The following is a 55730-nucleotide window of genomic DNA, read 5'->3' as shown; positions in this document are numbered from 1 at the left end:
CCCGCTGCGGATGCTGGTGCACGGCATCGGCATCTGGGAGGGCTCGCCCGTGCCGAAGGCGCAGTCCGAGGTCTACGACCGGCTGCGGGAGTTCGGGCTGCCGGTCAGCGACCTGTTCAAGGTGCTGCCGGGGCTGACGGAGATCAACGAGTTCATCGAGCACTACCGGGTGCACCGGCACGATCCCGCGTACGAGATCGACGGCGTGGTGGTGAAGGTCGACGACTTCCGCACGCAGCGGGAGCTGGGCTCCACGTCGCGGGCGCCGCGGTGGGCGATCGCGTACAAGTACCCGCCGGAAGAGGTCAACACCAAGCTGCTCGACATCCAGGTGGGCGTCGGCCGCACGGGGCGCGTGACGCCGTACGCGGTGATGGAGCCCGTGGTCGTGGCGGGCTCGACCGTCGAGCGGGCCACCCTCCACAACGCCGCCATCGTGGTCAAGAAGGGCGTGCTCATCGGCGACACCGTGGTGCTGCGCAAGGCGGGCGACGTCATCCCCGAGATCGTCGGGCCGGTCGCGCCGCTGCGCGACGGGTCGGAGCGCGAGTTCGTCATGCCGACCCACTGCCCGGAGTGCGGCACCTTGCTGGCGTACGAGAAGGAGGGCGACGCCGACCTGCGCTGCCCCAACGCGCGCGGCTGTCCCGCCCAGATCCGCGAGCGCATCTTCTTCGCGGCCGGGCGGCGCGCGCTCGACATCGACGGGCTCGGCTACGTCGCGGCCACCGCGCTCACCCAGCCGCTGCCGCCCCAGGAGCCCGTGGTCCGCACCGAGGCTGACCTGTTCGACCTGACGCTGGAGCAGTTGCTGCCGATCAAGTCGGTGGTGCGCGACCAGGACACCGGCCTGCCCAAGATCGACCCCAAGACGGGGGAGGAGAAGGTCGTCACCTTCTTCTCCAACATCGACGGCAAGCCCAGCCAGAACGCGCTGCAGCTCATGGAGGAGCTGGAGCGGGCCAAGCAGGTGCCGCTCGCGCAGTTGCTGGTCGCCCTCTCCATCCGCCACATCGGCCCGCCCACCGCGCGTGCGCTGGCCGACGAGATGCGGTCGATCGACCGCATCATGAACGCCTCGGAGGAGGAGCTGGCCGCCGTCGAGGGCATCGGGCCCCGGGTCGCGGCCACGGTCCGGGAGTGGTTCTCCGTCGACTGGCACCGCGAGATCATCGAACGGTGGCGGGCCGCCGGGGTGCGCATGGAGGATGAGCCCGCGCCGGAGAAGGGGCCGCAGACCCTCGCGGGGCTGACGTTCGTGGTGACGGGGACGCTCGAGGGCTACACCCGCGACTCGGCCTCCGACGCGCTCACCAGCCGGGGCGGGAAGGTGTCGGGGTCGGTGTCCAAGAAGACGTCGTTCCTGGTGGCAGGGGAGAACGCGGGGTCCAAGTACGACAAGGCGGTGAGCCTTGCGGTGCCGATCCTGGACGGGGCCGGGTTCGAGCTCCTCCTGAAGGACGGCCCGGAGGCGGCGGCCGCGGCCGCGATCACCCCGGAGGCCTGACGCTCGGCCGCCGGTGCCGGCGGCCGAGATTCCCTTTCCCGGCGCTGGTGTGCGGTGCTCTGCCGGTGCATGACGTGCGGCGCCGGCAGCGGGGGTCGGCGCACCGCGCGGTGCCGTGGCGAGGTGTGGCTGAGGTGTGCCGTTCGAGGGGCCGCACCGTGACGGCAGCGTGTGCGGTTTGCTACTGAGGGTGGTTTTTGGGTATATGTCGGAAAGGAGAAGTGACGGAACGTACGCGCTTGGTTTCGCGAAGTGGGGTGAAGGTCGTACCCTCCCATAGTGACCTAATGGGGGTTCTGTTACCGATGACTGGCCCAACCGACACCCGCGATACCGGACCACGCGTCGGCACGCCGCTGTGGGCGTTCCTCGCGGGCATAACCGTGATCGGCTTCACCGCGCTCGTGGTGGCCATGCTCAGGCTGGACGCAGCCGGGCTGCTGGGGCTTGCCCGCACGTCGCTGTTCTGGATGCTGTCGGTGCTGACGATCCTGGGCGAGCTGAGGCCCGTGATGGTGTCCTCGGCCACCGCGGTGGGCGGCACGTACCCGTCCACGATGTTCACCTTCGCCGTGCTGCTGCACTACGGGCTGCCCGTCGCGGTGCTGATGCAGGCCGTCGCCGTCGCCATGAACGGGGTGGTGACGCGCAAGTCGTGGCATCGGATCATGTTCAACATCGCGCAGTCGACGCTCGCGCTCACCGCGGCGGCCGTGGTGCTGGGGCTGTTCGGCATCGTGCCGAGCCCGGCCGTGCCCTGGGTGCCGGGCGGCGGCGACCTGCCGGCCATCGCGCTGGCCGGGGTCGCGTACTTCGCCACCAGGGCCACCCTCGTGTGCGGCGCGGTCGCGCTGCACGAGCGGCGTTCGATCGCGCGGGTGCTCAAGGCCACGGTGGGCCCGCAGGCCCTCGTGTACGCCGGGCTGCTCGGCCTGGCGCCCCTGGTCGTCGTGGTCATGGAGCACTCGCCCGGCCTGGTGCCCCTGTTCGTCGCCCCGCTCACCGCCGTCTACTTCACCGCCACGCTCTCCATGCGCCGTGACCACCAGGCCCTGCACGACGAGCTGACCGGCCTGCCCAACCGCAAGATGCTCATCGTCAGCACGGAGGAGGCGCTGGCCGAGGCCAGGCAGGAGGACCGGGTCGGCCTGTTCCTGCTCGACCTCGACCGGTTCAAGGAGGTCAACGACACGATGGGGCATCCGGTGGGCGACCGGTTGCTGCAGATGGTCGCGCACCGGCTCACCCATTCCGTACGGCCGGGCGACGTCGTGGCACGGCTGGGCGGCGACGAGTTCGCGGTGCTGCTGCCCTCGATCAGGGACGCGCACGCGGCCAGGGAGGTCGCGGCGCGGCTGCGTGCGGCGCTGACCGAGCCGGTCCGGCTGGAGGGCATGACCTTCGACGTGGACGGATCCGTGGGGATCGCCCTCTATCCGGACCACGCACCCGATTTCGAGCTGCTCCTGCAGCGGGCCGACGTGGCCATGTACCTGGCGAAGGAGGGGCGCAGCGGTGTGGAGCTCTACCAGCCGGACAAGGACCGCAACTCGCCTGAGCGCCTCAACCTGCTCGGCGACCTGCGCCGCGCGATCGACAGCCGCGAGCTCCGCCTGCACTTCCAGCCCAAGGTCAGCCTGGAGACGGGCGCCGTGCAGGGGGTCGAGGCCCTGCTGCGCTGGCACCACCCGGTGCGCGGGCCGATCGCGCCGTCGGAGTTCGTGCCGCTGGCCGAGCAGTCGTACCTGATGCGGCCGCTCACGGCGTACGTCATCGAGGCGGCGCTCGAGCAGGGCGCCCGCTGGTGGCACCAGGGGATGCGGGTGCCGATCTCCGTCAACATCTCGGCCCGTGACCTGCTCGACTCGGCCCTGCCGGAGCGGCTGGAAGAGGGCCTGGCCGACTACGGGCTGCCGCCCGGGGCCATCCAGCTCGAGGTGACCGAGCGCATCCTGACGGGCGACCAGGCGTACACCCAGGAGACGATCAAGGCCCTGGCCACGCTGGGCGTGCCGCTGGCGCTCGACGACTTCGGCACCGGCTACTCCTCGCTCATCAGGCTCCAGCGCCTGGCGGTGTCCGAAGTCAAGATCGACGCCTCGTTCGTACGCCGGATCGCCGAGTCGGAGGACGACGACCGGATCGTCCGCTCGATCGTCGACCTGGTCCGCTCGCTCGGCCTGCGCTCGGTCGCGGAGGGCGTGGAGTCGGACGAGGTGGCGATGAGGCTGGCGGAAATGGGGTGCGACATGGGGCAGGGGTGGCTGTTCGGGCGACCCATGGCCGCCGCCGACGCCACGGTCTGGCTCAGGGAGCACGCGGGCGCGGGACCCGGCATCGAGTACAGCTACCGGCCCGAGGTCAGCCGCTCGGCCTGAGACCGGGGACGGCGCCACCGGCCCGAGGCCGGCCGCTCGGCCTGAGGCCCGGACAGCACGGGCATCCGGCTGCACGGCGAGCCTGCCGTGGTTGACGCGGTTAATGGGTTCGGGCGCGCTGGGTCAAGCCCCCTAGGATGGCATTGTCCAAAGACTCCATCCACGAAACGGGTTCAACGACTCATGTCCGCCATAACCCGCGACGAGGTCGCACACCTGGCCCGGTTGTCCAGGCTGGCGCTCACCGACGACGAGCTCGACCACTACGCCACCCAACTCGATGCCATCATCGAGGCGGTCGCGAAGGTGGCTGAGGTCGCCGCCGAGGATGTGCCGCCTTCGTCGCACGCGCTTCCGCTGACCAATGTCTTCCGTGCCGACGAGGTGCGACAGTCCCTGACGCCCGACCAGGCGCTCTCCGGCGCGCCCGCCGTCGAGGACGACCGCTTCCGGGTGCCGCGCATCCTCGGGGAGGAGGCATGAGCGAGCGCAGCGAGCGAACAATCAAGCACAGCCTTGTCAGGCTCATGCGCCCGACGAAGGAGGGCTCATGAGCCTGATCCGTAAGACCGCCGCCGAGCTGGGATCGTTGATCGCCGGTGGCGAGGTGTCGGCCGTCGAGGTGGCCGAGGCGCACCTCGACCGCATGGCCGAGGTGGAGCCCAAGATCCAGGCGTTCCTCCACGTCGATCGCGAGACGACGCTGGAGCAGGCGCGGGCCGTCGACGCCAGGCTGCGGGCGGGCGAGAAGCTCGGGCCGCTGGCCGGCGTGCCGATCGCGCACAAGGACATCTTCGCCACGCGCGACATGCCCACGACGGCCGCGTCCAAGATCCTCGAGGGCTGGCGCCCGCCGTACGACGCGACCGTCACCGCGCGGCTGCGCGAGGCCGGGCTGGTCTTCCTCGGCAAGACGAACCTGGACGAGTTCGCCATGGGCTCCTCCACGGAAAACTCCGCCTACCAGGTCACCCGCAACCCGTGGGACCTGTCCAAGGTGCCGGGCGGCTCGTCGGGCGGCTCGAGCGCCGCCGTGGCCGCGTACGAGGCGCCGCTGTCCACGGGCACCGACACGGGCGGCTCCATCCGGCAGCCCGCCTCGGTGACCGGGATCGTGGGCATGAAGCCGACGTACGGTGGCTCGTCCCGTTACGGGCTCATCGCGTTCGCCAGCTCGCTCGACACGCCGGGCCCGTTCGCCCGTAACGTGCTCGACGCGGCGCTGCTGCACGAGGCGTTCTCCGGGCACGACCCGATGGACTCCACCTCGGTCGACGCGCCCGTGCCGAGCGTGGTCGAGGCCGCCAAGAACCCCGACATCGCCGGCATGCGGATCGGCGTCGTCAAGGAGCTCGCCGGCGAGGGCTACCAGGCCGGCGTGCTGGCCCGCTACCACGAGGCCGTCCAGCTCCTCGAGTCGCTCGGGGCCAAGGTCGTCGAGCTCTCCTGCCCGTCGTTCACGACCGCGCTGCCCGCGTACTACCTGATCGCGCCGTCGGAGTGCTCGTCCAATCTGGCGCGCTTCGACGCCATGCGCTACGGCCTGCGCGTCGGCGACGACGGCACCCGCAGCGCCGAGGAGGTCATGGCGCTGACCAGGGCCGCCGGGTTCGGCGCCGAGGTCAAGCGGCGCATCATGCTCGGCACGTACGCGCTGTCGAGCGGCTACTACGACGCCTACTACGGCCAGGCGCAGAAGGTCCGCACGGTCATCTCCCGGGAGTTCGAGGCCGCCTACCAGCAGGTGGACGTCCTGGTGTCGCCGACCACGCCGACCACGGCGTTCTCGATCGGCGAGCGCACCGACGACCCGATCGCGATGTACCTCGCCGACCTGTGCACCATCCCGTCCAACCTGGCGGGCAACGCGGCCATGTCGGTGCCGGTCGGCCTGGCCGACGAGGACAACCTGCCGGTCGGCCTGCAGATCATGGCACCGGTCCTCGCCGACGACCGCTGCTACCGCGTCGGCGCCGCCGTCGAGAAGGCCCTGGAGAGCCGCTGGGGCGGCCCGCTGCTGAAGGAGGCCCCGTCGCTATGACCATGGTCTATGACGAAGCGCTCGACCGGTTCGAGCCGGTGCTCGGCCTGGAGACGCACGTCGAGCTGGGCACCGCGTCGAAGATGTTCTGCGGGTGCAGGACCGCCTTCGGCGCGCCGCCCAACACGCAGGTCTGCCCGACCTGCCTGGCGCTGCCCGGATCGCTGCCGGTGGCCAACGCCATGGCCATCGAGTCCACCATCCGCATCGGCCTGGCGCTGAACTGCTCGATCGCCGAGTGGTGCCGCTTCGCCCGGAAGAACTACTTCTATCCGGACATGCCGAAGAACTACCAGATCTCGCAGTACGACGAGCCGCTCTGCTTCGACGGCTACCTCGACGTCGAGGTCGAGGGCACGATCGTGCGGATCGGCATCGAGCGGGTCCACCTGGAGGAGGACACCGGCAAGTCCACCCACGTGGGCGGCGCGACCGGGCGCATCCACGGGGCCGACTACTCGATCGTCGACTACAACCGCGCGGGCATCCCGCTGGTCGAGATCGTGACCAAGCCCATCCCCGGCACCGACCGGCTCGCGCCCGAGGTGGCCAAGGCGTACGTCACCGAGCTGCGCGAGATCATGCGCTCGCTCGGCGTCTCCGACGTGCGCATGGAGGAGGGCTCGCTGCGCTGCGACGTCAACGTGTCGCTCATGCCGCGCGGCTCGTCCGAGTGGGGCACCCGTACGGAGACCAAGAACGTCAACTCGCTGCGCAGCGTCGAGCGGGCCGTGCGGAGCGAGATCGAGCGGCAGGCGGCCGTCCTGGCCGACGGCGGGAAGATCATCCAGGAGACCCGGCACTTCCACGAGGACACCGGCACCACCACGTCCGGCCGGTCCAAGGAGGAGGCGCAGGACTACCGCTACTTCCCCGAGCCCGACCTGGTGCCGATCGAGCCCGACCCCGCCTGGGTGGCCGAGCTGAAGGCGGCGCTGCCCGAGCTGCCGTCGGTCAAGCGCAAGCGGCTGCAGGCCGAGTGGGGGCTGTCCGACCTCGACATGCAGGCCATGCACAACGCTGACGCCATCGAGCTGGTCGAGGCCACGGTCGCGGCGGGCGCCCCGGCGGCGGACGCGCGCAAGTGGTGGATGGGCGAGCTCGCCAGGCGCTCCAACGAGACCGGCACCCCGCTGGCCGACCTGCCCATCACCCCGGCCCAGATCGCCAGGGTGACCGAGCTGGTGGCCTCGGGCGCGCTCAACGACAAGCTGGCGCGCGAGGTGCTCGAAGGCGTGCTGGCCGGTGAGGGCACGCCCGACGAGGTGGTCGAGAAGCGCGGGCTGCAGATCGTCAGCGACGAGGGCGAGCTGCTGGCGATCATCGACCAGGTTCTGGCCGACAACGCCGACGCGGCCGAGAAGGTCAGGTCCGGCAAGATCGCCGCGGCGGGCGCCCTGGTGGGCGGCGTCATGAAGGCCAGCAGGGGCAAGGCCGACGCGGCCCGCGCCCGCCAGCTGATCCTGGAGAAGCTGGGCGTCTCCGAGTAGTCGCTGCTGTCGCAAGGAGGCCCCGCCGCCATGGGTGGCGGGGCCTTCGTGCTGTGTCGTACGGCGGACGCACCTCCATGGGGGTCCTAGGTCCAATTGCCGGTGGCGAAGTAGGACCCCCGCTGGATGTGGGCAGGGGCCGATGGCCGTAGGTTCGCCGCATGACGAGGAGTGCGTTGACGGCGGGCCTGGTGGCGGTGGTGTCGCTGGTGGCCTTCGAGTACATGGCGGTCGCCATCGCCATGCCGGTCGTGGCCAAGGACCTCGGCGGGCTGGAGCTGTACGGGCTGGCGTTCAGCGGCGCGATGGCCGCGAGTGTGATCGGGACCGTGCTCGGCGGCCGGTGGGCCGACGTGCGCGGCCCTCTGGCGCCCCTGTGGACCGGCGTGGCCGGGTTCGTCGGCGGGCTGACGGTGGCGGGGCTGGCGCCGAGCATGGAGGTGCTGATCGCCGGACGGTTCCTACAGGGGTTCGGCGGTGCGCTGATCGGCGTGGCGTTGTACGTGGTGGTGGCCCGGGTCTATCCCGAGAGCCTGCACCCCAAGATCTTCTCGCTGTTCGCGACGGCGTGGGTGGTGCCCTCGATGGTGGGGCCGGCCATCGTGGGCGTGGTCACCGACACGCTCGGCTGGCGCTGGGTGTTCCTGATGGTGCCGATCCTGACCGTGGCCGGCGGCCTGGTGCTGCTGCGGGGGCTGGCCGGGCAGCCGCTGAGCGGCGGGCAGGCCGAGCCTGCGCCCGGCCTGCCCGGCAAGGTCGCCTGGGCGGCCGTGACCGCCGTCGGGGCGGGGCTCATGCAGTACGGCAGCGACGGGCGACTGCCTCTCCTGATCGCGGGCCTGGCCGTGCTGGCCGTGGCGCTGCCCAGGCTGCTGCCCGCCGGCACGCTGCGTGCCGTCCGCGGGCTGCCCGCCGTGGTGGGGCTGCGCGGCCTGGCCGCCGGGGCGTTCTTCGCGGCCGAGGTGATGGTGCCGCTCATGCTGATCGAGGAGCGCGGGCTGTCCGCGCTGGCCGCCGGGTTCGCCCTCATGGGCGGCTCCCTGACGTGGTCGTTCGCGTCGTGGCTGCAGGGACGCGAGATCTTCAGCCAGATGACGAACCTGCGGCTCGGCTCGGCCGCGATCGCGCTCGGCATCCTGCTGATGGGCGCGGTGACGTTCACCGCGGTGCCGGTGGCGCTGGCGTACCCGGCGTGGGTCGTCACCGGGTTCGGGATCGGGCTGGTGTATCCGACGCTGTCGGTCCTCACACTGGAGCTGTCGGCGCCCGGGGAGCAGGGCAGGAACAGCTCGGCGCTGCAGGTGGGCGAGTCGGTGTTCTCGGTGGTGGCGGTGGCCGTCACCGGCGCGCTGTTCGCGGCCGCCGGGTCGGGCTACTGGGCGGTGTTCGCCGCCGCGCTCGTCATGGCGCTCGCCGGGCTGGCGATCGCGCCACGATCGGCGAAGAGCGGTCCCGCCACGGGGAGCGGTCCCGCTGTGGAGAGCGGTTCCGCCGGCGCGGCGGAACCGTCTCCGACGTCGCTCGCGTGACCGGCGTGATCGCGCGTCGCCGGACCGAGCTCACTCGACCGGCGTGACCGCGCGCCGGCGGGCCGACAGCTTCCTGAACACCGGCGCGAGCAGGGCCAGGACCGCCAGGACCAGCAGCCCGACAGCCACGGGGCTCTTCACCAGCACCGTCACGTCGCCCGCCCCGATGGCCAGCGCCCTGCGGAGCTGGATCTCCGCCATCGGCCCCAGGATCATGCCGATCACCGCCGGGGCCACGGGAAGGCCGAAGCGGCGCATGGCGTAGCCCAGAAGGCCCAGGATGTACAGGACGACGAGGTCGACCACCGTGCCGTTCAGGGCGTAGACGCCCAGGGCGGCGAACAGGACGATCCCGGCATACAGGTACGGGCGCTCAATGCGCAGGACGCGGGCCCACAGGGGCGCCAGGGGCAGGTTGAGCACCAGCAGCATCGCGTTGCCGATGAACAGCGACGCGATCATGCCCCACACCAGCGCCGGGTTGTGGTCGAACAGCTGCGGGCCAGGCTGAAGCCCGTACTGCTGGAAGGCGGCCAGCATGATCGCGGCCGTCGCCGACGTGGGCAGGCCCAGCGTGAGCAGCGGGACCAGGGTGCCCGCCGCCGAGGCGTTGTTGGCCGCCTCGGGCCCCGCGACGCCCTCGATGGCCCCCTTGCCGAACTCCTCCTTGGCGACCCCGCGCGCCAGCCGTTGCTCGGCCGCGTACGACAGGAACGTGGGGATCTCCGCCCCGCCTCCGGGCAGCGCGCCGAACGGGAAGCCCAGCGCGGTGCCGCGCAGCCAGGGCAGCCACGAGCGCCGCCAGTCGGACCGGCCCATCCAGGCGCGGCCGACCGGCACCACCTCGGGCGTCCCGTGACGCAGCCGCGAGGCCACGTACAGGGCCTCGCCGAGAGCGAAGAGGCCGACCGCGACGATCACCACGTCGATGCCGTCGAGCAGCTGCGGGATGCCCAGCGTGAGCCGGGCCTGCCCGGTCTGCTGGTCGATCCCGATGAGCCCGACCACCAGCCCGAGCCCCAGGGAGGCCAGGCCGCGCACGACCGAGCGGGACAGCACGGACGACACGGCGGTGAAGGCCAGGATCGCCAGCGCGAAGTAGTCCTCGGGGCCGAACGCGATCGCGAAGCTCACCACCGCCGGCGCGGCCACGACCAGCAGCGCCGTGGCGATCGTGCCGGCCACGAACGACCCGATGGCCGCCGTGGCCAGCGCCTGCGCCGCCCGCCCGCGCCGGGCCATCTTGTTGCCCTCCAGCGCCGTGATCATCGAGGAGGACTCGCCGGGCGTGTTGAGCAGGATGGAGGTGGTCGAACCGCCGTACATGCCGCCGTAGTAGATGCCCGCGAACATGATGAACGCGCTGGCCGGCGGCACCGTGAACGTGATCGGCAGCAGCAGCGCCACGGTCATCGCGGGCCCGATGCCGGGCAGCACGCCGACCAGGGTGCCGAGCGTGACGCCGACGAGCGCGTACAGGAGGTTGACGGGGGTGAGCGCGGCGCCGAAGCCGTCGATCAGAAGCTGCAGCGACTCCACCTAGATCACCCCCGCCAGCGGGCCGCCCGGGAGCGACACGCCGAGGCCCTTGACGAACAGCAGGTACGTGGCGAGCCCCATGACCACCGAGACCACGGCCGCCCGGAGCTTGTGCTCGGCGCCCAGCACCACGGACAGGCCGAAGAACAGCAGGCTCGCGCCGATGATCCAGCCGACCACGTTCAGGAGCGCCGCGAACGCCAGGAAGATGCCGCTGACCAGCCCGACGCTTCGCCAGTCCGCGGGCGCGTCCACGTCCACGTCCTCGCTCTCCTCGGGATCGCCGTGGCCGCCGCGGATGACGTCCACCACGTAGAACAGGCCGATGAGGACCATGGCGCCGCCGACCAGCATGGGGAAGAAACGCGGCCCGATGCCGAGCTGTGAGGCCGCCGCGGAGACGTCGAGCGTGCCGATCACGACGAACACGCCCAGCGCCAGCACCACGACCGCCAGCCCGAGCTCGGGCCGCCACCAGCGCGCCATCAGGAGACGAGCCCCATCTCGGCGATGATGCCCTTGACCCGGGTCTGCTCGGCGTTCAGGAAGTCGGCGAACTGCTGACCGGTCTGGAACGAGTCGATCCAGCCGTTCTTGGCCACCGCGTCCTTCCACGGCTGCGAGTCGTGCATCTTGGTGACCAGGTCGGTCAGCGCCTTCTTGTCGGCGTCGGAGAGCCCGCCGGGGGCGACGAAGCCGCGCCAGTTGGACAGCTCGACGTCCAGGCCGCCCTCCTTCAGCGTGGGGGCGTCCAGGCCGGAGATCCGCTGGCCGGAGGTCACGCCGAGGGCGCGCAGCTTGCCGGACTTGACGTGCTCGGCGAACTCGCCCACGCCCGAGATGCCCGCGCTGACCTTGTTGCCGAGCAGCTCGTTGAGCGCCTCGCCGCCGCCCGAGTGGGCGATGTAGTTGACCTGCTTGGGGTCCACGCCCGCGGCCTTGGCCATCAGGCCGGCCACGATGTGGTCGGTGCCGCCCGCGGAGCCGCCCGAGATCGACACCTTCTTGGGGTCGGCCTTCCAGGCCGCGGTCAGGTCCGCCAGCGTCTTGTACGGGGACTCGGCCGGGACCACGACGATCTCGTACTCCTCGGTCAGCTTGGCGATGGGCGTGGTCTCGGAGAGCGTGACCTTGGACTTGTTCTGCTCGATGGCGCCCACCATGACCAGGCCCATGGTCATCAGCAGGTTGCCGTTGCCCTTCTCACCGGCCAGCTGTGCCAGGCCGATGGTGCCGCCGGCGCCGGGCACGTTGTACACCTCGACCTTGCGCTTGGAGTCGGCGGTCTTGATCGCCTGCTCCGCGATGCGGGAGGTCTGGTCCCAGCCGCCGCCGGGCGCGGCAGGAGCCATGATCCGCAACGGGCCGTCGGCGGAGGCGCCGGTGCCGGATGCGCCGCAGCCGGTCAGCGCGGCGAGGGAGAGTGCCGCGAAGGCGGCGAATACGCGCAAGCGCATGATCAACTCCTGGGGGGATTTCACGGTTGTAAAACTGGGATGGTGAACCCCTCGCCCACCCGCGTCGAGGCTTTGCACGCTTGCCGTCATAGTGGTCGTATTGGTCGCGACCTGCCCGTGACCTGCGTTTGTTTCCATATTCGTCGTGAGACGGGTGCGGGACGCCTCCCTTGGGACCCAGCTGTTCGTGCTCCAGATGGTGATCGTGATCCTCGCCGTCGGGGGCACGGCGGGAGTGTGGGCCGAGCACACGCGCGACCAGCTCGACTCCCTGCACCAGCAGCGCGCGCTGGCCATCGCGCAGTCCGTGGCAGGGCTCCCGGCGGTGCGAGAGGCGTTCAAACTGAGGAATCCGGAGACGGTGCTGCAGCCGCTGGCCATGAGCGTGCAGCACGAGACCGGCGCCGACTACGTCGTGATCGCCAACGACCAGCAGAAGCGCTACGCACACCCCAACGCCGCGCTGATCGGCAAGCAGCTGTCCACCGACGGCGCCGGCGTCCTCAGGACGGGCAGGAGCTGGGTCGGCACTGAGACCGGCACGATCGGCACCACGGTCAGGGGCAAGGCCCCGATCCGCGACGAGTACGGCGACGTGATCGGCCTGGTCTCGGTCGGCGTGCTGGAGACCACGGTCGTCGGCCAGCTCGGCGCCGCGCTCCCGCCGCTCATCTGGACGGCGCTGGCCGTGCTGCTCGCCGGGCTGACGCTGGCCGCGGTGATCACGGCGCGGGTGCGCAGGCAGACGTTCGGGCTGGAGCCCCGCGAGATCGCCGCGCTGCTGGAGCAGCGCGAGGGCGTGCTGCACGGCGTCAAGGAGGGCGTGCTCGCGCTCGACCTCAACGGGCGCGTCACGCTGGTCAACGACGCCGCCCGCGAGCTGATCGGCGACGTCGGCGAGGACCTGACCCAGATGCCCGTCTCCGAGCGCATGCGCGACGTGCTCGGCGGCGCCGACCCGGGCGAGGACCGCGTCGTGCTGCACGGCGAGCGCGTGCTGGTGCTCAACCGCACCCCGGTCTGGGTACGCGGCCGGCAGCGCGGCTGGGTGGTCACCCTGCGCGACCGCACCGAGCTGACCCGCCTGGCCCGCGAGCTCCACGACACCAGCAGCGCGACCGAGGCGCTGCGGGCCCAGGCGCACGAGTTCGCCAACCGGATGCACACCGTCGTCGGACTGCTGGAGCTGGGCGAGCACGAGGCGGCCATCGGCTTCATCACGCGGACCACCCGCGGCACGTACGCCACCGGCCTGCGCGAGCGCGTCCAGGAGCCCACCCTGGCCGCCCTGCTGCTGGCCAAGTCCGCCGAGGCGGCCGAGCGCGGCGCCCGGATCGTGCTGTCGGACGACTCCTGCGTGCCCGAGGGGACGCTGGGCGACCCGCAGGACGCGGTCCTCGTGGTCGGCAACCTGGTCGCGAACGCCATCGACGCCCTCGACGGCGCCGAGGGCACGATCGAGGTGTCGGTGCAGGCCGACGCCGACGGGCTGCGCGTGCGGGTGGGCGACTCGGGGCCCGGCATCGCGCCCGACCTGGTGGACGAGGTGTTCAGGGAGGGGTTCACCACCAAGGCCGCCCGCGCGGGCCAGCGCGGGCTCGGGCTGGCGCTGACCCGGCAGGCGTGCCTGCGCAGGGGAGGCTGGGTACGCGTACGCAACTCCGGCGGCGCCGTCTTCACCGCCCTGCTCCCGGCGAAGGCTCCCTCATGATCCGGGTGCTGGTCGTGGACGACGACTTCATGGTGGCCCGCATCCACAGCGGATACGTGTCCCGGATGCCGGGCTTCCAGGTCGTCGCCGTGGCACACAACGGGGCGGACGCGCTGGCCGCGGTGGCCGAGCAGCGGCCCGATCTCGTGCTGCTCGACATCTACCTGCCCGACATGTCGGGGCTGGAGGTGCTCAAGCAGCTCCACGACGTGGACGTCCTCGTGATCAGTGCCGCCCGCGACGTGTCCACGGTCAAGGAGGCCATGCGCGGCGGCGCCGTCAACTACCTCATCAAGCCGTTCACCGCCGCCGCCCTGACCGAGCGACTCCAGCAGTACGCCGACACCCGCAGGCGCCTGACCGCCATCGGACCTGAAGCACGGCAGGACGACGTGGACCGGCTCTTCGGCAGCCCCAAAACCACCGCACCCATGCCGAAAGGGTTGTCCGCGGCCACGTGCGCGCTGGTCGCGGATACCCTGCGGGAAGCGGGCCGCGACCTGTCGGCGACCGAGACGGCCCAGCTCACGGGCCTGTCGCGGGTGAGCGTCCGCCGCTATCTCGAATACCTGTGCGCGGCCGGTCAGGCCGAGCTCCGACCTCGTTACGGAACCGCCGGCCGGCCGGAGCATCGCTACCGGTGGCTAGGTTGACACACTTCCGTAGCCATTTCCCGTGACATATGCGGATCCGCGTGCCTTACTGTTGCCTGAGACTTGGCCGCGGACCCGGGAGGAGATTGAGGCGTGCGTAACGCCGGACCGATCGAATCACCGACCGACCCGTTCGCCTCGGTGCCGTTGCCCACGTCGGGCGTCTCCAAGAAGCCGCGGATCGAAGGCCTTCCCCCGGGCGTCTCCCGGGACATCTTCGGTCCGCCGGACAGGCAGGAGCCCCGGCCGGCCCAAGGACCGAGCGCTCCGGGCGGTCCCTCGGGCGGCGCGCTGCCCCCTGTGGCGCCGCCGGCGCAGCCCTGGCCGATGAACGACAAGCACCCGTCGAGCTCGCCCGCCCCCGTGTTCGGCACGGCCGGGCCCGCGGAGCGCCCGCCCGCCTACGAGCCCGAGCCGCCCAGGCGGCGCCGCCTTCTGCCGGGCCTGCTGGCGTTCGTGGTGGTCCTGGCGGGACTGGCGTACGTCGTGCCCGCCGTGCTCATGTCGGGCTCCGTGCTGCGCGGCACCCACGTCGCGGGCGTCGACATCGGCGGGCTGACCGTCACCCAGGCGGCCGACAAGCTCCGCACCCAACTGGCCACCAGGCTGAGCGCCCCGGTCGTGGTCGACATCGGCGGCAAGAAGGAGACCATCCAGCCCGACGAGGCCGGGCTCGAGCTCGACGTGGTGAGCACGATCGGGCAGGCGCCCAGCGGCTTCCCCAGCCCGCAGGAGGTGTGGCGGGGGCTGACCGGCAGGACCGAGCTCCAGCCGAAGGTGAACCTCGACTCCTCCCAGCTCGCCAGGACCGTCGAGGGCCTGGCGGAGGGCGCCGACAAGAAGGCGCACGAGGGCCGGGTGTTCTTCGCCGGGCTGCAGCCGAAGGCCCGCCAGCCTGAGGACGGCGTGCTGCTCGACCGGGACGACGCCGTACGCAGGATCGGTGACGCCTTCCTGAACGGGGGCGGCAACGTCCCGCTGACGCTGCGGCCGGCCAAGCCCGTCACCACTCCGCAGGCCGTCGAGGACGCCCTGGCCAAGGCGAAGCAGGCCGTCTCCGCGCCCCTCACGCTGACCCTCGACGGCAAGCAGGCGCAGGTCTCCCCGGTGATGATCGCCGCCAACCTGACCTACACCTCCGACGGCTCCGGCGGGCTGGCGCCCTCGTTCAACGCCAAGGCGGTGCTGGCCGCCGTGGAGGGCAGCCTCGTGGACGCCGCCCAGCAGCCGCGCGACGCCACGTACCAGATCGTCAACGACAAGCCGGTGCTGGTGCCCGCGCGCACGGGCCGGGGCGTGAACGACAAGCTGCTGGCCCGGGACGCCGAGAAGGTGTTCGACGAGGGCGGGAACCGTACCGTCCCCGTGCGGCTTGGCGCCGTCGCCCCCGCTGTCACGACCTCTCAGGTACGCGGCCTCGGCATCAAGGAGGTCGTGGGCTCGTTCAACACGACGTTCGACTGCTGCCAGCCGCGGGTGAAGAACATCCAGCGGATGGCGCAGGAGCTCGACGGACGCCTCGTCAAGCCGGGGGAGACGTTCTCGATCAACGAGGCCGTGGGGGAGCGCACCCTCGAGGACGGGTACGTCGAGGCGGGGCAGATCGTCGGCGGCCGGATGGTGAACATCGTGGGCGGCGGCGTGTCGCAGTTCGCCACGGCCATGTACAACGCGGCGTTCTTCGGCGGGTTCGATCTCGTCGAGCACAAGCCGATGGACTACTTCTCGACTCGCTACCCGGCCGGGCGTGACGTCACGCTGCTGTATCCGGACACGGACCTGAAGTGGCGCAACGACTCCGAGCACGGGGTGCTGATCAAGACGGCCTTCACGGACACGTCGGTGACGGTCACGCTGTGGAGCACCAAGCGGTACGACGAGGTGGAGGCGGTGGAGTCCGACAAGCGGGACTTCGTGCCGTTCCGGAGCGAGACCAGCTCGGCGCCCGGCTGCGTGTCCACCACGGGGCAGCAGGGGTTCACGATCGACGTCACGCGCGTGTTCCACCAGGACGGCAAGGTGGTCAAGAAGGACAAGAAGGTGACCACCAAGTACCGCGCCCAGCCTCAGACGACCTGCACGGGGACCAACTGACGGGGCGGGCGGTCTGGCCTCCCGCCGCGTCATGAGGGCGTGATCGAGAGGATGCGGTCGTCGCCGGGGCGCGGGGAGCCGCGGCCGTCCTTGTTGCTGGTCCCCACCCACAGCGTGCCGTCAGGGGCGGACGTGACGGCGCGGAGGCGGCCGTAGCGGTCGGTGAAGTGGGCGACGGGCTTGCCGGCCGACCCGTCCGCCTTCAGCGGCACCTGCCACAGGCGCTCGCCCCGCAGCGCCGCCACCCACAGCGAGCCCTTCGCGTACGCCATGCCCGAGGGGGACGCCTCGCCGGTGGACCACGTGACAATGGGGTTCACGAAGCGGGGATCGTCGCCCTTCCCCTCGACCTCCGGCCACCCGTAGTTGCCTCCAGCCTTGATGAGGTTCACCTCGTCGTAGGTGTTCTGGCCGAACTCGGTGGCGTACAGCCGCCCGGACGGGTCCCAGGCCAGCCCCTGGACGTTGCGGTGCCCGTAGCTGTAGACGAGCGTGCCGAACGGGTTCCCGGGGGCCGGAGCGCCGTCCGCGGTCATGCGCAGGATCTTGCCCCCGAGCGAGTCACGCTGCTGGGCGAGCCGGTCGTTCCCCGTCTCCCCGGTGGAGGCGTACAGGTAGCCGTCGGGCCCGAACGCCAGCCGCCCCCCGTTGTGGATCCCGCCCCTAGGGATGCCGCGCACCAGGACCCGCTCGTCGCTGAGGCGGTCGCCGGAGAGCCGGTAGCGGACGATCCGGTTGTCCTGGTCCGCGCTGTAGTAGAGGAAGACCTGCTCGCCTTTGACGGCCACCCCCATCAGCCCGCCCTCGCCCTCGGGCCGTACCCCGGGGATCGTCCCCAGCGACGTCGCCTTCCCGTCGGGACGGACCCGCAGCAGGCGTGCCGAGTCCCGCTCGGTGACCAGCGCGTCCCCTCCGGGGAGAAATGCGATCGCCCACGGCACGGCCAGCCCCGTCGCCACGTCCTTCGGCTGCCCGGGGCCGCCCGAGGCGGCAGGGGGCACGTCGCCGTCGCTGGCCAGGCCGCTGGAACAGGCTGTCAGCACGGCCATGAGCATGATCGTCCAGAGCTTCCTCATGTGTTTGATACTTCCCGACGGGTCGTAAGGTTCTCGGCATGAAGACCTGGGTTCCGTCCGATTCTGTGGCTTATGTCCTCTCTGAGCTGCCTGGGGTTGAATGTGCTGTTTACGATGGCACGTCCCCGATGCCGGACGGGATCGAGGAGGACGCGCAGCGCAGGGGCGCGTGGACGTATCACCACATCGAGGTGCTGGCCGACTCCACCGTGCTCATCGTCGGCCACGGCTCCATCGGCGCCGCGCTCGAGAGGCGGCTCGAGGGCTTCGAGGTGGAGGTCATGCGCGTGGCAGGAGCGCCCGCGACGGCGTGCACGCCATGGAGGAGCTGCCCGCGCTGCTGCCGCAGGCGGACGTCGTGGTGCTGCTCGTGCCCGCCACCGCCGACACCGCGGGCATGGTCGACGCGGCGTTCCTCGCCCGGATGAAGGACGGCGCCGTGCTCGTCAACGCCACCAGGGGCGGGATCGTCGACACGGACGCACTGATCGCGGAGCTGAAAACCGGTAGGCTACGCGCCGCGCCGGATGTGACGGCGCCCGAGCCGCTGCCCGAGGGCCACCCCCTTTGGAGCGCTCAGGGCGTACTGATCACCCCGCACATCGCCGGCAGCACCCCGGCGTCGGGGCGGCGCGCGCTACGGCTCATCCGTGCCCAGATCCTGCGTCACCTCGCAGGCGAGCCGCTGGTCAACGTCATAACGGACGCGTACTGAGAGGATCCCGGACCGTGGCTGGTCCGTGACCTTCGGTGCGTACCGTGGCACTTGCAGGGAGTTCCTGACTCGCTGTCAAGGGGCTCTTGGCGGTAATTGGTCTGTGTGGTTATCAGATCGGTGACGACATCGGCGTTGTCACCACCCGCGCACCCACGACCGCACACACTGGCGAAGTGATCGGCCGGACTTCGGCGGTCACCGGTGCAGAGTTCGAGACGGGATGGGCAACGACTGTGATCCGCTGGCGTGATCCACGGGTGCCGCTTACCGCCGCCGCGGCGGCAGGCGCGGTGGCGTTCGCCGCTGCGCTCGGCATAGGCGGTCACGCCTTGGTCACCGGTGCGGTCGCCGGCGTGCTGGCTGCGCTGATCGCCGCCGGATCCCTGCTGGTGGCCTCGGTGAGGTCGGCGGCGGACCGCCCTATGGCGCTCGGCGCCCGCTGGATGGGCGGCGGAGCCGTCATCTGGGCCGCCGGGGTGGCGCTGCGCCCGTTCGCCGAGAGCTTCCTGGTCAGCTTCGCGGACCTGTTCGTGCTGCTCGGCACCGTGGTCACGGCCGGTGGGGCGCTGATCGCCGCCGACCGTAGGTTCCCGGCCAGGATTGTTTTACGGCATGTGACCGACTCCTACCTGTGCGCCGCCTCGCTCTTCCTGATCGGCTGGGTCGTGGCACTGCGCCACGTCTACGACGACGCGGCCGATCCGGCGGCGTTCACGCTGGTGATGCTGCCGCCGATGATCGCGCTGCTGGTGACGTGTGCGGTGATCCCGTCGGTGCTGACCAGCCGGGCCTCCTCCTGGCTGCTGGCCCTGGCCGGCGTCGGCGTGCTCGCCACCATGACCGTGGCGGGGCTGGCGGCGGCGGTGGCCAGGCTCGACGGAGGCGACCCGCAGGTCTGGAGCGTCATGCTGGCGCCCGTCGCGTTCCTGCTGCTCGCCACCGTGCCCTGGGGGCCGCCCGCGCGCGAGCTGGACCGGTCCGCCGTCGGGAACGTGGTCGCGCTCGTGCCGCTGGCGCTGGTCGCCGTGGCCGCCGTCACGTGGCTGGCCCACCTGGCCGGCGAGCGCCCCGAACGGCCCGTGACCGGCGTCGTCGTGGTCGCGGTCTCCGTGGTGCTGCTCCTGCTGGTGCGCCTGTTCGTGGTCTCGGTGGCCAACATGCGCCTGCGCGTCCGGGTCAAGCTGGGCGAGCGGCAGCTCAGGGATCTGGCCGAGAGCACCGGCGACGTGGTGTTCACCTGCGACTACGAGGGCGTGGTGCGACAGATCGGCCCAGGGGTCGAGGCCACGTACGGCTACTGCCCCGACGACGTGGTCGGCGGGTCGATCTTCGACTACATCCATCCGGAGGACGTCCCCGGCATCCAGGTCGCACTGCGCGCCATGCACCTCGACGAGGACAGCAGCGCGCCGGGCGCCTGCCTGATCGCCTGCCGGGTGCGCGCGGCCGACGGCACCTGGCGGCCCACGGAGTCCGTCGCCACCCGCCACGTCGGCGGCGACGACCTGATGCTGGTGACCACCAGAGACATCAGCGACGAGGAGGCGCTGCGCAACCAGGTCGCCCACCTGACCTTCCACGACGGCGTGACCGGGCTGCCCAACCGCGCCTACTTCGAGGAGCGCACCCGCGAGGTGCTCGCCGGGCGCACGTCGGGCTCCGGTACGGCGAACGTCGCGGTCATCTTCCTCGATCTGGACGGGTTCACCTCGGTCAACGACTCGGTGGGCCACGCGAGCGGCGACTACCTTCTCGGCCAGGCGGCGCGCAGGCTGCGTGGCTCCGTACGCAGCGACGACACGCTGGCCCGCTGGGGCGGCGACGAGTTCGCGGTGCTCGTGGAGACGGGCGGCGAGGCGCAGATCGCGGTCGACCTGGCCGAGCGGCTCGTACGCGCGGTCTCGCAGGAGCCGTTCCGCGTCGCCGACCGCGACGTGGCGCTGACCGCCAGCGTGGGCGTGGCCTTCACCGAGGACGACATGCCTGCCGGCGACCTGATCCGCAACGCGGACGTCGCCATGGCACGCGCCAAAGAGCTGGGCGGGCGCCGGGTCGAGGTGTTCGCCGCGCAGATGCACGCCGACGTGGTGCGCCGGCTGGAGCTGGCGGCCGACCTGCAGCGGGCGCTGATCGAGCAGCAGTTCGCGATCGAGTACCAGCCGGTGGTCGACCTGGCCACGTCACGGGTCACCGCGGTCGAGGCGCTGGTGCGGTGGTGGCGCGGGTCGGTGTTCGTGCCGCCGGAGCAGTTCCTCGGCCCGGCCGAGGACACCGGGCTGATCGTGCCGCTGGGCGAGTGGATCCTGCGCGAGGCCTGCCGCGAGGTGGCCGCCTGGCGGGCCTCGTCCTGGGACATCGGGCTGTCGCTGAACCTGTCCGCCCGCCAGATCACCGCGCCGCGCTTCGTGGAGACGGTCGAGGAGGCCCTGACCGAGAGCGGGCTGCCCGCCTCCGCGCTGACCCTCGAGGTGATCGAGGAGATGCTGGTCGAGGACGCCGAGGAGACGATCAAGCGCCTGTCCGAGCTGCGCGCACTCGGGGTGCGGCTGGCCATCGACGACTTCGGTACGGGCTACGCGTCGCTGGCGTTCCTGCGGCAGCTCCCCGTCGACATGATCAAGATAGATCCGTCGTTCGTGTCGGGGCTCGGCACGGACGACACGCTGACCCTGCTCACCCGGACGATCGTCCGGCTCGGCCACGACCTCGGGCTTGTCGTGGTGGCGGAGGGCATCGAGCGTCCCGAGCAGCTCGAGCTGCTCAAGAGGATGGGATGCACGAAGGGGCAGGGGTTCCTGGTGGCACGGCCGATGGCAGCGCGCGGCGTGGACTCTCTGATGCGTACGAGTCTCACCGTTTGAGACAAGTGTCCACGAAGTTGGCACCGGGGCGTTCCGAGCGGCTATGGTGTTTGCCATGCTTCGCAGTGAGATTCTCGTAGTACTTCGCCGGCGCGCAGGCCGATAGCGAAGCACGACGACCTGCGCGCCGCCCCAGACCCACCCCCTCGGTGGGCAGGGGCATTTTTTATGTCCTTAAGCGAGTAGCCACGCAAGGAACGAGCCGATGACCGAACGGATGACAGGTGCACAGGCCCTGGTCAGGGCGCTGGAGCACGTTGGAGTCGACACAGTGTTCGGGATCCCGGGCGGTGCCATTCTGCCGGCCTACGATCCTCTCTACGACTCGACCAAGGTCCGGCACGTGCTCGTACGCCACGAGCAGGGTGCGGGTCACGCGGCCGAGGGCTACGCGCAGGCCACCGGCAGGGTCGGGGTGTGCATGGCGACCAGCGGCCCCGGCGCCACGAACCTGGTGACGCCGATCGCCGACGCGTACATGGACTCGGTGCCGATCGTGGCGATCACCGGCCAGGTGGCCAGCGCCGCCATCGGCACGGACGCGTTCCAGGAAGCCGACATCTCCGGCATCACCATGCCGATCACGAAGCACAACTTCCTGGTCACGGACCCTGGAGACATCGCCCGTACGATCATGGAGGCCTTCCACATCGCCTCCACCGGCCGTCCCGGCCCGGTGCTCGTGGACATCTCGAAGGACGCGCTGCAGTCGGAGACCGTCTTCAGTTGGCCGCCGACCATGCAGCTCCCGGGCTACCGCCCGGTCACCAGGCCGCACTCCAAGCAGATCCGCGAGGCCGCCAAGCTGATCGCCGAGTCCAGGCGGCCGGTGCTGTACGTCGGCGGCGGCGTCCACAAGGCGGGCGCGTCGCAGGAGCTGCTCCAGCTGGCCGAGCTGACCGACATCCCGGTCGTCACGACCCTGATGGCCAGGGGCACGTTCCCCGACAGCCACCCCCAGCACATGGGCATGCCTGGGATGCACGGCAGCGTCTCGGCCGTGGCCGCGCTCCAGCAGTCCGACCTGCTCATCGGTCTGGGCGTGCGCTTCGACGACCGGGTGACCGGTGACCTGAAGTCGTTCGCGCCGAACGCGAAGGTCGTGCACGCCGACATCGACCCGGCGGAGATCTCCAAGAACCGCCACGCCGACGTGCCGATCGTGGGCGACTGCAAGGAGGTCATCGGCGACCTCGTCGCCGCCATCGAGGCATCGGGGCAGAAGGGCGACTACAGCGCCTGGTGGACGATCCTCAACGGCTACAAGAAGACGTACCCACTGGGCTACGAGACGTTCGAGGACGGCTCGCTGGCGCCGCAGTACGTGATGGAGCGGCTGAGCGCCATCGCCGGGCCCGACACGTACTACGTGGCCGGGGTCGGGCAGCACCAGATGTGGGCCTCGCAGTTCATCGACTACGAGAAGCCCGGCACGTTCATCAACTCCGGCGGCCTCGGCACGATGGGCTTCGCCGTCCCGGCCGCGATGGGCGCCAAGATGGGCCGCCCCGACGCCACGGTGTGGGCCATCGACGGCGACGGCTGCTTCCAGATGACCAACCAGGAGCTGGCCACGTGCGCCCTGGAGGGGGTGCCGGTCAAGATCGCCGTCATCAACAACGGTAATCTCGGCATGGTCCGCCAGTGGCAGACGCTCTTCTACGACCAGCGTTACTCCAACACCAACCTGCAGACGACGCGCCGCATCCCGGACTTCGTGAAGCTGGCCGAGGCCTATGGTTGTGTGGGCCTGCGGTGCGAGCGTCCCGAGGACGTGGACGCCGTGATCAAGAAGGCTATGGAGATCAACGACGTGCCCGTCGTGGTCGACTTCGTCGTCCACCAGGACGCCATGGTCTGGCCCATGGTCGCGGCAGGCACCAGCAACGACGACATCAAGATCGCCCGGGACATGGCGCCGAAGTGGGAGAACGAGGATGAGTAGACACACGCTGTCGGTGCTCGTCGAGAACAAGCCGGGCGTGCTGGCGCGCGTGTCCGCGTTGTTCAGCAGGCGGGGCTTCAACATAGACTCGCTGGCAGTGGGGCCGACCGAACACGACGACATCTCGCGCATGACCATCGTGGTCAGCGTCGAGGAGCTGCCGCTCGAGCAGGTCACCAAGCAGCTCAACAAACTGGTGAACGTCCTGAAGATCGTCGAGCTCGACACCTCGCAGTCGGTCCAGCGCGAGCTGATGCTGATCAAGGTCAAGGCCGACGCCGACAACCGTTCGCACGTGCTGGAGCTCGTCAACCTCTTCCGCGCCCGCTGCGTCGACGTGGCCGCCGATGCCGTGACCATCGAGGTCACCGGCACTCCCGACAAGCTCGAGGCGTTCGTCAAGGTCCTCGAGCCGTTCGGGATCAAAGAACTCGTCCAGTCGGGCATGGTGGCCATCGGCCGCGGCGCCCGTTCCATCACCGACCGGTCCCTCAGGGCATTGGACCGTACCGCCTGAAAGGTTTTGAGCAAGTGACCGAGATTTACTACGACGACCAGGCCGACCTGTCGATCATCCAGGGACGCCACGTGGCCGTGCTGGGGTACGGCAGCCAGGGCCACGCCCACGCGCTCTCCCTGCGTGACTCCGGCGTGGACGTCCGCGTCGGCCTGCCGGAGGGTTCCAAGAGCCGCGAGAAGGCGGAGAACGACGGACTGCGGGTCGTCACCCCGGCGGAGGCGGTCGAAGAGGCCAACCTCACCATGATCCTCGCGCCGGACCACATCCAGCGCGACCTGTACACCCAGCACGTCGCCCCCAACCTCGTCGAGGGCGACGCGCTCTTCTTCGGCCACGGCCTCAACATCCGCTACGGCCTCATCGAGGCCCCGGAGGGCGTGGACGTCTGCATGGTCGCCCCCAAGGGCCCCGGCCACCTCGTCCGCCGCCAGTTCGAGGCCGGGCGCGGCGTGCCCGTTCTCGTGGCCGTCGAGAAGGACGCCTCGGGCAAGGCGCTGGACCTGGCGCTGTCGTACGCGAAGGGCATCGGCGGCACCCGCGCCGGCGCGCTCCGCACGACCTTCAAGGAGGAGACGGAGACGGACCTGTTCGGCGAGCAGGCCGTGCTGTGCGGCGGCGTCTCCGAGCTCATCAAGGCGGGCTTCGACACGCTGATCGAGGCCGGCTACCAGCCCGAGGTCGCGTACTTCGAGTGCCTGCACGAGATGAAGCTGATCGTCGACCTGATGTACGAGGGCGGCATCTCCAAGATGTACTGGTCGGTCTCCGACACCGCGGAGTACGGCGGCTACACCCGCGGCCCGCGCGTCATCACCGAGGAGACGCGGCAGGAGATGCGCCGGATCCTGGGCGAGGTCCAGGACGGCACCTTCGCGCGGCAGCTCGTCGAGGAGTTCGAGAGCGGCCAGAAGGAGTTCAAGCGCTACCGCGAGGAGCTGTCCGAGGACGCGATCGAGAAGACGGGCGCGAAGCTCCGTCCGATGATGAGCTGGCTCAAGGCCTAGCGCATCAGGTGGGACAGGTGAGCCAAGGCTCGCCTGTCCCACCTGGCGGCGCCATGACCTTTGGACACGCCGCCTTGTCAAGGAGGGAAAGGTCGATTTCCCCCTCGGCCACCATCTGACGCATACGAGCGACGGCCGCCGCCCGCCGACGCCGGTCCACGATTTCCCGCAGAGCGGCGTTGACTGTTTCCTCCTTCGATGAGGTGCCAAGCAGCTCGGCGGCCTCGGCCAGAGCTTCATCGTCGAGGTCGATCACAGTTCTGGTCATGCTTGAGCGACTCCCTTTCAAGTCATCACGCCGCGACCTCGCAGATCGTCTCGACGAAGGCGCGGACCCGGGCCGTGCCGCCGTTGACCGGCCAGATCAGGCCGTACTCGATGGGCGGCGCGTCGTGGATCGGCACGAAGACGATGCCGGGCCGCGCGTAGTACTGCGCGGCACGCAGAGCGACCGGTGACGCGCCGCGGCCGGTCGCCACCAGCGATTGCACCTCCTGCCAGTAGGCGGCGGTCGCACTGTGCGTGATGGGCCGTCCCTCGGGCGTACAGCGGGGGTAGTGGTGGTCCAGCCAGTACTGCGGGACGTCGCCTGAGACGGCCACCAGCGGGGTGCGTGCCAGATCCTCCAGGCAGAGCGACTCGCGCCGGGCGAACGGATGTCGTGCGTGGACCATGAGAGCGCGCGGCTCGGAGAAGACCACCGGTCCGGCGACCAGATCCGGCTCGGCGACGGGGAACTCGGTGAGCTGCAGATCCAGCGCACCCGAGCGCAGCGGGCCGAACGGATCGGTGAGCTGCACCTCCTGGATCCGTACGGCGCTGTCCGGGTACCGCTGCCTGAACACGTCGGCGGCCTCGATGACCGCGTCGCCTGCCCACTGCGAGGAGAAGCCGACGCGCAGCGTCCCGGTGACGGCCTTGCCTGTGGCGATCGCCCGCGCGACCGCCTCCTGGATCTGCTGGTAAGCCGGGGCGAGATCGTCGCGGAGCCCGACTACGGGCCCCGCGTCGGCATCTGGCGCACGATGGAGACCCTGGACCGGCACGGCGTACGGGCGAGCGTGCTGCTGAACTCCGACGTCGCCCACCACTACCCGCAGATCATCAAGGCCGGGCTGGAGCGCGACTGGGCCTGGCTCGCGCACGGGCGGACCAACTCGATCCTCCAGGCGGGCATGACCCGCGAGGAGGAACGCGCCTACCTCGCCGACGTCGTCGACACCATCGCCGCCGCCACCGGCCGCAGGCCGCACGGCTGGATGGGGCCGGGGCTGACCGAGACGTTCGACACCCCGGCCCTGCTCGCCGAGCTCGGGCTGAGCTACGTGCTCGACTGGACCAACGACGACCAGCCTTACCGGTTGAACGTGCCGGGCCTGCTCAGCGTCCCGTACACGGTGGAGCTCAACGACCTGGGCCTGTTCGGCAAGGGCACCAGCGGGCTGGAGTTCGTTCAGATCGTCAAGGACCAGTACGAGCAGCTGCGCGCTGACTCCCGGGACGGCGGCCGGGTGATGGCGCTGGCCCTGCACCCGTTCGTGATCGGCCAGGCGTTCCGCGCCAAGTACCTGGACCAGGCGCTGGCCTATCTCGCGGCACAGCCTGACGCCTGGCTGACCACCAGCGACGAGATCGCCCAGCACTACTGGACGCTCGGGTAGCGCTAGTCGGGCTGGGCGAACGCCTCGGCCAGCGCCGGCAGCATGTCCCTGGCGTCGTACCCCGCGAACCAGAGCCCGACCACGAACGCCGACATGGCCTCCAGGTAACGGGCCCGGTTCAGGCCGCCGGCGCGTACCGGCTCGAACCCCAGATCGGTGACCAGCCCGGCGACCAGGTCCAGGGCGGCCGCGTCGTCCCCGCAGAGCGGGACGCCGAGTCCCTGGTGAGAGGCCCACACCTCGGCGGCGCACACGTTGAACGCCTTGACCACCCTGGCCTGCGGCACGAGCCGGGCCACCCGCTCGGCCACCGCGTCCTCGGCCAGCAGGAACGAGCCGGGCGCGGCGGTGAACGCGTCCGGCTCGAACGCGTTGGTGCAGTCGACGACCACCCGCCCGTCCAGGGCTCCCACCTGCCCCAGCACGTCGGAGATCCCGGCCGCGGGCACAGCCAGCAGCACAGCCTCGCCGTGCTCCGCCGCCGCCCGCAGGTCGCCGCCCCGTGCCCCGATGCCCTCGGCCAGCTTGACGGCCTTCTCCGGCGACCGCGCGCCGATCACAACCTCGTGACCGGCCTTGACCCAGCCTGCCCCGAGCACCTCCGCCATCTGTCCGGCGCCGAGTATGCCGATACGCATACCTTTTCCCCTTTCCGAAGGTTTCCGCGCAGCACAGTAGGCGGGCCGATAGGCACTTCCGGGTGCCTATCGGCTGGGGAAGACTGGCGGGCATGGAGCGCGACACCCCCTTTGAGCCGTACGGAGACTTCATCGCCGATTGCCCGGCCCGGCTGGCTGTGGATCTGTTCGCCCACGCCTGGCTTCCTGTGGTGGTGTTCGCGTTGAAGGACGGCCCCATGCGGCCCGGGGCGCTGCGGCAGAGCATCGGCGGCGTCAGCCAGAAGGTGCTGACGCAGACGCTGCGCCGGATGGAGCACTGGGGCCTGGTCCGGCGCCACCGCTACGCCGAGGCCCCGCCCAGGGTGGAGTACGAGCTGACGGCGGCGGGCCAGGACCTGCTCGTCCCGATCCGCGCGCTCGGCGAATGGGCCTTCCGGCACGCCGACATGGTGCTGGCCGCCGCTTCCGACCAGGCGTCGGCTCAGAACCGGGCGGGCTAGCGGGCTGCGCCCGACACCCGTTGGACCGGCCGGCTAGGGCTTGAGTCCGAGGAGTTCGGGGTCGGTGGCTCTGGCGCGCCACTCACGGTCGGGGTCGGGGATCAGCCGGCGGGTCTTGAGATCGAGCAGGCCGCTCACGTGGCTGACCTCCGCGGCCGGCGTGCCGTCGAGGCGCCGCAGCAGATGGTGGACTCGGTAGGTCTTGCCGGTGCCCCATTCCCAGGCACAGGAGACGTCCACCTCGTCGCCGCCGCGCAGCTCGTGATGGTACTTGATGACGGTCTCCAGGTTGACGGGGCCGAGGCCGCTGCCGAGCAGGTCCTCGACGGAGACGCCGGCGGCCCGTACGCAGGCGAAGCGGGCATGGTCGGCGTACTGGACGTAGAAGCCGCCGTTGAGGTGGAGCTGGGGGTCGATCTCGTAGCTGCGGACGTCGAGGCGGACGCTGAACGGCTCAGTCATCATCAGGGGTCTCCTGCTCGGCCAGCCAGTGCAGTGAACGGTCGGTCAGATAGCGGCGGCCGTCGTCGCGGATCTCCAGCCAGTCGCCGCGGACCCAGCCGCCCGCCGCTTGCGGGGAGAAACCGTGCCTGCGGAAGAGAGCGCTCGCTTCGGCCCTGGTCAGGCCCCGGTCGCTCCATTCGGCGAGGAGCGATCGGTAGCGGCTCTCGGCCGGGGGGTCGGCGGGATCGGCCGCGATGGCGTCGGCCAGTGCGGCGAAGCCGGCGCTGATCTGGCGTAGCGCTGCGGCTATCTCGTCTCTCTGCGACCATGGCGACGGTTCCACGTGCATAGCTTAGCAATTGCTACCGATCGCATTCCTATTGTTCGTCATGGAATTGTCGGTGGCGGCTGCGAGGATCGGCGCCATGACCCAGCTCACCTCCGCGATCACCGATTATTGGGATGCCGCCGCGCCGACGTTCGACGAAGAGCCGGACCACGGCCTGCGGGCCGAGCGCACGCGTGCCGCGTGGGACCGCCGCCTGCGGGCCTGGGCGCCGCCCGCTCCGGCCGGCATTCTCGACGTCGGCTGCGGCACCGGCTCCCTGTCCGTGCTGCTGGCCGCGGCCGGACACCGGGTGACCGGCGTGGACCTCGCCCCGCAGATGATCGACCACGCCCGCGCCAAGCTGTCGGCCGCCGGGCTCGAGGGCCGGTTCCTGGTCGGCGACGCCGCCGCGCCGCCCACCGGTGACGAACGGTTCGACGTGGTGCTCTGCCGCCATCTGGTGTGGACCCTGCCCGACCCACGGGCGGCCCTGGGCGAGTGGGTCTCCCGGCTGCGGCCGGGCGGCCGGCTGGTGCTGGTCGAAGGGCGCTGGGGCGAGGCGGGGCTGCCCTATGTGGCGGGAGCCGGCTCGCTGCCGTGGAGCGGCGGCGTCCGGGCCGACGACCTGGCCACCGCCCTGCGCCCGCTCGTCGCGGACCTGCGCGTCGAGCCGCTCAGCGACGACGCCGACCTGTGGGGCGGTCCCGTGGACGACGAACGCTATGCCATCATCGCCCAGGTAGGAATAAGCAGTTGAGAGCGTGACGGGCGGGCTGCGAGCATCATGATCCATGGCCTCCCCGTGCACCTTCTGCAGGATCGTCCGCGGCGGTCATGCGTGCCACGGTCCTGGTGAGCCGGCAGCTCACCGGCGCGTTGGGGGCGCCGGGCGTCAACCTCTGGCACGCGAGCGGCGAGACCGCCTGGCAGAGCGTCTTCCATTTCCACATTCACGTCGTCCCTCGGTACGACGCCGACGATCTCATGCTCCCCTGGGTGGAGATCGAGCGTCCGGTCGACTCCTTGGCCGGCTTGGCGGCCGAGATCCGCGGCGAGTCCGCCGACTGAGAGCGGCCGTCAATGCATCGGAAAACATACCCAACGCTATATCGTTCGATATAGCATCCGACTCATGATGAACGCGCGCCGCGCCCCCGGGCCGGGCCCGACGGGGCGCTTCTTCGGGCCGGGCGAGCTCCGCCTGGCCGTCCTCGCCCTCGTCGCCGAGCAGCCCGGCCACGGCTACCAGGTCATGAGCCGCCTCGCCGACCGCTTCAACGGCACCTACGAGCCGAGCGCCGGCTCCATCTACCCCACCCTGCAACTGCTCGAGGACGAGGGTCTCGTACGCGTCGAGCCCGACGACGGCCGCAAGGTCTACCACGTCACCGGCGAGGGCAGGCGCGCGGCCGACGAGCAGGCCGAGGAGATCGAGCGGCTCTGGGGCCGGGCGGCCGGCCGGGCCGAGTGGGGGATGTTCCGCGAACCCGAAGCCGCCGAGATCATCGGCCCGGCGCTGCGCCTGGTCAAGGCCGCCGTGAAGACGCTCGCGCACGCCCATGGCGATCCCAGGGTGGTCGAGGAGATCCAGGAGATCTTCGTCGAGGCACGGCGCAGGATCGAGCGGCTGGATCCCAGGAAGCAGCGGAAGGAGGGGCGATGAGGCGGACCGTGGCCCGCAGGCTGCTCGACCGGATGTTCGTCGCGGGGGAGGTGCTCGATGTCGAGCAGGTGACCTCCCGCATGCGGCGGGTCAGGATCGGGGGAGAGGGGCTCGCCGAGCTGGAGTGGACGCCCGGCCAGCACGTACGACTGCTGATCGGCGACGGCGGCGGCCTGCTGGGCGGGGTCCTGCGCACCTACTCGATCTGGCAGTACGACCCCAGCTGGGAGGCGATCGACCTCATCGGGTACGACCACGGCGGTGACTCGCCGGGCGCCTCCTGGATCAGGAACGCCAGGCCCGGCATGGAGGTCGCCTTCACCAGGCCGGACGGCGGTTTCGTGGTCAAGGAGCAGGCGCCGTACCACGTGTTCGCGGGCGAGGAGACGGCCTCGGTGGCGTTCGGCGCGATGCTGCGGGCGCTGCCGGTCGGCGAGCGGGTGTTCGGCGCGGTGGAGGCCGACGGGCCGGACGGCCACCTCGACCTGCCCAGGGAGCTGGCGCGGGTGTGCCGGGGCGGCGCCTCCGCGGCCGGTTCCGAGGTCCTGGTGGACGCGGTGCGAGCGCTGGACCTGCCGGACGAGCCGGGCGTCGCCTATCTCGCCGGTGAGGCGCGCACGATCCAGGCCGTACGCGCCCACCTGGTCCGCGAGCGCGGCTGGCAGCGCAGGGACGTGCGTACGAAGCCCTTCTGGACCCCCGGCAGGAAGGGCCTCGACTGACCTCGGACATCGTCGACATGGCGATAATAATACCGGTATAGTTATCGATCCCACGAGCCGAGGAGGCACTGTGATCGAGCTGAAGTCAGCCGGTGAGATAGCCGCGATGCGCGAGGCGGGCAGGGTCGTCGCCGCGATCCACGCCGCGGTGCGGGAGCGGGCCGCGGTCGGGGTGTCGTTGAAGGCGCTCGACGAGGTGGCCAGGACGGTCATCGAGGAGGCGGGCGCGGGGGCGTCGTTCCTGGGGTATCACCCGTCGTTCGGCGCGACGCCGTACCCGGGGGTGATCTGCACCTCGGTGAACGGGACCATGCTGCACGGCCTGCCGACCCCGTACCGGCTGCGCGACGGCGACCTGATCAGCGTCGACTGCGGCGCGATCGTCGACGGCTGGCATGCCGACGGCACGGTCAGCTTCGCCGTCGGGCACGCGCGTGAGGAGGACCTCAAGCTGATCAGGGTGGCGGAGGAGACGCTGGCGGCGGGCATCCAGGCGGCCGTGCCAGGCGGCCGGATGGGCGACATCGGCCACGCCATGTCCACGGTCGGCCGCGGCGCGGGGTACGGCATGCAGAACGACTTCGGCGGCCACGGCATCGGGCGGGCCATGCACGAGTCGCCGTTCGTGCCCAACGAGGCCACCGCGGGCCGCGGGCTGCGGCTGCGGCCGGGGCTGGTGATCGCGATCGAGCCGAGCCTGATGGCCGGGGGCGGCGACGACTACTACATGGCCGACGACGGCTGGTCGGTGTGCTCGGGCGACGGCAGCAGGAGCGTGCACGTCGAGCACACCGTCGCGATCACCGCCGACGGCCCGGTCATCCTGACGTTGCCGTAGGTTCCCGCATCCCGAACAGGAACCTGGTCACCCTGGTACGCCGCACCAGCAGGTCGTAGACGCCCACCGTCAGCACGAGCGAGACCACCACGATGACCAGGTATTCGACCAGGATCGGCGCCTTCCACCCCACCACGAAGTAGGCCACCGCCACGACGATCGGCTGGTGCAGCACGTACAGGGGGAGCACGGCGGAGGACAGGTAGGCGTACAGCCGGCGCGGCGGTCTGTCGGCGCCGGTGGAGGGCGTGCGCGGCCGGTCGAGGGCGCCGAGTATCGCGACCAGCCAGCACCACCCGGCCAGGCCGTACAGGGCGCGGGCCCCGATCGCGAGCGGGGTCATGTCCGTGAACGCGTCCGCGCCGGGCGCGTCGCCCGCGATGACGAAGCCGGGCACCCCCACTGCCACCAGAGCGACGCCCACGATCGCGGCGGGCACCCAGTCGCGCCGCATCGCCGCGCGGAATCGGGGATCGGTCACGAAGAAGTACCCGTACAGGAAGAACAGCAGGAACGCCCACCGGCTCCAGCCGCTGAACGACTCCTCCAGCCCCACGAAGGCGCAGACCAGCGCGATCGGCAGCCCGAGCACCAGCAGCCCGCCGCGCGGCCGCGAGAGCGCGGCGGGCCACTCGAGGGTGGGCGGCGCCCAGCGCGCCACCGCCGCGAGCAGCAGCGAGAAGGTCAGCAGCAGCACCACGAACCACAGGTGCCCGGTCTCGAAGTACGTCCCGCGCAGGATGAAGGGAAAGTCGCTCAGGTCGAGCCGCACGGTGTAGAACTTCGGCAGGAACGCCAGGTAGGACTCGTGGTAGGCGGGATCGGCCCGCAGCCGCAGCCACTGGGGCAGCGGCATGATCGTGGCCGTGGCGAAGACCAGCGGCACCCCAAGCCGCAGTAATCGCTCCACGGCGAACCCGCCGGGGCCGCGGCGGCGCATCGAGTGCCACGACCCCAGCCCGGCGATGAGGAAGAGCAGCGGCATCGCCCAGATCACGCAGAGCGCCGCGATGAAGAATGTGATCTGCGTCGTCTCGGCGTTCTTGACGTAGTAGTCGTCCCGCGAGTCGAACACCAGTGACGCGTGAAAGAACACCAGCCCGACCACCACGAGAGCGCGCATGGCGTCGAGCTCCGGTCGGCGTGCTGCGTGGTTTCCTGGGGCCGCCGGCTGCGACGGCCCGGTACGTGCGGTCATGATCGGCCTCCCTGACACGCACCAGTGTGAGGCCCAGGATGGGCCCGCGCCATGGTGCGGATCAGGTTCAGCCGTCGTAGGCGAAAGAAGCGTCGAAGGAGTTGCGCGCGATCCGGTCGAGCTGCTCGTCCGTCATCCCCAGCTCCCGCTGGAGGGCCACGTAGTTGTCCTCCACATATCCGCCGAAGTAGGCAGGATCATCCGAATTGACGGTGACGACGAGGCCCTCGTCCAGCATCGCGGGCAGGATGTGGTCGCGCAGGGACGGCACGGCGCGCAGGCGCACGTTCGACAGCGGGCACACGGTCAGCGGGATCCGCTCGTCCCGCAGCCTGGCCACGAGCTGCGGATCCTCCATCGCCCGGATCCCGTGGTCCACCCGCTCCACGCGCAGCACGTCCAGCGCCTCCCACACGTAGTCGGGGCCGCCCTCCTCGCCCGCGTGCGCCACCCGCCGCAGCCCCTCGCCGGCCGCGATGTCGAACACCCGCCTGAACAGCGACGGCGGATAGCCGACCTCCGCCGAGTCCAGCCCCACCCCGATGAACGAGTCCCGGTACGGCAGGGCGGCCCGCAGCACCTGCTCGGCCTCGTCCGCGCCCCGGTCACGCAGGAAGCACAGGATGAGCGCCGCCGACACGTCACCGTCCTTGAGCGCCGCCGACAGCCCGCCGAACACCACCTCAAGCGGCACGCCCCTGCTCAGGTGCGCCTGCGGGTCGAAGAAGATCTCCGCGTGCCGCACCCCCTGCTCGCCGGCCCGCCGCAGGTAGGCGGTGGCGAGGTCGTAGAAGTCCTCCTCGGTACGCAGGACCGCCATGTGCTCGTAGTAGACGTCCAGGAACGACTGCAGATCGGTGAAGGAGTAGCGGGCGCGGATGGCGTCCACGTCGAAGGTCGGCAGGTCGATCCGGTTCCGCCTGGCCAGCTCGACGACGAGCTCGGGCTCGAGGGTGCCTTCGATGTGCAGATGGAGCTCTGCTTTGGGACGCATGACAACGAGTAAACCCGACCCCGCATGGTGGGAGTATCGTGCGAACCTCTGAAGTGTTGGCCTTTGAGCTGGCATAACATCAGATTTCATGAGGCTGGCGGACCTGCTCGCGCGCGAAGACCTGCGGCTGACGCTGGTGACGGGTCACGAGGCGCTCGTGCGCGAGATCAGGCGCGCGTACCCCACGGATCTGCCCGACCCCCGGCGTTACCTCGAGGCCGGAGATCTCGTGCTCACCAGCGGCGTCTGGTACGGCGCGCCGTCCGACTGCGAGCGCTTCGCCGACGCGCTGTGGGCCAGCGACGCCGCCGGGCTGGTCGTGGGGCTGATCGTGCTCGGCGAGCTGCCCGAGGAGCTGGTCAAGGCGTGTGAACGGCGCCGGCTGCCGCTGCTTCTGGCCGCTCCCGACCAGTCGTTCGGGGCGATCACCGAGGCCGTGACCGTCGACGGGTTCGCGGCCGAGCAGCGCAGGGCCGAGCGGGTCAGGGCGCAGACGCTGCTCGACGTGCTGGGCGAGATCCCGCCAGGGGAGGTCTCCGCGCACCTTCGGCTGCTCGGCGCCGACCCGGGCCTGCCGACCGCGGCCATGGCGGTCACACTCACCGGCACACTCACCGGCACACTCACCGGCCGGGCCGACTACGACCTGCCCGAGATGCTGCACGAGGGGCTGGCCAGGAAGGGGCGGCACCTGATCGTCGGCGGCACGCCGCGCGAGGCGATCGTGCTGGTCAACGGCAGGGCCTCGCGCAAGAGCCTCGCGGACGAGCTGCGCGGCCTGGCCGCCGAGCGGCCCGGGATGAGCATCGCGGCCGGGATCAGCGAGATGGCGGCCAGCGTGTCGCAGCTCGGCGAGGCGCTGGAGACCGCCAGGCGCGGCATGGAGTCCGCGCGGAGCGGGCCGGGGCCCGTGTCGATCATGTCGGTGGCCGACATCGACAGCTTCGACCTGCTGCTCGCCACGCTGCCCGCGAGCGTGCGCCGCTCCTTCCGCGATCACCTGCTGGGGCCGGTCGAGGAGTACGACGCGCGGCACGGCTCCGAACTGCTGCGCACGCTCGACATCTTCCTGGAGACGTGCGGGTCCTGGCAGCGCACCGCCGACGAGCTGTACGTGCACGTCAACACCTTGCGCTACCGGATGCAGCGGATCGAGGAGCTGACCGGGCGGCGGATGTCGTCGATGCGCGACCGTACCGATCTGTATCTCGCGCTGCGGTCAGGGCGAGAGACGCAATAGGCGGAAGCCAGGCCGAGAGGCGCCATAGGCGGAAGTCAGGGCAGGCGGCCCGCGACGACGTTGCCCCGTGAGACCACGGCCACGATGTTCTCGACGGTCAGGTCCTCGATGCGCTCCCAGGGGCGGCCGCGCAGCACGACGAGGTCGGCGCCCAGCCCTTGAGCGATCCTGCCCACCGGCATGCCGATCGAGTCGGCCGCGTCGGAGGTGGCCGCGCGCAGCGCCGATCCGGCGTCCATCCCCAGGATGCGCGTCATGTGGACGACCTCGGCGAACTGGTCGCCGAACTGCACGTGGTGGCCGTTCGCGTCGGTGCCGAGCACGAACCGCACGCCCAGCGCGGCGGCCTGGGCCAGCAGCACGTCCCGGGTGGCGACCAGCTCGGCGGCCTTGGCCATGGCCTCGGGCGTGACCGGGACGCGGCCCTGCGCGATGGCCTCGTTGATCAGCAGCGTCGGCGCGACGGGCGTGCCGCGGGCGGCCAGCGTCTCGGCCAGGTCCTTGCTCATGAGCGTGCCGTGCTCGATCGAGTCGACGCCCTCCTCGACGGCCACCCGGATGCCGTCCTCGGAGTGGGCGTGGGAGGCGACCAGCATGCCGAGCGCGTGCGCCTCGTCCACGACGGCTCTGATCTCGTCGCGCGTGTAGTTGCGCCAGGCGTTCCTGTCGCCGATCGACAGCACGCCGCCGCTGGTGGTGAGCTTGATGCCGTCCATGCCGGCGCGGGCCCAGGTGCGTACGAGCTTGCGGCACTCGTCGGGGCCGTCGGCCGTGGGCTTCCTCGCGGGCACCGCGGGCGGCACGAACAGGTCGTTGTGCCCGGCCGTCATCCCCACCACGCCGTGCACCTGGACGCGCGGCCCGGGCAGCACCCCGGCGTCGAACACGCGGCGCAGCGCCACCTGGGCCTCGTCGCCCGCCAGGTCGCGCAGCGTCGTCACGCCGTGCCGCATCGCCCGCTGGGCGTGGGCGGCGCCGTGCAGCACCTGCTCGTCCCGGGTGGTGACCAGCGGCCAGGTCGCGAAGTCCGGCGGGTCGCCCGGGCCCGCGTACCCCACCAGGTGGACGTGCGTGTCCACCAGGCCGGGCAGCACGCACAGGCCGTCGTAGCGCGGCTCGGCATCCGGCTGCACGCTGAGGATGCGGTCGGGCTCCCAGCTCAGATCGACCGGGCCCCGGTATTCGGTACCGTCCCAAAGAGGGATTCCGTCGAGTCTCATTTCACGCTCGACGCTACCGGAGCCTCCGGCCGGCTGGAGGGATCTACGGTCCTCGCGCGGCACTCTCGTAGGGACCTACAGGGGTCGCCAGCGGTTTTCCCGCGTTCCCCCTTCGCGGCCCCTGGCCGGGCGGCGCTGTCCAAAACCACCGTCACATGATGGTAATAATCGATAGATACCGTCCTGACCTGCACGTTCCCGCCGCTGCAAGGAAGAATTATGGCTATTTCCCTCGACCGCCGCGCGTTCCTGCGGACAACAGGTCTGGCCGGGCTGGCGTTCGGTCTGGCCGCCTGCGGCGAGAGCGGCACGTCGGCCGGCTCCTCCACCGGCGGCGGGCTCGGCTCGGTGAAACTCCAGCTCTCCTGGAAGAAGAACGTCGAGTTCGCCGGCGAGTACTTCGCCGACACCAAGGGGTACTTCAAGGCCGCCGGGTTCTCCCAGGTCGAGCTGCTGTCGGGCGGCGGCTCGGGCACCTCGGTCGAGTCGGGCCTGGCCACCGGACGCTGCTGGGCGGGCCTTTCCGCACCCACGATCACCGCGCCGGCCATCCTCCAGGGCGCCCAGCTGAAGATCGTCGGCGCGACGTTCCAGAAGAACCCGTTCGCGATCGTCTCGCTCAAGAAGAACCCGATCGAGTCCGCCAAGGACCTGGCCGGCAAGAAGATCGGCGTCCAGGACTCCAACGAGCTGGTGTGGAACGCGCTGCTCAAGGCCAACGGCATCGACCCGTCGAGCGTGACCAGGGTGCCGTTCCAGTCGGACCCGTCGATGCTCACCTCCGGCCAGCTCGACGGCTACGTCGGCTATGTCACCAGCGGTCCCGTACGGCTGAGGATGCAGGGCCACGACCCGGCCTACCTGCTGTTCGCCGACGCCGGGCTGCCGCTGGTCGCCGAGACGTTCACGGTGACGCAGGAGACCATCGACAAGGAGCGCGACAAGCTCAAGGCGTTCCTGACCGCCGAGATCAAGGGCTGGAGGGACGCCGTCGCCGACCCGGCCAAGTCCGCCGAGCTGGCCGCCACCGTCTACGGCAAGGACCAGAACCTCGACGTCAAGGAGCAGACCGAGGAGGCCAAGATGCAGAACGAGCTGGTGGTCACCCCCGACGTCAAGGCCAACGGCCTGTTCACGATCACGCCGGAGCTGATCGAGCAGAACATCGCCTCCCTGGCCAAGGCCGGCCTGAACATCAAGGCCGAGCAGCTCTTCGACCTGACGATCCTGGACGAGGTCTACAAGGCCGACCCGAGCCTGAAGCTGTCATGACGGGCATCAGCATCGCGGGGCTGAGCAAGACCTTCGGCAAAGGAGTGACCGCTCTCGAGGGAGTCGACATCCAGACGCCGAAGGGCTCGTTCCTGTCGCTGCTCGGCCCCTCCGGCTGCGGCAAGTCCACGGTGCTGCGCATCCTGGCCGGGCTGGAAGAGCCCACGTCCGGCGAGATCCGGGTGAACGGCGAGACCCCGGAGGAGCTGCGCAGGAGCCACCACCTCGGCATCGCCTTCCAGGACTCGGCGCTGCTGGCCTGGCGCAGCGTGGCGGCCAACATCCGGCTGCCGCTCGAGGTCGCCGGGATCAGGCCGGAGCCGGGCCGGATCGAGGAGCTGATCAAGCTGGTCGGCCTGGAGGGCTTCGAGAAGGCCAGGCCCGCCGAGCTGTCGGGCGGCATGCGCCAGCGCGTGTCCATCGCCCGCGCGCTGGTGGTCAAGCCCAGCGTGCTGCTGCTCGACGAGCCGTTCGGCGCGCTGGACGACATGACCAGGCAGCGGCTCAACCTGGAGCTGCTGCGCATCTGGACCGAGAAGCCGGCCACGACGCTCATGGTCACCCACGGCATCGGCGAGGCCGTCTTCCTGTCGGACGTGGTGGCCGTCATGAGCCCCCGCCCTGGCCGGGTCGTCGAGATGGTGGAGATCGACCTGCCGCGGCCCCGCACGCCCGACATGATGCGTACGCCCGAGTTCCACGCCCTCCACGACCACCTCAGCGACCTGCTGTTCGGGCACGGCTCATGAGACGCGTCCAGGGGCTGCTCGGCGTCGTCGCGCTCATCGGGCTCTGGTGGCTGCTCGCCGTGACCGTGTTCGCCGGCGGCGGCGCGGTGCCGACTCCCTGGGTGGTGCTGTCCGCCATGGGCGCCGACGGCTGGGCCTTCTACGGCCCGAACATCTCCGCCACCCTGACCGCGGCGGTCCAGGGCTTCCTGTGGGGCAACGGGCTGGCCATCGGCGTGGCGCTGCTGGTGCTGCTCGTGCCCCGGCTGGAGGCCGTCGCCACGCAGCTCGCGGTGATCAGCTACTGCGTCCCCCTGCTCGCCATCGGCCCCATCGTGCTGGTGGTCTTCGGCGGCGACGCCACCGTGGTGTTCCTCGCCGCCATCTCCGTCTTCTTCACCACGCTCATCGGCGCCCTGCTCGGTCTGCGCTCCGCCGACCGGGCCAGCCTGGACGTCGTCACCGTGTACGGCGGCGGCCGCCTGGCCAGGCTCCGCTACGTGCAGATCGTCTCCGCCCTGCCGAGCACGTTCGCCGGGCTGAAGATCTCCGCCCCTTCCGCGCTGCTCGGCGCCATCATCGGCGAGTACCTGGGCAGCAACGACGCGGGGCTGGGCGTCTCCCTGATGATCTCCCAGCAGCAGTTCCAGGTGCCGCGCACGTGGGGCCTCGCGCTCGTGGCCGGGCTGGTCGCCGGGCTCGGGTACGCGGTCGTCGCCCTCGTCGCGCGCGTGGTCACCCCCTGGTCGAGAGGCGAGTCGCAGTGATCGGCCGTACCGTGCTGAGGATCGTCGGCCCGCTGCTGCCCTCCGTGGTCATCGTGGTGGCCGCGTGGTGGCTGGCGCTGGAGGCGTTCGGGATCAGCCCGCTCGTGGGCAAGCGGCCCCCGCAGGTCTGGGAGTACCTGACCTCCTCGGCCGCCCACCGCGAGGCCGTGTTCGGCGCGCTGGGCATCACGATCAGGGACGCCGCCATCGGGTTCACCTGCGGGATGATCGCCGCCATGGCCGTGGCGGTCGCGTTCGTGCTGTTCAGGACCGTCGAGCAGACGTTCATGCCGGTCGCCATGCTGCTGCGGTCCGTGCCGCTCGTGGTGATGACGCCGCTGATCACGCTGATCTTCGGCCGGGACCTGCTGGGCGTGGCCGTCATCGGCGGCATCGTGGTGTTCTTCCCGGCGCTGGTGAACATCGCCTTCGGGCTGCGCTCCGCCTCGCCGCAGGCCACCGACCTGATCATGGCGTACGGCGGGAGCCGCATGACGGTCCTCCGCAAGGTGGCCGTGCCGACGGCGATGCCCTCGGTCTTCGCCTCGGCCCGGATCTCCGTGCCCGCCTCCATCATCGGGGCGCTCATCGCCGAGTGGCTGGCCAGCGGGCGGGGCATCGGCGCCGAGATCCTGCGGGCCATCGGCGGCTTCCGTTATGACGAGGTGTGGGCGGACATCGTGGTGGTCACGAGCGTGTCCATCCTGGCGTACGCGGTCGTGGGCGTCGTCGAGTCCCTCGTCCTGGCCCGCTTCTCCGACCCCCGCGACCGCCCCTGACGCGGCACCGCACTGCCCTCGGCGCGTCGGTGTGGGGAGTGCGGGCCCGGCCGCGGTCCTGTGTGCGGGGGGAGGCGCGGCCGGGCCCACTCGGAAGGGGAGCGCGTGGGCGTGCGGTGGGAAACCGGCTCGGGTGTGGCCGGTGGAGGCCCGACGCTCCCCATGGCTCTTGGCGTCGAATCCGAATTCTGGCGCTCCGAGGTCGGCCATGTATGGAAATTTCAGACCTAGCCTGGAGCTCCAAGTGGGGCGCCCGGTAAACCACAGCGGCCCCCTGAACGTCAGAGGGCCGCGGGTCTCAGCGGAGCGCTAGCACTGCGCGGGCTTCAGCCAGGAGCACTCGAGGTCGCCCGCCGCGGCCGGCTCCTCGGCGCGGAGCTGCACGGCGTCGGCGGTCGGATTCGCACGGGAGAACTGGGCGAGCCTGATGGCGATCTTGTCCTCGATGTCCTTGGGCGAGGACGACAGGTACTGGTTCAGCATGATCGAGAAGATCAGCGGCTCGCCCTCGGCGCTGGTCACGTACCCGGACAGCGAGGTGACCCCGGTCAGCGAGCCGGTCTTGGCGTGGACGTTGTTCGCGGCCGGCGTGTTGCGCATCCGGCTGCGCAGGGTGCCGCCGACGAAGCGCTCGGCGTTGCCCGCGATGGGCAGCGCCTCGTACCAGGTCTTGAACCACGGCTTGCTCCGTACGGCCGTGAGCAGCTGCACGATCGAGCCCGGCGAGAAGCCGTCGCGGCGCGACAGCCCGGAGCCGTCCCGCATGTTGATCACCTGCACCCCGTTGGCCTTGGCGAAGTCGGTGCTGACCTTGAGCCCGGCCGACCACGTGCCCTGGCCCGCGACCTTGCGTCCCATGGCCTTGGTGAGGATCTCGGCGTGGATGTTGTTGCTCAGCTTCAGGAACGGCACCAGCAGCTCGCCCAGCGTCATCGACTCGTGCTCGGCCAGCTCCGCGGCCCCTTGGGGAGCCGCGCCCGTGACGGTCGGCCCGAGCACCTTGACGCCGTGCTTGGCCAGCGCGCCGCGGAACAGCGACGAGACGTACGACGTGGCGTCGTCCACGGCCACCCACTCCTGGTACGGGTCCTTGACCGTGCCGGTGATCACGACGGTACGGCTGTTGTGCTGCCGTTCGATGAGGACGTCGGTCTCCGAGCCCACGGTGGCCCTGTTGACGATCTTCAGGTAGCCGGTCTCCGGCGTGGTGGAGACCTTGACCTTGTCGCCGTCGGCCGCCACGGACACGATCACCGAGCCGGCGTCGTAGTCCCTGTCGGGCGAGGCGGTCAGCGCGGAGATGGGCGCCGCGTAGTAGGCGGTCTCGTCGTCCCACGACCAGTCGTTGCCGAGCCGCTGCGAGTCGAACCAGGTGTCGTCCGCCACCAGCTTGCCCGCGACGACCTTGATGCCTGTCGCGGCCACCTTGGCGGCCAGCGCGTCATAGTCCTCGGCCAGCATGGTCGGGTCGCCGGTGCCGCGCAGCACCAGGTCGCCGGTCAGCGCCGAGCCGATCTTGCGGCCGGTGCTCAGCACGGTGGTGGGGAAGCGGTAGTCGAGCCCGAGCGTCTCCACGGCCGCGGCGGAGGTGAAGAGCTTGGTGTTGGACGCGGGGGTGAGGAGCTTGCCGGCGTCCGTGGCGTACAGCTCCTCGCCGGTGCCGGCGCTCTTGACGACGACGCCCGCCCTGGCGATCGTGAGCCGGGAGTCGCTGAGGATCTTGTTGATGTCCTGGGTCAGGTCGGCCACGCCGGCGGCGGGATCCAGGGCGACGGCGGGGGAGGAGGGGCTGGACGCCCACGCGAGGGCCGCGACGAGCGCGCCCGCGACGAGGGATGCTGAGGTGCGCCGCATGGGGTCTCCAAGTGACTGGGAGGATCACCTGCGAGCATGAATCACCCCAGCCCTCACGCAATCCGCAAATATCCGTATTTGTCGGCTGGCCTGCTTACGAGGGGCCCGGGCCTACGAGGCTGCGGCGTCAGAGGGACGGCTGGCCCGAGGTCAGCAGGAACCCGCAGTCGCCGAACGAGATCTCGTCACCCGACCGCACCCGCGCGGGACCCACCAGCCGCCACCCGTTGAGCCGGGTGCCGTTGAGCGAGCCCAGGTCCACCAGCATCCACCCGCCGTCGCCCTCGCGCCGCAGCTCGGCGTGGACCCGGGACACCGTCAGATCCGACAGCACGAGGTCGCACGCCGACCCCCGCCCCACCACGTAACGGAGCCGGTCGTCGTCGGGCAGCGCCAGCCGGGGCAGCCGCGGACGACGCCACGCCGACTGTAACCGGGTGGTGAACTCGGAGACCGAGGCGACGGCGTCGGTCAGCCGCTGCCGGAGTGAGGGCCGTCGCGGCAGGTCCGCGACCACCTCGTCGAGCTCGTGCCGGCTGCGTGCCCGCAGCACCTGGTCCACCCGGCCCACGAACGTGTCGTGCGAGATCCGGCCCTCCACGGCCCGGTGCTTGAGCTCCTCGATCGCGCGGTCGCGTTCCCCGTCGGACGCGCGAAAGGGCGGATGCGTGGAACTCATGTAGCGAGTATCGGACTGGATGCGGCTCGCTGTCCAGAATATGCGAGATCAGTTGCAGGGGGCATACTCAGTATGCATACTCAGTATTCATGTCGATCAGACACGGACTGCTCGCGTTGCTGAGCAGCGGACCGCGATACGGCTATCAGCTGCGGGTGGAGTTCGAGGCGTCCACAGGGGCGACCTGGCCGCTGAACATCGGCCAGGTCTATACGACGCTCTCCCGCCTTGAGCGTGACGGCCTGGTGGCGCCAGGGGGCGCCGACGAGCAGGGCCGCGCGGTCTACACGATCACCGAGGCCGGTCGGGAGGAGTTGGAGCGATGGTTCAGCACCCCCGTCGCCCAGACCGACCGGCCTCGGGACGAACTGGCCATCAAGATCGCGATGGCCGTCGCCGGTGACGTGGACGTCGCCGATGTCATCCAGACCCAGCGCGCGGCCACCATGCGCGCGCTGCAGGAGCTCACGAGGGCCAAGCGGGCCGCGACCGGCGGTACGGCGCAGCGGCTGGTCCTCGATTCGTTGATTTTCAAGGCCGAGGCGGAGCAGCGCTGGCTGGACCACTGCGAGGCCGTTTCCAAGGAGAAGAAGACGTCATGACTGTGGTGGTGAGTTTGCGGGACGTGACCCGCGAGCACGGCCAGGTGCACGCCCTGAAGGGGGTGAGCCTGGAGGTGTCGGCGGGGGAGCTGGTCGCGGTCATGGGCCCGTCCGGCTCGGGCAAGTCGACCCTGCTCAACGTGGCGGGCGGCCTCGACCGGCCCACCTCGGGGACCGTGACGATCGAGGGCCAGGATCTCGCCACGGTGAAGGACCTCGCCAAGCTCAGGCGCGGCAGCGTCGGGTACGTCTTCCAGGACCTGAACCTGATCCCGTCCCTGACCGCCGCCGAGAACGTGATGCTGCCCAGGGAGCTCGACGGCGTCCGCTCCGGCAAGGCACGGGAGGAGGCGCTGGCCGTACTCGCCGAGGTGGGGGCCGGAGAGGTCGCCGACAGGTTCCCCGAGGAGCTGTCCGGCGGGCAGCGCCAGCGCGTGGCCATCGCCAGGGCGCTGGCGGGCGAGCGGCGGCTGCTGCTGGCCGACGAGCCGACCGGGGCGCTCGACACGGCCACCGGCGACGAGATCCTGCAGTTACTGCGCACCCGCTGCGACGAGGGCGCCGCGGTGCTGCTCGTCACCCACGAGCCGCGCTACGCGGCGTGGGCCGACCGGGTGGTCTACCTGCGCGACGGGCTGATCGTGGAGTCGAACGCGGTGCGGCTGGAGAGCGCCAGATGAGCGCCTTCGGCGCCGCGCTGCGCATCTCCCGCAGGGACGCCCTGCGCTTCAAGGGCCGCACCGCGCTCATCATGGTGATGATCGGGCTACCCGTCCTGGTCATCACGGCGATCATCACCGGCGCCGCCACCACGGCCATCACCACGAAGGACAAGCTCGGCTCCCTGCTGGGCGCGGCCGACGCCCGCATCGTGACCACCACGTCCCGCACCCCCCTTGAGCAGGGCCCCGGAGGAGAGTACTCCGCGCAGGTCCCAACGCCGCGTCCCGAGCGGCCGTGGACACCCGCCGAGATCGGCACGCTGCTCCAGGGCCGGCTGCTCCGCTGGCAGTCGAACGTCGTGGAGGCCCGGCTGGCCGACGGTTTCGATCGGGTGGACGTGTTCGAGGCCGACATGCGCGACCCGCTGACCAACGGAATGCGCCGTCTGGTGGAGGGAAGGTTCGCCGCCGCCCCCGGCGAGGTCGTGGTCTCTCCCGAGCTGATCGACCGAGGTGCCCGGATCGGCGGCACCTTCAAGGTGTGGCGGCCGGACCGCACCGTGCGGGTGGTCGGCGTGGCCGAGAACCCGATCCGGCCCGGCATCCTGGAGATGGTCGCCCTGCCGGACGGGCTGCTCCCGCACCAGAACGACGGCAACAGCAGTGGCTGGCTCATCGACACCGCCGCCCCCGTGCAGTGGCCGGACGTGCGGCGGCTCAACCAGACGGGCTTGCTCGTCTCCTCGCGGGCCGTGATCGAGAGCTCCGACTTCGAGGATCCCAGACCGCTGGAGCGGCGCGGGCTGATCGGGACCGGCGTCGCCGTCGTGCTCATCGTGACGGAGACCGTCCTGCTCGCGGGGCCCGCCTTCGCCGTGGGGTTGCGGCGCAGGCGCAGAGAGCTCGCCGTGATCGCCGCGCAGGGCGCGTCCGGCAGGCAGCTCCGGACGATCGTGCTGGCCGACGGCCTGGTGCTCGGCGGTGTCGCGGCGCTGCTCGGTGCCGCCCTAGGCATCGGCGCCGGGCTGGTGGTGGTGTCGTACGCGGCCCGTCTGCTGGACTGGACGCGCGGCCCCGCGGACGTGCCATGGGGTCCGGTGCTCGGCGTGGCCGCTCTGGGCCTGCTCAGCGGGCTTACCGCGGCCCTCGTGCCCGCGATCCAGGCGAGCCGGCAGAGCCCCGTTCAGGTGCTGGCCGGGCGCGCCGCGGTGGACACGCACGGCCGCGCGGGCCGGCCGGTGCTCGGGACCGTGCTGGTGGTGCTGGGAGTGGCCGCGAACGTGTTGGCCGTGCGAAGGGGCACCCTGTCCGTCGCGATGGCCTCGGTGCCGATCGTGCTCGGGCTGGTCGCGCTGATGCCGTGGCTGGTCCAGGCCACCGGACGGCTCGCGGGGCGGCTGCCGCTCCCGCTGCGCCTGTCCGTGCGCGACGCCTCCCGCCACCGGGTCCGTACGGCCTCCGCCGCCGCGGCGGTGATGGGCGCCACCATGATGGCGGTCACGCTCGGTATCGGCGCCGACAGCTCCTACACCGAGCAGGAGGCGAACCGCGGCTCGGTCGTCCCCATGAACACCACGGTGGTCCAGGCCAGAGGACTGGACGATCAGGCATGGGCGAGGTTGCGGGCGCTCGTCGAACGGCAGCTCCCGGGAGCCGCCCTGGCCGGTGGATGGCGCGTGACGGATGCGCGGGGCCGGTCCATGAACTTGAGCGTCGCCTGGCGGGAGGACTGCAGGAAGTCCTGCCCGGCACCGCACTACTACTACGAGCCCATGCCGGTGGGCGATGAGCAGCTGCTGGCATTCCTTCAGAAGCGCCGGGACCCGCAGGCCGCCGCGGCGCTGGCGGCGGGCAAGGCCGTGGCATTCGATGCCAAGCTGGTACGCGACGGCATGGTCGAGCTGCAGGCGAATTACTGGGATGTGGATCCCAAGCTGGTCAAGACCTTGCGGGTGCCCGCCGTGGTGTCGAGAGCGGCCGACGCCGCCCAGGTCGGCGTTGTCGTCCCGAGGTCGGTGCTGGCCGCCGCCGGCCTCCAGGCGGAGGAGCGGATGCTCTACGCCGACGCCGTCCCCGCCGACGAGCGACGCCTGAGCACCGAGGTCAGGGCGCTGGTGGGCGAAGGCGCCTTCATCGACGTGCAGCAGGGCAGCGAGGAGGAACGTCTCATCGTTCTCCTGTTACTGCTCGGAGCAGCGCTGGTCCTCGTGCTCGGCGGCACGTTCGCGGCCACGGGGCTGGCCGCCGCCGACATGCGTCAGGACCTCGACACCCTGTCCGCCGTCGGCGGGCCGCCGCGGGTCCGGAGGTTCGTGGTGGCGGCGCAGGCCGCCTACATCTCCGGCCTCGGCGCCCTGGTCGGGCTCGCCGGGGGCGCCGTCAGCGGCATCGCGGCGACCTGGCCGATGACCCGATCGGGTTACCGGGGAACGGGTACGTCGCTCTTCGACCCCGGGCCCACGACGATCTCCATGCCCTGGCTCTTCCTCGCCGGGGTCGTGGTGGGGCTGCCCCTGCTGGCCGCCGTCGTGGCCGGACTGTGCGCACGGACGCGGCTGGTGCTGGCGCGCAGGGTGGCCTGAGCCCACGGCACGGCGAACGGGGCCCGGACTTCCGGGCCCCGTTCCGCCATGTCATGCGTCAGTCGGTGACGCTCGCGCACACCACGTGCGCGCCGATCTCGATCATCCGGCGCTCGCTGCGCGCGTCCGCCACCCTGGCCATGAGGATCGGCGCCCCGGAGGCCGCGAACTGCGGCAGGCGGGCGCGGACCAGGCGGTGCAGGTCGCGTACGACGTCCTCGGCCGCCGACATGTGCACCTTCACGTGCAGCATGATCCCCGGAGCCCCGGACGCCGTACGCGCCTCGGAGATCCAGACGTGGTGCACGAGCGGGAAGTCCATGAGCAACTGTCCGATGGCCTGGCGCAGCGCGGGCAGGATCGGATGGGTGCACCGCCGGTAACCGGGGTCCACCTGCTGCATGGGCCCCGACAGGTGCGGCCGGGGCGCGGGCACCCACGGGAACGTGGGTGCCTGCGGGGTCGGGGGCGCCACCTGGGCCAGCGCGGCACCGCGTGACACGGTCGCCATCGCCCCCGTCGCGTACGCCGCCGGCGCCGCCCCTGACAGGACGGGCGTCGGCCCGGTACGCGTCGAGGTGAGGAACCGCTGGAGGTCGTCGATGGGCACGGCCGCGGCGGCTGGTCCGGCCGCGTCGATGACGATCTCCCGCACTCCGGTGACGCGCTGGATGTCCAGGATGGTGTCGGCGTCGCACGCCGACAGGGAATGGCTGCCGCGGTGCCTGGCATAGGTGGCAGCACCGGTGTAACCGAGCAACACCCGGTCACCGGCTTGTGTCGTCCCGAGGACGACTGAGCGATCTGGTCGCACTGCCACCAGGACTCCACCGTCGGCGAGAGCGCTCAGCAGGCGATGCGGGGTGCCATGCTGTGCGAGCACGTCGGCAAGCGCAGGATTCCCGATGCTCATAAGACGAACCCTAGGTACTCGGCCACGGCTTATCAGGCTAATGGCGAATAAATCTCCCGATCAAGACAAAGATGTACGCGGAGTGGATGAGTTTGTAGCCTGACGGGTACGGGGGCCGCGTGCAGCGGACCGCCGCGGTAGCGGACTATGCACCTACGGCCGCCCCGTCTCACATCGTGGGTGCCTCGTGAACACGTTCACAAGCGGTGGATACACTCTGTAGGACCGCCGGGGGATCGTGGACGTGTCCCCCGAAGCCCGCCGTGCCGTTAAGGATCCACACCAGTGAACAAGCCCGTCGTTCTGGTCGCAGAAGAGCTGTCCGAGGCAGGCCTCGCCGTACTCGGGGCTGATTTCGAGGTCCGCCACACCGACGGCGCCGACCGTTCCCAGCTGCTGCCCGCCCTCGCCGACGTCGACGCCCTGATCGTCCGCTCCGCCACGCAGGTCGACGCCGAGGCCATCGCCGCCGCGCCCAAGCTGCGCGTGGTCGCCCGCGCGGGGGTCGGCCTCGACAACGTCGACGTCGAAGCCGCCACCAAGGCCGGTGTCATGGTCGTCAACGCGCCGACCTCCAACATCACCAGCGCCGCCGAGCAGACCGTCGCCCTCATCCTGGCCAGCGCGCGCAACACGGCCCAGGCCCACGCCGCGCTGAAGAACGGGGAGTGGAAGCGCTCCAAGTACACCGGTGTCGAGCTCGACGAGAAGGTCGTCGGCATCGTCGGCTTCGGCAAGATCGGTCAGCTCGTGGCCCAGCGGCTCCAGCCGTTCGGCGTCGAGATCATCGCCTTCGACCCCTACCTGCCTCCGGCCCGTGCCGCCGCGCTCGGCGCCCAGCTGGTCAGCTTCGAGGAGCTGCTCAAGCGGTCGGACTTCATCACGCTGCACCCGCCGAAGACCAAGGAGACCGTCGGTCTCATCGGTGAGAAGGAGCTGCACCAGGTCAAGCCCTCCGCGCGCATCATCAACGTGGCGCGCGGCGGCATCATCGACGAGGGTGCGCTCTACTCGGCGATCAAGGAGGGTCGTGTCGCCGGAGCGGCTATCGACGTGTTCGCCAAGGAGCCGTGCACCGACAGCCCGCTGTTCGAGCTCGACCAGGTCGTCGTCACGCCGCACCTCGGCGCCTCCACGCACGAGGCCCAGGAGAAGGCCGGCACCCAGGTCGCGCGGAGCGTGAAGCTGGCGCTCGCGGGCGAGTTCGTGCCGGACGCGGTCAACGTCCAGGGCGGCGTGGTGGCCGAGGACGTCAAGCCGGGCCTGCCGCTGGCCGAGAAGCTCGGCCGCGTGTTCACCGCGCTGGCCGGCGAGGTCGCCACCAAGCTCGACGTCGAGGTGCGCGGCGAGATCGCCTCCGAGGACGTGCGGGTGATCGAGCTGGCCGCGCTCAAGGGCGTGTTCACCGACGTGATCGAGGAGCAGGTCACGTACGTCAACGCGCCGCTGCTGGCCAAGGACCGCGGCCTCGCCGTGGAGCTGGTGACCAGCTCGGAGAGCCCCGACTGGCGCAACGTCGTGACCGTGCGTGGTGTGCTGGCCGACGGCCGTCAGGTCTCGGTGTCCGGCACGCTCTCCGGCCCCCGCCAGATCACGAAGATCGTCGAGGTCAACGGCTACGAGATGGAGATCGAGCCGACGGCCCACCTGGCGTTCTACACCTACACCGACCGCCCCGGCATCGTCGGTGTGGTCGGCCGCCTGCTCGGCGAGCACGGCGTCAACATCGCCTCGATGCAGGTGGCCCGCTCCACCAAGGGCGGCAAGGCGCTCATCGCGCTGACCGTGGACTCCGCGATCCCGGCCGACGTGATCGACCAGATCGTCAACGAGATCGGCGCTGACAGCGGCCGCTCGGTGGACCTGGAGGACTGACCGCCGCTCCTTCCTGCCTCTGGGCCGTCACCTGGATCGTCCGGGTGGCGGCCCCTTTTGCATCTCAGCATTCGAGATAGTAGGACATCCAACGAGATTGCTGAGGTACTGTTGCAGGTAATGCGCCAGGTGCTCGTACTTATTACCTGCCGCGGCGGGGCCTGTTAGGGCAGGTCGACGACTCGCCGCGGTGAGTGGCGTTGTGTCGGCCAGTAAGTCCCCATCCGTCCGGTACGTGAGACGGGGGTTCGACGTCCCCCTCTGGAACGCTCGCGAAATGAGATGAGTCACATGTACGAGATGTATGCCTGGAACCGTTCGGAAGAGCATGAGGACGAGGCCGCGGAGGCCGTGCAGATCGCCCTGGACCGCCGCGACAACGGCGGGGCGCCTCAGAACTCGAGCCGGTAGAACATCGCCGACCGCTTCACCCCTGGCAGAGCCCCGGCGATCCAGGTCGAGATCCGGTGCGGCGCCGACAGGCGGTCGAACCCGCCCATGTCGAACGCGCTCACCGCGCTGACGCAGCGCAGCCTCGGATGGATCGCCACCAGCTCGCCGGGGCCGTCGATGCCCCAGCGGAGCGTGGCCCCGGCCTTCCGTACGGGCCTGTTGAGCTTCTGCAGGCGTATCCCGAGCCAGTTCACGGCGTCGAAGACGAACTGCCCGCCGGGGAAGCGGTCCACGACCGCCCGCAGCAGTGCCCGGCCGTCGTCCGGGCCGAGGTAGTAGAGCAGGCCCTCGGCGACGACCAGCGCGGGGACGTCGTCCGGGACCTGCTCCAGCCACGTCAGGTCGGTGACCGACGAGGCGATCATGCGGTGGCCCGGCCGCTCGGGGAACAGCCGGCCGCGCAGCTCGATGACGTCGGGATAGTCGACGTCGTACCAGCGGACGGTGGGCGGCGGCGCCAGCCGGTGGAAGCGGGTGTCGAGGCCGCAGCCCAGGTGGAGCACGGTGGCATCCGGGTGCGTGGCGAGGTACTCGGCGGCCCACCGGTCGATGAAGCGGTCCCTGAGCGCGACGGCCGCACCCAGGGCCGGGCTCATGCCGGTCCTGCGGAAATCGAAGTCGATCTTCTTGACCGCCTCGACGGCAAGGTCGTCCCCGAGTATCGGGCGCCTGGATCTCGCGTCGAGTGCCCGGCCGTACAGGGTGGCGAGGAGGGTGGCCTTCTCCTCGCTCAGCTGCACCTTCTCTGGCGCCATACCTCTACGCTAACGCCGCGCGGGCCAGCGCAAGCGCGCCCAGCAAGGGGGCGTCGCCCGCGAACCTGGCCGGGCGCGGCTCCGGCGGGAACGGCACCGCACGGGCGAGCTCGGCCGCCAGCCTCGGCATGATCAGGTCCGCGGCGCCCATCATGCCGCCGCCCACGACCAGGCACTCGGGGTCGAGCACCACGCACAGGTTGGCCACGCTCATGGCGAGGGTCCGCAGTGCCTCCTCCACCAGCTCCCGCGCGCCCGCCTCGGCCAGCAGCTCCGCCGCCGTGGTGGGACGGCCCAGCAGGGCGGCGCCGCGGGCGGCCAGCGCGCCGCCGGAGACCCGCTCCTCCAGGGGCGCCCGGCCGTCGGTGAAGGCGGGCTCGCCAGGCGTCACCTGCAGGTAACCGATCTCGCCTGCCGCGCCGTGGGCGCCCGGCACCACGTGCCCGTCCACCACCAGGGCCGCCGCCAGGCCGGTGCCGAGGTTCACATAGACGCCTGTGGAGACCCCGCGAAGGGCGCCCCAGCGCAGCTCGGCCGCGGCCGCCGCGTTCACGTCGTTGTCGATGGCCACCGGGATGTCGCCGTACTCCTCCCTGAGCAGTCTCGGCAGCTCGAGCCCCTCCCAGCCGGGGACGTTCGGGGCGAGCCGTACGACGCCATCGCGGATCACCCCGCACGTCGAGAAGCCCACCGCGGCCGGCGAACCCTCAAGGGCGCGGGCCGCCGCGAGCGCCCGCGCGAGCGTGCCGGGGCCGGTGTCCAGGCGGACGTGGGCGGAGAGCTCCGGGCCGTCGGAGCCGGACACCCCGATGGCGACCTTCGTCCCGCCCACGTCGATGCCCAGGACCCGGCTCACCGGGCGGCGCCCCTGCGGGCGAGCGAGTCGATCGCCACGGCCAGCGCCAGCACCCCGGCCGTCACCATGAAGCGCACCGAGGAGTCCACGCTGAGCAGGTACATGCCGTTGGTGATGGCCTGGATGACGAGGACGCCGAGCAGCGCGTCATACGCCCGGCCGCGCCCGCCGAACAGCGAGGTGCCGCCGATGACCGCGGTGGCGATCGCCATGAGGAGGATGTCGCTGCCTCCCGAGCCCTGGTTGACGGCGGACAGGCGACTGGCGGCGAGGACGCCGCCGGCCGCCGCCAGCGTGGAGGCCAGCATGAAGGCCAGGATCCTGATCCTCGTGACGTTGATGCCGGCGCGCCTGGCGGCCTCGGCGTTGCCGCCGACGGCGTACACGTGACGCCCGAACGTGGTGTGCCTGAGCATGAGATCCAGCAGCACCACCAGCGCGCCGAAGATGATCAGCAGGAGCGGTACGCCGCGGTCCGCCGACATGACGAGCACCGCCGCGGCGAGCAGCACCGCCAGAGCGCCCGCCTTGACGAGCGGCCACCACAGCGGCGTCACCGGCAGCCCGGCCGCCAGCCGCAGTTTCCTGGCGACGAGCGACGCGCCCGCCGACACGGCCACCAGCCCCGCCGCGACCGCCCACGCCAGCCAGGCGGGCAGCCACGTGTCGCTCAGCTTGGAGATGAACCCGGTGAACGGCAGGTTGATCGTCCCGCCCTGCCGCAGCAGGTAGAGCAGCAGGCCGAGCCAGCCCATCAGGCCGGCCAGGGTCACCACGAACGACGGCATGCGCAGCTTGGTCAGCATCACCCCGTGCAGGAGCCCGATCACCGCCCCGACGGCGAGCGCGAGCACGATGGCGAGCAGCGGGTTCCAGCCCTGCTTGACGTGGACGATCGTCATGATCGTGGCGCACAGGCCGCTGACCGAGCCCGCCGACAGGTCGATCTCGCCGAGCAGCAGCACCATGATGATGCCGAGCGCGATCGTGCCGGTGGCGGCCATCTGGAGGACGAGGTTGGTGAGGTTCTCGGGGGAGAGGAACCGGTCGTTGAGCGTGCTGAACACGATCGCGATCGCCACCAGCCCGGCGACCACCGGCCACGCGCCGACGTCCCCCTGGCGCAGCCGCTCGACCGCGACCTTCGGCGTGTACGGCCTGCGTACCAGCGTGTCGGTCATTCTCCCGCCCCCGTGATCGCGGCCACGATCTCCTCCTGTGAGGCGGTGGCCGTACGGAACTCACCGGCGTTGCGGCCGAGCCGCAGCACCACCACGCGGTCGCTCACCGCGCGCACGTCGGCCAGGTTGTGCGAGATGACCAGCACCGCGAGCCCGCGCTCGCGCAGCCGGCCGATCAGCGCCAGCACCTGCGCCGTCTGCTCCACGCCCAGCGCGGCCGTGGGCTCGTCGAGGATGACCAGCCGGGGCTCGCCGATCAGCGCCCTGGCGATGGCCACCGACTGGCGCTGACCGCCCGACAGCATCGCGACCGGCACCCTGATGTCCTTGATGCGCACGTCGAGCTGGGCGAGCAGCTCGCGGGTCGCGCGTTCCATGGCGAGGTGGCGCAGCAGCGACCAGCGGCGGCGCTCGGTGCCCAGGAACAGGTTGGCCACGACGTCGAGGTTCTCGCAGAGCGCGAGGTCCTGGTAGACGGTCGAGACGCCGAGGGCCTGCGCGTCGTGCGGGTTGGCGATCCTGACCGGCGAGCCGTCCACGGTGATCGTGCCCTCGTCGGGGGTCACGACCCCCGAGATGGTCTTGACCAGGGTGGACTTGCCGGCGCCGTTGTCGCCCATGAGGGCCACGACCTCGCCGGGGCGCAGGTCCAGGCGGGCCCCGTCGAGCGCCTGGACCGCCCCGTACCTCTTGGAGATGCCTGTCGCCGAGAGCATCTACTGGATGCCCTGCTTCGCGCACGCGGCCTTGACCTCGGCCGTGCAGATCTGGGCAGGCGTGTAGAAACCGTCCTTCACGATCGTGTCCTTGATCTTGTCGGCGGTGATGGGGATGGGGTCGAGGAGGAAGGCGGGGATGTCGGCGGCGCCGTTGTTGACCTTGGCGGGGGCGGTGGGCTGCTCGCCCTTGGCGAGGGCGACGGCCAGCTCGGCGGACTTCTCCGCCTCAGCCCTGATATCCAGATATATGGTCATGTACTGCTCGCCCGTCAGGATGCGCTGCACGGCGGCCAGCTCGGCGTCCTGCCCGGTGATCGGTGGGAGCTGCTTGTAGCCCGCGCGCTTCATGGCCGCGATCGCGCCGCCCGCCATGCCGTCGTTCGCGGACAGGACGCCCGTGATGTTGTCCTTGCCGAGTGCCGTGATCGCCTGCTCCATCTGCTGCTGCGCCTTGTCGGGGCTCCAGTCCGGCGTGTCGAACTCCCTGCCGACCTTCACCTTCCCGTCCAGCACGCTCTTGGCGCCCTTCTTGTAGTCGGCCGAGCTGGGGTCGGTCGGCGAGCCGTGGATCATCACGATCTCGCCCTTCGCCGCCGTCCCCTTGGCGTTCATGGCGTCGAGCAGCGCCTGGCCCTGCATCTCGCCGACCCGCACGTTGTTGAACGAGACGTAGTACGCGTAGTCGATGCCCGAGATGAGCCGGTCGTAGGCGATGACCGGGACCTTCTTCTGCTTGGCCTGGTTCACCAGCGGGGCCACCGCGTTGGCGTCCACGGCGTCGAGGACGAGGACGTCGGCCTGCTGGGTGAGCGCGGCCTCGACCTGCTGCTGCTGTTTGGGCGCGTCCTGCTCGGCGTTGCTGTAGAGGATCTTGCAGTCGGGGCAGAGCGACTTGACCTTCGCCTCGAAGAGCGGACGGTCGAACGCCTCGTACCGGGTGGTCTTGGACTCGGGCAGGAACAGCGCGATCGTCTTGCCGCCCTGGCTCTGCGTGGTCGTGGGGCCCGTGCCTGTGTTGGTGCCTGTGGTGTTCCCGCAGGCGGCGGCCAGTAAGACCGCCGCGACAGGGATTGATCGCCATGCTCGGTGCATCGCACTTCGTCCTTCCGAATGTGCCGCCCCTGTGCTTGGTAAGAAAGGTAATTTACTATCAGCCTCGTTGGCTAGATTTCTTTCGAGGAGGTTCGACGATGCGGGGTGACCTGGGCAATCCGCGCCTGCTTCGGGTGCTGAACGAGCGCCGCCTGCTCGACCACCTCCAGGAGCACGGCCCCGCCTCCCGTGCCGACCTCGCCAAGATCACAGGCCTGTCGAAGCCCACGGTCTCCGCGGCCCTGGCCGGGCTGGAGGAGGACGGGCTCGTCCATCTCGTCGGGGAGCTCTCCGGCCGTCCCGGACCCGTCACGTCCCTGTACGACGTGAACGCCGCCGCCACCCACGTCGCCGGCATCGACATCGGCCGCGACTGGATCAGGGTCGCCGTCGCGGACCTTCGCGGCACGTTCGCCGGCCGGACAGACGGGCGCAACACCGCGCGCACCTCCGCCGAACTCGCCCTCCTGGTCGGCGAGCTGTGCCGGGCGGCAGCACGGGAGGCCGAGCTCGACTGGCCGGCCATCGCCTGCGCCGTCGTCGGATCGCCCGGCGTGTACGACCCCGCGCTCGGCCGTCTGGAGTTCGCCCCCAACCTGCCAGGACCCGACCTGGCCGAACGCCTGCGCGCCACGCTCGAGGTGGACCTCGTCATCGAGAACGACATCAACCTGGCCGCCGTCGGCGAGCACGTGCACGGGGAGGGGCGGGGGAAGTCCGACTTCGCGCTCGTGTCCATCGGGACCGGCGTCGGCATGGGCATCGTGATCAACGGCGAGCTGTACGTCGGCGCTCGCGGGGCTGCAGGCGAGGTCTCCTACGTGCCCGCCGCGGAGGAGCCCGCGCTCCCGCCCGACGACGCCCTGGCCCACGGCGCCACTGAGGCGGTGACCGCGGCTCCCGGCGTCGTCCGCGCGGCCCGCGCCGCCGGGCTGACCCTGGACACGGCCAAGGAGGTCTTCGCCGCGGCGGCCTCCGGCGACGCCGTGGCCCGCTCGGTGGTGGAGGCCGAGGGCCGCCGCATCGGGGGATTGCTGGTGGCGGTCGCGGCGGTGCTGGACCCCGAGGTGATCGTGCTCAGCGGCGGCGTGGGCCGCAACCTCGACCTCCTGGGCGCGGCCATCGAGACCCGGATCGCCGAGCTGGGCCCGCTGCGGCCGGCGGTGGTGGCCAGCACGCTGGGCGACAGCGGCGTCCTGCTGGGCGCGGTCGCCCACGCCAGGACCCGCGCCTGGGACCTCATCTTCGACGCCCGCCTTCCCTGAGCACGGCTCGGGGAAGGCGGGCGTGTGCGCTGCCTACAGGGTCGCCTTGAACGTGGCGGGCGCCGGAGCGCTGCGCTGCTCCTTGAGCCTGGCCCAGAGGCGTACGCCCTTGGGGTCGGGGCGGACGGCGCCCACGAAGGACTCCCTGCGCCAGTCGCTCAGGCGCTCTTCCTTGACCACGTCGCCCGTGTGCGGCGAGTGGACCATGTAGCCGGGCCGGGAGATCATCCCGACGTGCCCGAGGCCGTGGAAGAAGACGAGGTCGCCGGGCTTGAGGTCCTTCCAGGCGATCTTCTTGGAGAACGCGCCGTACTGTTCGGCGGCGGTGCGGGGGAGCTCGATCCCCCCGTGCTCGTACGCCCTGAGCATGAGCCCGGAGCAGTCGTACCCGCTCGGGCTGGCGCCGCCCCACACGTACGGTGTGCCGCGTTTGCTCATGGCGAAGTCGACGGCGATCTTCCAGGCGGGTTTCGGCGCCTGCTGTTCCCGGATGCGTTTGATCTCGGCGCCGGTCAGTGTGGTGGGGTCGGTCAGAGTGGTGGGGTCTTCTTTGGGGGAAGCCTGGGCAGGGGTGGCCAGCAGGAGCCCGGCGGCGCCCACCGCCAGGGCAATGGCAATGCGAGACAGGGGTCTGTCCTTCCATGCGGCCGGCCGGGTTAGCTGACGGGCTCGGGCCTGGAAGTAGCCCTACGGCGGTGGGTGCCGATTCGCCCCAGGGGGGAAGTGGGTCCCCGGCTCCACGCAA

General features: G+C 70.8%; 53 protein-coding genes and 1 riboswitch (2 of these 54 cut by a window edge). Of the genes, 32 read left to right on the top strand and 21 right to left on the bottom strand.

Annotation, left to right across the window (positions count from 1 at the left end):
- From ligA to ABD830_RS24865, 6 genes are all read left to right on the top strand, one after another.
- Positions 1–1507, top strand: the 3' portion of a protein-coding gene (gene ligA / locus ABD830_RS24890; RefSeq protein ID WP_344991742.1) for an NAD-dependent DNA ligase LigA. 683 nt of this gene lie to the left of the window's left edge; 1507 of the gene's 2190 nt are visible here — the last part of the coding sequence; the start codon falls outside the window, past its left edge; its stop codon occupies positions 1505–1507.
- A gap of 305 nt (positions 1508–1812) precedes the next feature.
- A complete protein-coding gene (locus tag ABD830_RS24885) occupies positions 1813–3885 on the top strand; it encodes a putative bifunctional diguanylate cyclase/phosphodiesterase (protein WP_344991739.1) in 2073 nt (690 codons plus the stop codon).
- 183 nt (positions 3886–4068) lie between these two features.
- On the top strand, positions 4069–4368 hold the full coding sequence (gatC, locus tag ABD830_RS24880) for an Asp-tRNA(Asn)/Glu-tRNA(Gln) amidotransferase subunit GatC (protein WP_344991736.1): 300 nt from the start codon (positions 4069–4071) through the stop codon (positions 4366–4368).
- 67 nt (positions 4369–4435) lie between these two features.
- A complete protein-coding gene (gatA, locus tag ABD830_RS24875; RefSeq protein WP_344991733.1) occupies positions 4436–5926 on the top strand; it encodes an Asp-tRNA(Asn)/Glu-tRNA(Gln) amidotransferase subunit GatA in 1491 nt (496 codons plus the stop codon).
- A gap of 2 nt (positions 5927–5928) precedes the next feature.
- The gene (gatB, locus tag ABD830_RS24870; RefSeq protein WP_344993013.1) at positions 5929–7416 is read left to right on the top strand and encodes an Asp-tRNA(Asn)/Glu-tRNA(Gln) amidotransferase subunit GatB; all 1488 of its coding nucleotides are present in this window, start codon (positions 5929–5931) and stop codon (positions 7414–7416) included.
- A 161-nt stretch (positions 7417–7577) separates the two neighbouring features.
- Complete coding sequence (locus ABD830_RS24865) at positions 7578–8945, top strand: MFS transporter (protein WP_344991730.1); 1368 nt, start codon at positions 7578–7580, stop codon at positions 8943–8945.
- Between the two features lie 30 nt (positions 8946–8975).
- Here ABD830_RS24865 and ABD830_RS24860 read toward each other — a convergent pair whose 3' ends face one another.
- From ABD830_RS24860 to ABD830_RS24850, 3 genes are read right to left on the bottom strand one after another with little or no spacing between them, the layout of a single operon-like run.
- Complete coding sequence (locus ABD830_RS24860; RefSeq protein WP_344991728.1) at positions 8976–10484, bottom strand: tripartite tricarboxylate transporter permease; 1509 nt, start codon at positions 10482–10484, stop codon at positions 8976–8978.
- Positions 10485–10970: a tripartite tricarboxylate transporter TctB family protein gene (locus ABD830_RS24855; protein ID WP_344991725.1), complete on the bottom strand. Its 486-nt coding sequence runs from the start codon at positions 10968–10970 to the stop codon at positions 10485–10487.
- Positions 10970–11941 (bottom strand): tripartite tricarboxylate transporter substrate binding protein, encoded by a 972-nt coding sequence (locus ABD830_RS24850; RefSeq protein WP_344991722.1) that lies wholly within the window; start codon positions 11939–11941, stop codon positions 10970–10972. The genes ABD830_RS24855 and ABD830_RS24850 overlap by 1 nt, the downstream gene beginning before the upstream one ends.
- 145 nt (positions 11942–12086) lie before the next feature.
- Here ABD830_RS24850 and ABD830_RS24845 point away from each other — a divergent pair, with 145 nt between their 5' ends.
- From ABD830_RS24845 to ABD830_RS24835, 3 genes are all read left to right on the top strand, one after another.
- Positions 12087–13652 carry an ATP-binding protein gene (locus ABD830_RS24845; protein ID WP_344991719.1) on the top strand — a complete coding sequence of 522 codons (1566 nt, stop codon included), beginning with the start codon at positions 12087–12089 and terminating at the stop codon, positions 13650–13652.
- On the top strand, positions 13649–14305 hold the full coding sequence (locus ABD830_RS24840) for a response regulator (RefSeq protein ID WP_344991716.1): 657 nt from the start codon (positions 13649–13651) through the stop codon (positions 14303–14305). The genes ABD830_RS24845 and ABD830_RS24840 overlap by 4 nt, the downstream gene beginning before the upstream one ends.
- A 93-nt stretch (positions 14306–14398) precedes the next feature.
- Positions 14399–16399 (top strand): VanW family protein, encoded by a 2001-nt coding sequence (locus ABD830_RS24835; RefSeq protein ID WP_344991713.1) that lies wholly within the window; start codon positions 14399–14401, stop codon positions 16397–16399.
- A gap of 29 nt (positions 16400–16428) precedes the next feature.
- Here the strand turns inward: ABD830_RS24835 and ABD830_RS24830 are convergent, their stop codons facing one another.
- Positions 16429–17475 carry a PQQ-dependent sugar dehydrogenase gene (locus ABD830_RS24830; protein WP_344991710.1) on the bottom strand — a complete coding sequence of 349 codons (1047 nt, stop codon included), beginning with the start codon at positions 17473–17475 and terminating at the stop codon, positions 16429–16431.
- 38 nt (positions 17476–17513) lie between these two features.
- Between ABD830_RS24830 and ABD830_RS24825 the strand changes: the two genes are divergently transcribed.
- The 6 genes from ABD830_RS24825 (at position 17514) to ilvC (ending at position 24523) form a co-directional block, all read left to right on the top strand.
- Entirely contained in the window at positions 17514–17903 is a 390-nt protein-coding gene (locus ABD830_RS24825) for an NAD(P)-dependent oxidoreductase (RefSeq protein ID WP_344991708.1), read from the top strand.
- Entirely contained in the window at positions 17795–18190 is a 396-nt protein-coding gene (locus tag ABD830_RS24820; protein ID WP_344993011.1) for an NAD(P)-dependent oxidoreductase, read from the top strand. The genes ABD830_RS24825 and ABD830_RS24820 overlap by 109 nt, the downstream gene beginning before the upstream one ends.
- 176 nt (positions 18191–18366) lie before the next feature.
- Positions 18367–21054, top strand: a complete 2688-nt coding sequence (locus ABD830_RS24815; protein ID WP_344991705.1) for a putative bifunctional diguanylate cyclase/phosphodiesterase — start codon at positions 18367–18369, stop codon at positions 21052–21054.
- A gap of 205 nt (positions 21055–21259) precedes the next feature.
- Positions 21260–22999, top strand: coding sequence for an acetolactate synthase large subunit (locus ABD830_RS24810; RefSeq protein WP_344991702.1), 1740 nt, complete (start codon positions 21260–21262; stop codon positions 22997–22999).
- Positions 22992–23516, top strand: a complete 525-nt coding sequence (ilvN, locus tag ABD830_RS24805; RefSeq protein WP_344991699.1) for an acetolactate synthase small subunit — start codon at positions 22992–22994, stop codon at positions 23514–23516. Before ABD830_RS24810 ends, ilvN begins: the two co-directional genes overlap by 8 nt.
- A gap of 23 nt (positions 23517–23539) precedes the next feature.
- Entirely contained in the window at positions 23540–24523 is a 984-nt protein-coding gene (ilvC, locus tag ABD830_RS24800; protein ID WP_344993008.1) for a ketol-acid reductoisomerase, read from the top strand.
- Between the two features lie 4 nt (positions 24524–24527).
- Here the strand turns inward: ilvC and ABD830_RS24795 are convergent, their stop codons facing one another.
- Positions 24528–24791: a type II toxin-antitoxin system VapB family antitoxin gene (locus tag ABD830_RS24795; RefSeq protein ID WP_344991697.1), complete on the bottom strand. Its 264-nt coding sequence runs from the start codon at positions 24789–24791 to the stop codon at positions 24528–24530.
- A gap of 25 nt (positions 24792–24816) precedes the next feature.
- Positions 24817–25569: a LysR family substrate-binding domain-containing protein gene (locus ABD830_RS24790; protein ID WP_344991694.1), complete on the bottom strand. Its 753-nt coding sequence runs from the start codon at positions 25567–25569 to the stop codon at positions 24817–24819.
- Between ABD830_RS24790 and ABD830_RS24785 the strand changes: the two genes are divergently transcribed.
- Positions 25549–26184 (top strand): polysaccharide deacetylase family protein, encoded by a 636-nt coding sequence (locus ABD830_RS24785; protein WP_344991691.1) that lies wholly within the window; start codon positions 25549–25551, stop codon positions 26182–26184. The two genes, ABD830_RS24790 and ABD830_RS24785, sit on opposite strands and share 21 nt — an antisense overlap.
- Before the next feature lie 2 nt (positions 26185–26186).
- Here ABD830_RS24785 and ABD830_RS24780 read toward each other — a convergent pair whose 3' ends face one another.
- A complete protein-coding gene (locus tag ABD830_RS24780) occupies positions 26187–26822 on the bottom strand; it encodes an NADPH-dependent F420 reductase (protein ID WP_378521094.1) in 636 nt (211 codons plus the stop codon).
- Positions 26823–26914: 92 nt separating this feature from the next.
- On the opposite strand from ABD830_RS24780, the gene ABD830_RS24775 reads away from it, so the two are divergent.
- Positions 26915–27304: a winged helix-turn-helix transcriptional regulator gene (locus ABD830_RS24775; RefSeq protein ID WP_344991689.1), complete on the top strand. Its 390-nt coding sequence runs from the start codon at positions 26915–26917 to the stop codon at positions 27302–27304.
- A 33-nt stretch (positions 27305–27337) separates the two neighbouring features.
- Here the strand turns inward: ABD830_RS24775 and ABD830_RS24770 are convergent, their stop codons facing one another.
- Complete coding sequence (locus tag ABD830_RS24770) at positions 27338–27769, bottom strand: acyl-CoA thioesterase (protein WP_344991686.1); 432 nt, start codon at positions 27767–27769, stop codon at positions 27338–27340.
- Complete coding sequence (locus tag ABD830_RS24765) at positions 27759–28091, bottom strand: hypothetical protein (protein ID WP_344991683.1); 333 nt, start codon at positions 28089–28091, stop codon at positions 27759–27761. Before ABD830_RS24765 ends, ABD830_RS24770 begins: the two co-directional genes overlap by 11 nt.
- 82 nt (positions 28092–28173) lie before the next feature.
- On the opposite strand from ABD830_RS24765, the gene ABD830_RS24760 reads away from it, so the two are divergent.
- The 5 genes from ABD830_RS24760 to map all read left to right on the top strand — a co-directional run bounded on the left by ABD830_RS24760 (position 28174) and on the right by map (position 31299).
- Positions 28174–28833, top strand: coding sequence for a class I SAM-dependent methyltransferase (locus ABD830_RS24760; protein WP_344991680.1), 660 nt, complete (start codon positions 28174–28176; stop codon positions 28831–28833).
- Between the two features lie 77 nt (positions 28834–28910).
- Positions 28911–29144: an HIT family protein gene (locus ABD830_RS24755; RefSeq protein WP_344991677.1), complete on the top strand. Its 234-nt coding sequence runs from the start codon at positions 28911–28913 to the stop codon at positions 29142–29144.
- Positions 29145–29208: 64 nt separating this feature from the next.
- Entirely contained in the window at positions 29209–29739 is a 531-nt protein-coding gene (locus ABD830_RS24750) for a PadR family transcriptional regulator (RefSeq protein WP_344991674.1), read from the top strand.
- Positions 29736–30461, top strand: a complete 726-nt coding sequence (locus ABD830_RS24745) for a siderophore-interacting protein (protein WP_344991671.1) — start codon at positions 29736–29738, stop codon at positions 30459–30461. The genes ABD830_RS24750 and ABD830_RS24745 overlap by 4 nt, the downstream gene beginning before the upstream one ends.
- Before the next feature lie 70 nt (positions 30462–30531).
- The gene (gene map / locus ABD830_RS24740; RefSeq protein ID WP_344991668.1) at positions 30532–31299 is read left to right on the top strand and encodes a type I methionyl aminopeptidase; all 768 of its coding nucleotides are present in this window, start codon (positions 30532–30534) and stop codon (positions 31297–31299) included.
- Here map and ABD830_RS24735 read toward each other — a convergent pair.
- Entirely contained in the window at positions 31280–32497 is a 1218-nt protein-coding gene (locus ABD830_RS24735; RefSeq protein WP_344991665.1) for an acyltransferase family protein, read from the bottom strand. The two genes, map and ABD830_RS24735, sit on opposite strands and share 20 nt — an antisense overlap.
- Before the next feature lie 67 nt (positions 32498–32564).
- On the bottom strand, positions 32565–33491 hold the full coding sequence (locus tag ABD830_RS24730; RefSeq protein ID WP_344991662.1) for an adenosine deaminase: 927 nt from the start codon (positions 33489–33491) through the stop codon (positions 32565–32567).
- 88 nt (positions 33492–33579) lie between these two features.
- Here ABD830_RS24730 and ABD830_RS24725 point away from each other — a divergent pair, with 88 nt between their 5' ends.
- Positions 33580–34731, top strand: coding sequence for a PucR family transcriptional regulator (locus ABD830_RS24725; protein WP_344991659.1), 1152 nt, complete (start codon positions 33580–33582; stop codon positions 34729–34731).
- Positions 34732–34766: 35 nt separating this feature from the next.
- On the opposite strand, the gene ABD830_RS24720 is transcribed toward ABD830_RS24725, so the two are convergent.
- On the bottom strand, positions 34767–35951 hold the full coding sequence (locus tag ABD830_RS24720; RefSeq protein WP_344991656.1) for a metal-dependent hydrolase family protein: 1185 nt from the start codon (positions 35949–35951) through the stop codon (positions 34767–34769).
- A 219-nt stretch (positions 35952–36170) separates the two neighbouring features.
- Between ABD830_RS24720 and ABD830_RS24715 the strand changes: the two genes are divergently transcribed.
- From ABD830_RS24715 to ABD830_RS24700, 4 genes are read left to right on the top strand one after another with little or no spacing between them, the layout of a single operon-like run.
- A complete protein-coding gene (locus ABD830_RS24715) occupies positions 36171–37223 on the top strand; it encodes an ABC transporter substrate-binding protein (RefSeq protein ID WP_344991653.1) in 1053 nt (350 codons plus the stop codon).
- Positions 37220–37972, top strand: a complete 753-nt coding sequence (locus ABD830_RS24710) for an ABC transporter ATP-binding protein (RefSeq protein WP_344991650.1) — start codon at positions 37220–37222, stop codon at positions 37970–37972. Before ABD830_RS24715 ends, ABD830_RS24710 begins: the two co-directional genes overlap by 4 nt.
- A complete protein-coding gene (locus ABD830_RS24705; RefSeq protein WP_344991647.1) occupies positions 37969–38718 on the top strand; it encodes an ABC transporter permease in 750 nt (249 codons plus the stop codon). The genes ABD830_RS24710 and ABD830_RS24705 overlap by 4 nt, the downstream gene beginning before the upstream one ends.
- Positions 38715–39497 (top strand): ABC transporter permease, encoded by a 783-nt coding sequence (locus ABD830_RS24700; protein ID WP_344991644.1) that lies wholly within the window; start codon positions 38715–38717, stop codon positions 39495–39497. Before ABD830_RS24705 ends, ABD830_RS24700 begins: the two co-directional genes overlap by 4 nt.
- Before the next feature lie 309 nt (positions 39498–39806).
- On the opposite strand, the gene dacB is transcribed toward ABD830_RS24700, so the two are convergent.
- Together dacB and ABD830_RS24690 are read right to left on the bottom strand one after the other, a co-directional pair.
- The gene (gene dacB, locus ABD830_RS24695; protein ID WP_344991642.1) at positions 39807–41351 is read right to left on the bottom strand and encodes a D-alanyl-D-alanine carboxypeptidase/D-alanyl-D-alanine endopeptidase; all 1545 of its coding nucleotides are present in this window, start codon (positions 41349–41351) and stop codon (positions 39807–39809) included.
- A 127-nt stretch (positions 41352–41478) separates the two neighbouring features.
- The gene (locus ABD830_RS24690; RefSeq protein ID WP_344991639.1) at positions 41479–42030 is read right to left on the bottom strand and encodes an FHA domain-containing protein; all 552 of its coding nucleotides are present in this window, start codon (positions 42028–42030) and stop codon (positions 41479–41481) included.
- An 89-nt stretch (positions 42031–42119) separates the two neighbouring features.
- Between ABD830_RS24690 and ABD830_RS24685 the strand changes: the two genes are divergently transcribed.
- Genes ABD830_RS24685 through ABD830_RS24675 form a run of 3 tightly spaced genes read left to right on the top strand, consistent with a single transcriptional unit; the run spans position 42120 to position 45876 of the window.
- The gene (locus ABD830_RS24685; RefSeq protein ID WP_344991636.1) at positions 42120–42632 is read left to right on the top strand and encodes a PadR family transcriptional regulator; all 513 of its coding nucleotides are present in this window, start codon (positions 42120–42122) and stop codon (positions 42630–42632) included.
- The gene (locus tag ABD830_RS24680; protein WP_344991634.1) at positions 42629–43312 is read left to right on the top strand and encodes an ABC transporter ATP-binding protein; all 684 of its coding nucleotides are present in this window, start codon (positions 42629–42631) and stop codon (positions 43310–43312) included. The genes ABD830_RS24685 and ABD830_RS24680 overlap by 4 nt, the downstream gene beginning before the upstream one ends.
- Positions 43309–45876 carry an ABC transporter permease gene (locus ABD830_RS24675; RefSeq protein WP_344991631.1) on the top strand — a complete coding sequence of 856 codons (2568 nt, stop codon included), beginning with the start codon at positions 43309–43311 and terminating at the stop codon, positions 45874–45876. The genes ABD830_RS24680 and ABD830_RS24675 overlap by 4 nt, the downstream gene beginning before the upstream one ends.
- A gap of 58 nt (positions 45877–45934) precedes the next feature.
- Here ABD830_RS24675 and ABD830_RS24670 read toward each other — a convergent pair whose 3' ends face one another.
- Positions 45935–46789: a hypothetical protein gene (locus ABD830_RS24670; RefSeq protein ID WP_344991627.1), complete on the bottom strand. Its 855-nt coding sequence runs from the start codon at positions 46787–46789 to the stop codon at positions 45935–45937.
- Between the two features lie 285 nt (positions 46790–47074).
- On the opposite strand from ABD830_RS24670, the gene serA reads away from it, so the two are divergent.
- Positions 47075–48664 carry a phosphoglycerate dehydrogenase gene (gene serA, locus ABD830_RS24665; protein WP_344991624.1) on the top strand — a complete coding sequence of 530 codons (1590 nt, stop codon included), beginning with the start codon at positions 47075–47077 and terminating at the stop codon, positions 48662–48664.
- Positions 48665–49056: 392 nt separating this feature from the next.
- On the opposite strand, the gene ABD830_RS24660 is transcribed toward serA, so the two are convergent.
- The 5 genes from ABD830_RS24660 to ABD830_RS24640 are packed head-to-tail and all read right to left on the bottom strand — an operon-like array spanning position 49057 to position 53720.
- On the bottom strand, positions 49057–49872 hold the full coding sequence (locus ABD830_RS24660; protein WP_344991622.1) for a class I SAM-dependent methyltransferase: 816 nt from the start codon (positions 49870–49872) through the stop codon (positions 49057–49059).
- Between the two features lie 4 nt (positions 49873–49876).
- Complete coding sequence (locus ABD830_RS24655) at positions 49877–50728, bottom strand: ROK family protein (RefSeq protein WP_344991620.1); 852 nt, start codon at positions 50726–50728, stop codon at positions 49877–49879.
- Positions 50725–51909, bottom strand: a complete 1185-nt coding sequence (locus ABD830_RS24650; RefSeq protein ID WP_344991617.1) for a sugar ABC transporter permease — start codon at positions 51907–51909, stop codon at positions 50725–50727. The genes ABD830_RS24655 and ABD830_RS24650 overlap by 4 nt, the downstream gene beginning before the upstream one ends.
- Positions 51906–52625, bottom strand: coding sequence for an ATP-binding cassette domain-containing protein (locus tag ABD830_RS24645; RefSeq protein WP_344991614.1), 720 nt, complete (start codon positions 52623–52625; stop codon positions 51906–51908). The genes ABD830_RS24650 and ABD830_RS24645 overlap by 4 nt, the downstream gene beginning before the upstream one ends.
- The gene (locus tag ABD830_RS24640) at positions 52626–53720 is read right to left on the bottom strand and encodes a sugar ABC transporter substrate-binding protein (protein WP_344991611.1); all 1095 of its coding nucleotides are present in this window, start codon (positions 53718–53720) and stop codon (positions 52626–52628) included.
- A gap of 98 nt (positions 53721–53818) precedes the next feature.
- Between ABD830_RS24640 and ABD830_RS24635 the strand changes: the two genes are divergently transcribed.
- On the top strand, positions 53819–54985 hold the full coding sequence (locus tag ABD830_RS24635; RefSeq protein ID WP_344991609.1) for an ROK family transcriptional regulator: 1167 nt from the start codon (positions 53819–53821) through the stop codon (positions 54983–54985).
- A gap of 33 nt (positions 54986–55018) precedes the next feature.
- On the opposite strand, the gene ABD830_RS24630 is transcribed toward ABD830_RS24635, so the two are convergent.
- On the bottom strand, positions 55019–55585 hold the full coding sequence (locus ABD830_RS24630; protein ID WP_344991606.1) for a C40 family peptidase: 567 nt from the start codon (positions 55583–55585) through the stop codon (positions 55019–55021).
- Positions 55586–55615: 30 nt separating this feature from the next.
- A riboswitch (cyclic di-AMP (ydaO/yuaA leader) is annotated at positions 55616–55730 on the bottom strand; it runs 29 nt beyond the window's last position.

It is taken from the genome of Nonomuraea helvata, assembly GCF_039535785.1.
Lineage (GTDB): Bacteria > Actinomycetota > Actinomycetes > Streptosporangiales > Streptosporangiaceae > Nonomuraea > Nonomuraea helvata.
Note: the sequence above shows the minus strand (reverse complement) of the source record. Positions and strands in the feature narration are given on the sequence as shown.

Bases quoted from the DNA above. Each gene is read 5' to 3' on its own strand.
- ABD830_RS24685 (WP_344991636.1), top strand. From the start codon at position 42,120: ATGTCGATCAGACACGGACTGCTCGCGTTGCTGAGCAGCGGACCGCGA.
- dacB (WP_344991642.1), bottom strand. From the start codon at position 41,351: ATGCGGCGCACCTCAGCATCCCTCGTCGCGGGCGCGCTCGTCGCGGCC.
- ABD830_RS24755 (WP_344991677.1), top strand. From the start codon at position 28,911: ATGCGTGCCACGGTCCTGGTGAGCCGGCAGCTCACCGGCGCGTTGGGG.
- ABD830_RS24720 (WP_344991656.1), bottom strand. From the start codon at position 35,951: ATGAGACTCGACGGAATCCCTCTTTGGGACGGTACCGAATACCGGGGC.
- ABD830_RS24650 (WP_344991617.1), bottom strand. From the start codon at position 51,909: ATGACCGACACGCTGGTACGCAGGCCGTACACGCCGAAGGTCGCGGTC.
- ABD830_RS24865 (WP_344991730.1), top strand. From the start codon at position 7,578: ATGACGAGGAGTGCGTTGACGGCGGGCCTGGTGGCGGTGGTGTCGCTG.
- ABD830_RS24710 (WP_344991650.1), top strand. From the start codon at position 37,220: ATGACGGGCATCAGCATCGCGGGGCTGAGCAAGACCTTCGGCAAAGGA.
- ABD830_RS24885 (WP_344991739.1), top strand. From the start codon at position 1,813: ATGACTGGCCCAACCGACACCCGCGATACCGGACCACGCGTCGGCACG.
- ABD830_RS24640 (WP_344991611.1), bottom strand. From the start codon at position 53,720: ATGCACCGAGCATGGCGATCAATCCCTGTCGCGGCGGTCTTACTGGCC.
- ABD830_RS24780 (WP_378521094.1), bottom strand. From the start codon at position 26,822: ATGCGTATCGGCATACTCGGCGCCGGACAGATGGCGGAGGTGCTCGGG.
- ABD830_RS24725 (WP_344991659.1), top strand. From the start codon at position 33,580: ATGAGGCTGGCGGACCTGCTCGCGCGCGAAGACCTGCGGCTGACGCTG.
- ABD830_RS24680 (WP_344991634.1), top strand. From the start codon at position 42,629: ATGACTGTGGTGGTGAGTTTGCGGGACGTGACCCGCGAGCACGGCCAG.
- ABD830_RS24645 (WP_344991614.1), bottom strand. From the start codon at position 52,625: ATGCTCTCGGCGACAGGCATCTCCAAGAGGTACGGGGCGGTCCAGGCG.
- ABD830_RS24820 (WP_344993011.1), top strand. From the start codon at position 17,795: ATGGAGGAGCTGCCCGCGCTGCTGCCGCAGGCGGACGTCGTGGTGCTG.
- ABD830_RS24660 (WP_344991622.1), bottom strand. From the start codon at position 49,872: ATGGCGCCAGAGAAGGTGCAGCTGAGCGAGGAGAAGGCCACCCTCCTC.
- ABD830_RS24745 (WP_344991671.1), top strand. From the start codon at position 29,736: ATGAGGCGGACCGTGGCCCGCAGGCTGCTCGACCGGATGTTCGTCGCG.
- ABD830_RS24810 (WP_344991702.1), top strand. From the start codon at position 21,260: ATGACCGAACGGATGACAGGTGCACAGGCCCTGGTCAGGGCGCTGGAG.
- ABD830_RS24635 (WP_344991609.1), top strand. From the start codon at position 53,819: ATGCGGGGTGACCTGGGCAATCCGCGCCTGCTTCGGGTGCTGAACGAG.
- gatB (WP_344993013.1), top strand. From the start codon at position 5,929: ATGGTCTATGACGAAGCGCTCGACCGGTTCGAGCCGGTGCTCGGCCTG.
- ABD830_RS24715 (WP_344991653.1), top strand. From the start codon at position 36,171: ATGGCTATTTCCCTCGACCGCCGCGCGTTCCTGCGGACAACAGGTCTG.
- gatC (WP_344991736.1), top strand. From the start codon at position 4,069: ATGTCCGCCATAACCCGCGACGAGGTCGCACACCTGGCCCGGTTGTCC.
- ABD830_RS24775 (WP_344991689.1), top strand. From the start codon at position 26,915: ATGGAGCGCGACACCCCCTTTGAGCCGTACGGAGACTTCATCGCCGAT.
- ABD830_RS24770 (WP_344991686.1), bottom strand. From the start codon at position 27,769: ATGATGACTGAGCCGTTCAGCGTCCGCCTCGACGTCCGCAGCTACGAG.
- ABD830_RS24730 (WP_344991662.1), bottom strand. From the start codon at position 33,491: ATGCGTCCCAAAGCAGAGCTCCATCTGCACATCGAAGGCACCCTCGAG.
- ABD830_RS24825 (WP_344991708.1), top strand. From the start codon at position 17,514: ATGAAGACCTGGGTTCCGTCCGATTCTGTGGCTTATGTCCTCTCTGAG.
- ilvN (WP_344991699.1), top strand. From the start codon at position 22,992: ATGAGTAGACACACGCTGTCGGTGCTCGTCGAGAACAAGCCGGGCGTG.
- ABD830_RS24675 (WP_344991631.1), top strand. From the start codon at position 43,309: ATGAGCGCCTTCGGCGCCGCGCTGCGCATCTCCCGCAGGGACGCCCTG.
- ABD830_RS24670 (WP_344991627.1), bottom strand. From the start codon at position 46,789: ATGAGCATCGGGAATCCTGCGCTTGCCGACGTGCTCGCACAGCATGGC.
- ABD830_RS24705 (WP_344991647.1), top strand. From the start codon at position 37,969: ATGAGACGCGTCCAGGGGCTGCTCGGCGTCGTCGCGCTCATCGGGCTC.
- ABD830_RS24760 (WP_344991680.1), top strand. From the start codon at position 28,174: ATGACCCAGCTCACCTCCGCGATCACCGATTATTGGGATGCCGCCGCG.
- ABD830_RS24840 (WP_344991716.1), top strand. From the start codon at position 13,649: ATGATCCGGGTGCTGGTCGTGGACGACGACTTCATGGTGGCCCGCATC.
- ABD830_RS24735 (WP_344991665.1), bottom strand. From the start codon at position 32,497: ATGACCGCACGTACCGGGCCGTCGCAGCCGGCGGCCCCAGGAAACCAC.
- gatA (WP_344991733.1), top strand. From the start codon at position 4,436: ATGAGCCTGATCCGTAAGACCGCCGCCGAGCTGGGATCGTTGATCGCC.
- ABD830_RS24795 (WP_344991697.1), bottom strand. From the start codon at position 24,791: ATGACCAGAACTGTGATCGACCTCGACGATGAAGCTCTGGCCGAGGCC.
- ABD830_RS24785 (WP_344991691.1), top strand. From the start codon at position 25,549: ATGGAGACCCTGGACCGGCACGGCGTACGGGCGAGCGTGCTGCTGAAC.
- ABD830_RS24690 (WP_344991639.1), bottom strand. From the start codon at position 42,030: ATGAGTTCCACGCATCCGCCCTTTCGCGCGTCCGACGGGGAACGCGAC.
- ABD830_RS24855 (WP_344991725.1), bottom strand. From the start codon at position 10,970: ATGGCGCGCTGGTGGCGGCCCGAGCTCGGGCTGGCGGTCGTGGTGCTG.
- ABD830_RS24750 (WP_344991674.1), top strand. From the start codon at position 29,209: ATGATGAACGCGCGCCGCGCCCCCGGGCCGGGCCCGACGGGGCGCTTC.
- ABD830_RS24830 (WP_344991710.1), bottom strand. From the start codon at position 17,475: ATGAGGAAGCTCTGGACGATCATGCTCATGGCCGTGCTGACAGCCTGT.
- ABD830_RS24850 (WP_344991722.1), bottom strand. From the start codon at position 11,941: ATGCGCTTGCGCGTATTCGCCGCCTTCGCGGCACTCTCCCTCGCCGCG.